47 protein-coding genes are annotated in these 48,885 nt (G+C 72.0%); 23 read left to right on the forward strand and 24 right to left on the reverse strand.

The features are described from left to right. Positions 1-75 precede the first annotated feature (75 nt). A complete protein-coding gene (asnB, locus tag ACFUUZ_RS12575; protein WP_378695439.1) occupies positions 76-2,016 on the forward strand; it encodes an asparagine synthase (glutamine-hydrolyzing) in 1,941 nt (646 codons plus the stop codon). Between the two features lie 7 nt (positions 2,017-2,023). Here the strand turns inward: asnB and ACFUUZ_RS12580 are convergent, their stop codons facing one another. The 3 genes from ACFUUZ_RS12580 to ACFUUZ_RS12590 form a co-directional block, all read right to left on the reverse strand. Then, positions 2,024-3,442 (reverse strand): ATP-binding protein, encoded by a 1,419-nt coding sequence (locus ACFUUZ_RS12580; protein ID WP_378695441.1) that lies wholly within the window; start codon positions 3,440-3,442, stop codon positions 2,024-2,026. Between the two features lie 85 nt (positions 3,443-3,527). Further along, positions 3,528-4,499 carry a carbohydrate kinase family protein gene (locus ACFUUZ_RS12585; protein WP_378695443.1) on the reverse strand — a complete coding sequence of 324 codons (972 nt, stop codon included), beginning with the start codon at positions 4,497-4,499 and terminating at the stop codon, positions 3,528-3,530. A 98-nt stretch (positions 4,500-4,597) separates the two neighbouring features. Next, positions 4,598-4,954 (reverse strand): iron-sulfur cluster assembly accessory protein, encoded by a 357-nt coding sequence (locus ACFUUZ_RS12590; RefSeq protein WP_067655095.1) that lies wholly within the window; start codon positions 4,952-4,954, stop codon positions 4,598-4,600. A 175-nt stretch (positions 4,955-5,129) separates the two neighbouring features. Here ACFUUZ_RS12590 and ACFUUZ_RS12595 point away from each other — a divergent pair, with 175 nt between their 5' ends. After that, positions 5,130-5,786, forward strand: coding sequence for a DUF3043 domain-containing protein (locus ACFUUZ_RS12595; protein ID WP_378695445.1), 657 nt, complete (start codon positions 5,130-5,132; stop codon positions 5,784-5,786). 63 nt (positions 5,787-5,849) lie between these two features. On the opposite strand, the gene ACFUUZ_RS12600 is transcribed toward ACFUUZ_RS12595, so the two are convergent. Then, the gene (locus ACFUUZ_RS12600; protein ID WP_378695447.1) at positions 5,850-6,011 is read right to left on the reverse strand and encodes a hypothetical protein; all 162 of its coding nucleotides are present in this window, start codon (positions 6,009-6,011) and stop codon (positions 5,850-5,852) included. A gap of 86 nt (positions 6,012-6,097) precedes the next feature. Here ACFUUZ_RS12600 and ACFUUZ_RS12605 point away from each other — a divergent pair, with 86 nt between their 5' ends. The 5 genes from ACFUUZ_RS12605 (at position 6,098) to ACFUUZ_RS12625 (ending at position 10,657) form a co-directional block, all read left to right on the forward strand. Then, entirely contained in the window at positions 6,098-7,066 is a 969-nt protein-coding gene (locus ACFUUZ_RS12605; protein ID WP_378695449.1) for a helix-turn-helix domain-containing protein, read from the forward strand. 10 nt (positions 7,067-7,076) lie between these two features. Further along, positions 7,077-7,625 (forward strand): bifunctional adenosylcobinamide kinase/adenosylcobinamide-phosphate guanylyltransferase, encoded by a 549-nt coding sequence (gene cobU, locus ACFUUZ_RS12610; RefSeq protein WP_378695451.1) that lies wholly within the window; start codon positions 7,077-7,079, stop codon positions 7,623-7,625. 78 nt (positions 7,626-7,703) lie between these two features. Beyond that, entirely contained in the window at positions 7,704-8,783 is a 1,080-nt protein-coding gene (gene cobT, locus ACFUUZ_RS12615) for a nicotinate-nucleotide--dimethylbenzimidazole phosphoribosyltransferase (RefSeq protein ID WP_378695453.1), read from the forward strand. A 169-nt stretch (positions 8,784-8,952) separates the two neighbouring features. Next, the gene (locus ACFUUZ_RS12620) at positions 8,953-9,699 is read left to right on the forward strand and encodes an adenosylcobinamide-GDP ribazoletransferase (protein ID WP_378695455.1); all 747 of its coding nucleotides are present in this window, start codon (positions 8,953-8,955) and stop codon (positions 9,697-9,699) included. Between the two features lie 244 nt (positions 9,700-9,943). Further along, on the forward strand, positions 9,944-10,657 hold the full coding sequence (locus ACFUUZ_RS12625) for an MBL fold metallo-hydrolase (RefSeq protein WP_378695457.1): 714 nt from the start codon (positions 9,944-9,946) through the stop codon (positions 10,655-10,657). A gap of 61 nt (positions 10,658-10,718) precedes the next feature. Here the strand turns inward: ACFUUZ_RS12625 and ACFUUZ_RS12630 are convergent, their stop codons facing one another. Genes ACFUUZ_RS12630 through ACFUUZ_RS12645 form a run of 4 tightly spaced genes read right to left on the reverse strand, consistent with a single transcriptional unit; the run spans position 10,719 to position 15,073 of the window. Beyond that, positions 10,719-11,816 (reverse strand): branched-chain amino acid aminotransferase, encoded by a 1,098-nt coding sequence (locus tag ACFUUZ_RS12630; RefSeq protein WP_378695459.1) that lies wholly within the window; start codon positions 11,814-11,816, stop codon positions 10,719-10,721. Between the two features lie 27 nt (positions 11,817-11,843). Continuing rightward, positions 11,844-12,944, reverse strand: a complete 1,101-nt coding sequence (gcvT, locus tag ACFUUZ_RS12635; protein ID WP_378695461.1) for a glycine cleavage system aminomethyltransferase GcvT — start codon at positions 12,942-12,944, stop codon at positions 11,844-11,846. Positions 12,945-13,004: 60 nt separating this feature from the next. Beyond that, positions 13,005-13,649, reverse strand: coding sequence for a hypothetical protein (locus ACFUUZ_RS12640; protein ID WP_378695462.1), 645 nt, complete (start codon positions 13,647-13,649; stop codon positions 13,005-13,007). Continuing rightward, positions 13,646-15,073, reverse strand: a complete 1,428-nt coding sequence (locus ACFUUZ_RS12645; protein ID WP_378695464.1) for an AAA family ATPase — start codon at positions 15,071-15,073, stop codon at positions 13,646-13,648. Before ACFUUZ_RS12645 ends, ACFUUZ_RS12640 begins: the two co-directional genes overlap by 4 nt. Positions 15,074-15,222: 149 nt before the next feature. On the opposite strand from ACFUUZ_RS12645, the gene ACFUUZ_RS12650 reads away from it, so the two are divergent. Then, a complete protein-coding gene (locus tag ACFUUZ_RS12650; protein ID WP_378695466.1) occupies positions 15,223-16,746 on the forward strand; it encodes a leucyl aminopeptidase in 1,524 nt (507 codons plus the stop codon). 33 nt (positions 16,747-16,779) lie between these two features. Here ACFUUZ_RS12650 and ACFUUZ_RS12655 read toward each other — a convergent pair whose 3' ends face one another. Beyond that, positions 16,780-17,142 (reverse strand): oxidoreductase, encoded by a 363-nt coding sequence (locus ACFUUZ_RS12655; protein WP_378695468.1) that lies wholly within the window; start codon positions 17,140-17,142, stop codon positions 16,780-16,782. A gap of 255 nt (positions 17,143-17,397) precedes the next feature. Between ACFUUZ_RS12655 and sucB the strand changes: the two genes are divergently transcribed. From sucB to lipA, 5 genes are all read left to right on the forward strand, one after another. After that, positions 17,398-19,188: a 2-oxoglutarate dehydrogenase, E2 component, dihydrolipoamide succinyltransferase gene (gene sucB, locus ACFUUZ_RS12660; RefSeq protein WP_378695470.1), complete on the forward strand. Its 1,791-nt coding sequence runs from the start codon at positions 17,398-17,400 to the stop codon at positions 19,186-19,188. An 18-nt stretch (positions 19,189-19,206) separates the two neighbouring features. Continuing rightward, entirely contained in the window at positions 19,207-20,115 is a 909-nt protein-coding gene (locus ACFUUZ_RS12665; RefSeq protein WP_378695472.1) for a TIGR01777 family oxidoreductase, read from the forward strand. Positions 20,116-20,186: 71 nt separating this feature from the next. Next, on the forward strand, positions 20,187-20,711 hold the full coding sequence (locus ACFUUZ_RS12670) for a GNAT family N-acetyltransferase (protein ID WP_378695474.1): 525 nt from the start codon (positions 20,187-20,189) through the stop codon (positions 20,709-20,711). Positions 20,712-20,721: 10 nt separating this feature from the next. Beyond that, positions 20,722-21,438: a lipoyl(octanoyl) transferase LipB gene (lipB, locus tag ACFUUZ_RS12675; protein ID WP_378695476.1), complete on the forward strand. Its 717-nt coding sequence runs from the start codon at positions 20,722-20,724 to the stop codon at positions 21,436-21,438. Positions 21,439-21,448: 10 nt separating this feature from the next. Further along, a complete protein-coding gene (gene lipA, locus ACFUUZ_RS12680; RefSeq protein ID WP_378695478.1) occupies positions 21,449-22,507 on the forward strand; it encodes a lipoyl synthase in 1,059 nt (352 codons plus the stop codon). 45 nt (positions 22,508-22,552) lie between these two features. On the opposite strand, the gene ACFUUZ_RS12685 is transcribed toward lipA, so the two are convergent. Both ACFUUZ_RS12685 and ACFUUZ_RS12690 read right to left on the reverse strand, forming a co-directional pair. Continuing rightward, positions 22,553-23,059, reverse strand: a complete 507-nt coding sequence (locus ACFUUZ_RS12685; protein WP_378695480.1) for an MmpS family transport accessory protein — start codon at positions 23,057-23,059, stop codon at positions 22,553-22,555. 125 nt (positions 23,060-23,184) lie between these two features. Then, positions 23,185-23,325, reverse strand: coding sequence for a hypothetical protein (locus tag ACFUUZ_RS12690; protein ID WP_378695481.1), 141 nt, complete (start codon positions 23,323-23,325; stop codon positions 23,185-23,187). A gap of 17 nt (positions 23,326-23,342) precedes the next feature. Between ACFUUZ_RS12690 and ACFUUZ_RS12695 the strand changes: the two genes are divergently transcribed. Further along, complete coding sequence (locus ACFUUZ_RS12695; protein WP_378695483.1) at positions 23,343-23,699, forward strand: hypothetical protein; 357 nt, start codon at positions 23,343-23,345, stop codon at positions 23,697-23,699. A gap of 171 nt (positions 23,700-23,870) precedes the next feature. On the opposite strand, the gene glnA (ACFUUZ_RS12700) is transcribed toward ACFUUZ_RS12695, so the two are convergent. Further along, a complete protein-coding gene (glnA, locus tag ACFUUZ_RS12700; RefSeq protein ID WP_378695485.1) occupies positions 23,871-25,307 on the reverse strand; it encodes a type I glutamate--ammonia ligase in 1,437 nt (478 codons plus the stop codon). A gap of 457 nt (positions 25,308-25,764) precedes the next feature. On the opposite strand from glnA (ACFUUZ_RS12700), the gene ACFUUZ_RS12705 reads away from it, so the two are divergent. Then, positions 25,765-26,217: an RDD family protein gene (locus ACFUUZ_RS12705; RefSeq protein ID WP_378695487.1), complete on the forward strand. Its 453-nt coding sequence runs from the start codon at positions 25,765-25,767 to the stop codon at positions 26,215-26,217. Here the strand turns inward: ACFUUZ_RS12705 and ACFUUZ_RS12710 are convergent, their stop codons facing one another. Both ACFUUZ_RS12710 and ACFUUZ_RS12715 read right to left on the reverse strand, forming a co-directional pair. After that, a complete protein-coding gene (locus ACFUUZ_RS12710) occupies positions 26,218-26,955 on the reverse strand; it encodes a DUF4191 domain-containing protein (RefSeq protein WP_378695489.1) in 738 nt (245 codons plus the stop codon). A gap of 87 nt (positions 26,956-27,042) precedes the next feature. After that, positions 27,043-27,513, reverse strand: coding sequence for a hypothetical protein (locus ACFUUZ_RS12715; RefSeq protein ID WP_378695490.1), 471 nt, complete (start codon positions 27,511-27,513; stop codon positions 27,043-27,045). Positions 27,514-27,688: 175 nt separating this feature from the next. Between ACFUUZ_RS12715 and ACFUUZ_RS12720 the strand changes: the two genes are divergently transcribed. The 3 genes from ACFUUZ_RS12720 to ACFUUZ_RS12730 are packed head-to-tail and all read left to right on the forward strand — an operon-like array spanning position 27,689 to position 31,606. Beyond that, positions 27,689-29,344 (forward strand): CocE/NonD family hydrolase, encoded by a 1,656-nt coding sequence (locus ACFUUZ_RS12720; RefSeq protein ID WP_378695491.1) that lies wholly within the window; start codon positions 27,689-27,691, stop codon positions 29,342-29,344. Next, positions 29,341-30,702: a M20/M25/M40 family metallo-hydrolase gene (locus ACFUUZ_RS12725; RefSeq protein ID WP_378695492.1), complete on the forward strand. Its 1,362-nt coding sequence runs from the start codon at positions 29,341-29,343 to the stop codon at positions 30,700-30,702. Before ACFUUZ_RS12720 ends, ACFUUZ_RS12725 begins: the two co-directional genes overlap by 4 nt. 28 nt (positions 30,703-30,730) lie before the next feature. Then, a complete protein-coding gene (locus ACFUUZ_RS12730) occupies positions 30,731-31,606 on the forward strand; it encodes an alpha/beta hydrolase (protein ID WP_378695494.1) in 876 nt (291 codons plus the stop codon). 4 nt (positions 31,607-31,610) lie between these two features. Here ACFUUZ_RS12730 and ACFUUZ_RS12735 read toward each other — a convergent pair whose 3' ends face one another. The 5 genes from ACFUUZ_RS12735 to ACFUUZ_RS12755 form a co-directional block, all read right to left on the reverse strand. After that, positions 31,611-33,050: a metallopeptidase gene (locus ACFUUZ_RS12735; protein WP_378695496.1), complete on the reverse strand. Its 1,440-nt coding sequence runs from the start codon at positions 33,048-33,050 to the stop codon at positions 31,611-31,613. A gap of 72 nt (positions 33,051-33,122) precedes the next feature. Continuing rightward, positions 33,123-34,094, reverse strand: coding sequence for an endonuclease/exonuclease/phosphatase family protein (locus tag ACFUUZ_RS12740; protein ID WP_378695498.1), 972 nt, complete (start codon positions 34,092-34,094; stop codon positions 33,123-33,125). Positions 34,095-34,278: 184 nt separating this feature from the next. Continuing rightward, on the reverse strand, positions 34,279-37,290 hold the full coding sequence (locus ACFUUZ_RS12745) for a bifunctional [glutamine synthetase] adenylyltransferase/[glutamine synthetase]-adenylyl-L-tyrosine phosphorylase (protein WP_378695500.1): 3,012 nt from the start codon (positions 37,288-37,290) through the stop codon (positions 34,279-34,281). A gap of 19 nt (positions 37,291-37,309) precedes the next feature. Continuing rightward, the gene (glnA, locus tag ACFUUZ_RS12750; RefSeq protein WP_378695502.1) at positions 37,310-38,650 is read right to left on the reverse strand and encodes a type I glutamate--ammonia ligase; all 1,341 of its coding nucleotides are present in this window, start codon (positions 38,648-38,650) and stop codon (positions 37,310-37,312) included. Positions 38,651-38,761: 111 nt separating this feature from the next. Continuing rightward, entirely contained in the window at positions 38,762-40,339 is a 1,578-nt protein-coding gene (locus tag ACFUUZ_RS12755; protein WP_378695504.1) for an alpha/beta hydrolase, read from the reverse strand. 195 nt (positions 40,340-40,534) lie between these two features. Here ACFUUZ_RS12755 and panB point away from each other — a divergent pair, with 195 nt between their 5' ends. Genes panB through ACFUUZ_RS12775 form a run of 4 tightly spaced genes read left to right on the forward strand, consistent with a single transcriptional unit; the run spans position 40,535 to position 43,832 of the window. Then, positions 40,535-41,389, forward strand: coding sequence for a 3-methyl-2-oxobutanoate hydroxymethyltransferase (gene panB / locus ACFUUZ_RS12760; protein WP_378695506.1), 855 nt, complete (start codon positions 40,535-40,537; stop codon positions 41,387-41,389). Positions 41,390-41,446: 57 nt separating this feature from the next. Next, the gene (locus tag ACFUUZ_RS12765; RefSeq protein WP_378695508.1) at positions 41,447-41,896 is read left to right on the forward strand and encodes a hypothetical protein; all 450 of its coding nucleotides are present in this window, start codon (positions 41,447-41,449) and stop codon (positions 41,894-41,896) included. Next, positions 41,896-42,861: a prolyl aminopeptidase gene (gene pip / locus ACFUUZ_RS12770; RefSeq protein WP_378695509.1), complete on the forward strand. Its 966-nt coding sequence runs from the start codon at positions 41,896-41,898 to the stop codon at positions 42,859-42,861. Before ACFUUZ_RS12765 ends, pip begins: the two co-directional genes overlap by 1 nt. Next, entirely contained in the window at positions 42,858-43,832 is a 975-nt protein-coding gene (locus tag ACFUUZ_RS12775) for a CHAD domain-containing protein (protein ID WP_378695511.1), read from the forward strand. Before pip ends, ACFUUZ_RS12775 begins: the two co-directional genes overlap by 4 nt. Positions 43,833-43,917: 85 nt before the next feature. On the opposite strand, the gene ACFUUZ_RS12780 is transcribed toward ACFUUZ_RS12775, so the two are convergent. From ACFUUZ_RS12780 to ACFUUZ_RS12800, 5 genes are all read right to left on the reverse strand, one after another. After that, a complete protein-coding gene (locus ACFUUZ_RS12780) occupies positions 43,918-44,349 on the reverse strand; it encodes a hypothetical protein (RefSeq protein WP_378695513.1) in 432 nt (143 codons plus the stop codon). Beyond that, on the reverse strand, positions 44,346-45,620 hold the full coding sequence (locus ACFUUZ_RS12785; RefSeq protein ID WP_378695515.1) for a polymorphic toxin type 44 domain-containing protein: 1,275 nt from the start codon (positions 45,618-45,620) through the stop codon (positions 44,346-44,348). Before ACFUUZ_RS12785 ends, ACFUUZ_RS12780 begins: the two co-directional genes overlap by 4 nt. A gap of 47 nt (positions 45,621-45,667) precedes the next feature. Further along, the gene (locus ACFUUZ_RS12790) at positions 45,668-45,979 is read right to left on the reverse strand and encodes a hypothetical protein (protein ID WP_378695517.1); all 312 of its coding nucleotides are present in this window, start codon (positions 45,977-45,979) and stop codon (positions 45,668-45,670) included. 421 nt (positions 45,980-46,400) lie between these two features. Further along, the gene (locus ACFUUZ_RS12795) at positions 46,401-47,843 is read right to left on the reverse strand and encodes an RNB domain-containing ribonuclease (protein ID WP_378695519.1); all 1,443 of its coding nucleotides are present in this window, start codon (positions 47,841-47,843) and stop codon (positions 46,401-46,403) included. 11 nt (positions 47,844-47,854) lie between these two features. Then, positions 47,855-48,187 (reverse strand): hypothetical protein, encoded by a 333-nt coding sequence (locus ACFUUZ_RS12800; RefSeq protein WP_378695520.1) that lies wholly within the window; start codon positions 48,185-48,187, stop codon positions 47,855-47,857. 221 nt (positions 48,188-48,408) lie between these two features. On the opposite strand from ACFUUZ_RS12800, the gene ACFUUZ_RS12805 reads away from it, so the two are divergent. After that, a complete protein-coding gene (locus ACFUUZ_RS12805; protein ID WP_378695521.1) occupies positions 48,409-48,786 on the forward strand; it encodes a hypothetical protein in 378 nt (125 codons plus the stop codon). Positions 48,787-48,885: the final 99 nt, after the last annotated feature.

The raw sequence follows: 48,885 nt of genomic DNA on the forward strand, positions 1-48,885 counted from the left end.
GCGGCATACTCGGGCAGAACATTTCGACTTCCCCGGGCACCAGCCCCGGCCGACCGAATCGAGGGTGCCGACACCGTGTGTGGACTGCTCGGCTTTCTGACTTCCGACGTGGCGGCACCGGACACCGTCGAGCGGGTGTACGACGCGCTGCACTGCGTGCGCCACCGCGGTCCCGACGAGCGCGGCACCTGGCACGACGACCACGTCATCTTCGGCTTCAACCGGCTGTCGATCATCGATATCGAGCACTCGCACCAGCCGCTGCGCTGGGGTCCGGCCGGGAACCGCGAGCGGTACGCGCTGACCTTCAACGGCGAGATCTACAACTACCTCGAGCTGCGTGCGGAGCTGGCCGCCGCGCACGCCGCCGAGTTCGGCGACGAGCCGATGTTCCGCACCGAGGGCGACAGCGAGGCCATCGCCGCGGCCTTCCACTACTGGGGCCCGGAGGCGGTGCGCAGGCTGCGCGGCATGTTCGCCTTCGCGATCTGGGACACCGAGACCGGCGAGCTCTTCCTGGCCCGCGACCCGTTCGGCATCAAGCCGCTCTTCCTGGCCACCGGCCCCGGCGGCACCGCCTTCGGCAGCGAGAAGAAGAGCCTGCTGGAGCTGCTGCCCGCGCTCGGGCTCACCGACAGGCTGGACCCGCGCGCGCTGGAGCACTACACCGTGCTGCAGTACGTGCCGGAGCCGGAGACGCTGCACGCCGACATCCGGCGGCTGGAGTCCGGCAGCTACGCCACCGTCCGCCCCGGCGCCGCCCCGGCGATCACCCGCTACTTCGAGCCGCGCTTCCCGGTGCGGCCGTTCACCGGCGATCCGCAGGACCGGTACCGGGAGATCGCGGCCGCGCTGGAGGACTCGGTCGCCAAGCACATGCGCGCCGACGTGACCGTCGGGTCGTTCCTCTCCGGCGGCATCGACTCCACCGCGGTGGCCGCGCTGGCCATGCGGCACAACCCGAAGCTGATCACCTTCACCACCGGGTTCGAGCGCGAGGGGTACTCCGAGGTCGACGTGGCCGCGGAGAGCGCGGCGGCGATCGGCGCGCGGCACGTCGTCAAGGTGGTCTCGCCCGCCGAGTTCGCCGCCGCCATCCCGGAGATCGTCTGGTACCTGGACGACCCGGTGGCCGACCCGGCGCTGGTGCCGCTGTACTTCGTCGCCAAGGAGGCGCGCAAGCACGTCAAGGTGGTGCTCTCCGGCGAGGGCGCGGACGAGCTCTTCGGCGGGTACACCATCTACCGCGAGCCGCTCTCGCTGAAGCCGTTCGAGCGGCTGCCGCGCGGGCTGCGCAGGCTCGCCGGGAAGCTCTCCGAGCGCATCCCGGACGGCACCCGCGGCAAGAGCCTGCTGCACCGCGGCTCGCTCACCCTGGAGGAGCGGTACTACGGCAATGCCCGCAGCTTCAGCGACGCGCAGCTGCGCTCGGTGCTGCGCGAGTTCCGGCCGGAGTGGACGCATCGGGACGTGACCGCCCCCATCTACGACCGCTCCCGCGGCTGGGACCCGGTCACCCGCATGCAGCACCTCGACCTCTTCACCTGGCTGCGCGGCGACATCCTGGTCAAGGCGGACAAGATGACCATGGCGAACTCGCTCGAGCTGCGGGTTCCCTTCCTCGACACCGAGGTGCTGAAGGCCGCCGAGGGGCTGCCCTACGAGCAGAAGATCAGCCCGGACACCACCAAGTACGCGCTCCGGCAGGCGCTCGAGGGGATCGTTCCCCCGCACGTCCTGCACCGGGCCAAGCTCGGCTTCCCCGTTCCGCTGCGGCACTGGCTGCGCGGGACCGAGCTGCACGACTGGGCGCGGGCGCAGATCGCCGACTCGCAGACCGATCACCTGCTGGACAAGTCCGCGGTTTCCCGCATGCTCGCCGAGCACCGCGAGGGGCGCTCCGACCACAGCCGTCGACTGTGGACGCTGCTCGTTTTCATGGTGTGGCACGGGGTGTTCGTGGAGCAGCGGATCAAGCCCGAGATCCAGGAGCCGACCTACCCGGTCTCGCTCTGACCCGCGGTCAGGTCGACCACGCCGCGAGGAGCTCGGCGGGCCCGTAGGTCGCGTCGAGCCCCCGGCAGTCGAATTCGCTGCGCGAGACGGCGAGCACCGGCACCGGTTCGGCGGTGAGTGCGGCCCGGTGCCGGTGCAGCGCGGCGAGATCGTGCCGGTCGAACGGCGAGTTCTCCAGCCACTTGACCGAGCCCACGAACAGCAGTTCCTTGGCGACGGGCTGCCGGTCGGCACCGACGATATCGATCTCCACATCGTTGGTGCGGGTCCAGTAGCCGCCGATGGCGGGCGCGGCGGGGAGGTTCGCGTCGGGCAGCAGCCGCGCGAGCGCTTCGCGCACCAGCGGTTCGATCGCCCGGCCGCGCCAGCTCGTCCAGTTCTCCCGGATCCGCGCCAGCGTCAGGTCACCGCGGCCGCGTTCGATCTCCGGCATCGCAGGCCCGAGTAGCTTCAGCCAGAACCGCAGGTAGGGATCGGCAACGCGGTAGCGGCGATCCTTCGATGGCCACGGCGCCACCGGCAGCTCCGCCGCGATCACCCGCTTGTCCGTGAGGACCGCCAGCGAACGCTGCAGCGAGGCCGCGCTGATTCCGCCTGCGGCGCGGGCGATATTCGAGAACGTCCGTTCACCGCTGCCGATCGCGGACAGCACGGCCCTGGCCTGCGCCTGCTGCGGAAACTCCGCTGCCAGCGAGCGCTCGGCCGAGACCAGCAGCGCCGACACCGGGTCGTCGAGCGCATCTGCCAAGAACTCCCACATGCCCGCGCCACGGGGCCACTCCGCGCAGACGAGCGGCAATCCCCCGGTGATCAGTGCGGCGTCGAAGGCCGCCGCGGGCTCGAGGTCGAGCATCTCGCCGACCTCGGCCGGATCGAGCGGGCCGAGCACCATCTCGCGGCCGCGCTGGTGGAACGGGCGGCCATAGCTGTTCAGTGCCTCCATCATCGACAGGTCGGACCCGATGAGGATCAGCAGCACCGGTTTCGTCTCCAGCACCCGATCCCACGCCCGCTGCAGCATGCCCTCGAAGTTCCCCTCCGAGTCCATCAGGTAGGGCACCTCGTCCATGATCACCACGCTCGCCCGGTCCGATGGCAGGGTGGCGCCGAGGATGTCGAAGGCGGCGTCCCAGCTCGACGGGCGAGCCGCCGCCAGCAGGTCGGCCGATGGCAGGGAGGACGCCTGCGCGTCGCGACCGAGCCGCGCGAGATCCACTTCCGGCGAGGCCCCGGTAGCCGCATAGAAGAGGAAGGGCACCTCAGCCCGTTCCGCGAAAATTTCCACCAGCCGCGATTTACCGACTCGGCGGCGACCTCTGAGCAGCACACAACGCCCCGGCCGCGAACCGCCGACCCCGGCGACCACCTTGGCCAGCTCACGGTCGAGCAGCCTCAGCTCACGCCGCCTGCCGACGAACTCCGCCATGCCACCTCCACCGGCCCTCAATTACTAACGCCCATGTTACTAACATTCACGTTAGTAACATGGGCGAAGTGGCGGGCGGCGGGTCTCAGAGCACGCGCTCGATGTCGGCGGCGGCCTCGGGGCCGTACGCCTTGGTGAGCCGCTCGACCGCGTCCACCTTGTCCAGGGCCCACTCCTGGGTCCCCATGGTCTCCAGCACCAGGACCGCGACCAGCGAGCCGAGCTGGGCGGAGCGCTCGAGGCTGAGTCCGGCGGTGTGCCCGGTGAGGAACCCGGCGCGGAACGCGTCGCCGACGCCGGTCGGCTCGACCTTGGTGTTCTCGGGGACGACCCCGACCTCGACGGAGGTCCCGTCCCGGTCGACGACGAGGACACCATCACCGCCGAGCGTGGTGACCCGGATGCCGACCCGCGCGGCGACCTCGTCCTCGGTGAGCCCGGTCTTCTGCAGCAGCAGCGCCCACTCGTACCGGTTGGTGAAGAGATAGTCGGCGCCGTCGATCAACTGCACCGCCTGGTCCCCGTCGAGCCGCGCGAGCTGCTGCGAAGGGTCGGCGGCGAAGCGAATCCCCAGTTCGCGGCACTCGGCGGTGTGCCTGAGCATCGCCTCCGGGTCGTTGGCGCCGACGAGCACCAGGTCGAACTCGTGGTTCTCGGCCAGCTCGCCGATCCCGATGTCGCGGGACTCGCTCATGGCGCCGGGGTAGAAGGAGGCGATCTGCGCCATGTCGTCGTCGGTGGTGCAGACGAAGCGGGCGGTGTGCGCGGACTCGGAGACCCGGACCGCGGAGCAGTCGACGCCGCTCGCCTCCAGCTTGCCGCGGTAGGACTCGCCGAAGTCGGCGCCGACCGCGCCGACCAGCAGCGGGCTGCCACCGAGCTGCCCGATGGCGTAGGCGATGTTGCCCGCGACCCCGCCGCGCCGGATCTGCAGGTCGTCCACGAGGAAGCTCAGGGAGACGTGCTCGAGCTGATCGGCGAGGAGCGCGTCGGCGAACCGCCCGGGGAAACGCATGAGGTGGTCGGTCGCGATGGACGCGGAGACAGCGATGGTCACGAGGCGGAGTCCTTCGACGGTAGGCGGCCTGCGTGAGCGGGACGCGACGGCGTTGGGCCGGGACGTCACGTCCCGGCCCACACCGTATCAATCGATCGTCAGTTGAAGGAGTCGCCGCAGGCGCAGGAGCCGGTGGCGTTCGGGTTGTCGATGGTGAAGCCCTGCTTCTCGATGGTGTCCACGAAATCGATCGAGGCGCCCTCGACGTACGGCGCGCTCATCCGGTCCACCGCGAGGTTGACGCCGCCGAACTCGACGGTCAGGTCGCCGTCCAGGTTGCGGTCGTCGAAGAACAGCTGGTAACGCAGGCCCGCGCAGCCACCCGGCTGCACCGCGATCCGCAGCGCCAGATCGTCGCGGCCCTCCTGGTCCAGCAGCGCCTTCGCCTTGGCGGCGGCAGCGTCGGTCAGCTTCACGCCGTGGGTGGCGGTTGCGGTCTCGTTCTGCACAGTCATGGACTCTCCTAGGGACAGCTGTGGTCGCCCGCGAGCGATGCACGCCGAATCGTGCCGGTCGGGCAGGTTCAACGCCACTCGTCGGGCCGCTATTCCATCTTGCCACCCGCACCCGCCCGCGCGCTGCCCGGGACCGGAGTATCACGTGGTCGGCGCCATCGAATAGCCTGGTCGCGTGAAGTTGTTCCGTCGCGGCGAGTCCGATACCACCGACGCGACCGCCGTCACCACGGCGGACGCGAGCACCGAAGAAGCCGTCCAAGCCACCGCCACCGCGGGCAAGGGCCGCCCCACCCCGCGGCGCCGGGATGCCGAGGCCCGCAAGCGCGGCCCGGTCGCCCCCGCGCCGATGACCTCCAAGGAGGCACGGGCCCGCCGCCGGGCGACCCGCGGCAGCAAGGCCGAGCGCAAGGTGGCCGCCGCCGAGCGCCGCGCCGCCGCCCAGGACCGCCGCGAGCGCATGCTGGCGGGCGAGGACAAGTACCTGCTCCCCCGCGACCGCGGCCCGGTGCGCGCGCACGTGCGCGACATCGTGGACGCCAGGCGCAACCTGGTCGGGCTCTTCATGCCGATGGCGCTGGTGCTGATCCTCTCCATGTTCGCCGCGCCGGGGCTGCAGACCATCGTCACGCTGGCCATGCTGGTGATGATGGCGTTCATGATCATCGAGGGCGTCTTCCTCGGCCGGATCGTCAACAACCGGGTCCGCGAGCGCTACCCGGACACCACCGACACCGGCTTCAAGCTCGGCTGGTACGCCTTCGTGCGCGCCTCGCAGATCCGCAAGATGCGCGCGCCGAAGCCGCGGCTCACCCCGGGCGACCCGGTCTGACCCAGCGCTCACGAGAACGGCCCGCCGGTACCACCGGCGGGCCGTTCCGCTGTCGGGGGCGGGTCACCGGTGGTGACCCACCCGGGTGGCGAGCGCCGCGAGGTCGGCGCGGAACCGTTCGGCGTCCCGGTCCTGGATGCCACCGGAGCCGGCCCGGGCGGGGCCGGCGGCGATGAGCGCTCCGAGCAGCAGGACGACGGCGAGGGCGAGCAGGAAACCAATCATGGCAGTAATTTTTCGCTCGTTGATATCCCGCCGAAAGTGGCAGCTCTGACATTGTTCGCAAAGATTCGGCCAGTTACCCTGATCCCATGCTGCAGAAGGTCGCCGTCGTGCTCGCGGAGACGATGGCCATGTTCGAGTTCGGCGTGGTCTGCGAGGTCTTCGGGCTGGACCGCACCGAGCAGGGGCTGCCCGGCTTCGACTTCCGGGTCTGCGGCGCGGAGCCGGGGCGGCCGCTGCGCTCCTCGACGCCCGGCGTCACCGTGACCCCGGACTACGGGCTGGACGAGCTGGCCGACGCCGACCTGGTCGCGGTGCCCGCCTTCCCGGTCAGCGCACTGGACGACGGGCTCGACCGGCGGCTGGTCGACGCGGTGCGCGGCGCCGCCGACGCCGGCGCCACCGTGCTCACCGTCTGCTCCGGCGCCTTCCTGGCGGGCGAGGCCGGGCTGCTCGACGGCCGCAAGTGCACCACGCACTGGCGCTACGTCGACGATCTCGCCGCGCGCTACCCCGCCGCGACCGTCGACCCGGACGTGCTCTTCGTCGACGAGGGCACGCTGATCACCAGTGCGGGCACCGCGGCGGGCATCGACGCCTGCCTGCACCTGGTGCGCCGGGAGATCGGCAGCGCCGCCGCGAACGGCATCGCCCGGCGCATGGTGGTGCCGCCGCAGCGCGACGGCGGGCAGCGGCAGTTCATCGAGCGCCCGATCGCCGAGTGCACCTCGGACAGCCTCGGCACCACCCTGACCTGGATGAGCGAGAACCTGGAGCGGCAGCACACCGTCGAGGAGCTGGCCGCCCGCGCGCGCATGTCGACCAGGACCTTCGCGCGGCGCTTCGCCGCCGAGACCGGGACCACCCCGGTGAAGTGGCTCACCACCCAGCGCGTGCTCTACGCCAAGCACCTGCTGGAGGACTCCGACGACGGGCTGGAGCGGATCGCCGGGCTGGCCGGGTTCGGCTCGGCCGCGCTGCTGCGGCACCACTTCCAGCGCCAGGTCGGGATCGCGCCCACCGAGTACCGGCGCCGGTTCGGCGGCGAGCCCCGGTAGCCTGCGCGGCATGGCCGACTCCCCCGCCGGGCTCCGCACGCTGGTGCTGGGCGGCGCGCGCTCCGGCAAGTCCGCGCACGCCGAGGAGCTGGCGGGCGCGCACGGCCCCGTCCGCTACCTCGCCACCGCCGTCCCCGACCCCGCCGACCGCGACTTCGCCGAGCGGATCGCCGCGCACCGGGCCCGCAGACCCGCGGCGTGGGAGGTGCTGGAGAGCGCCGACCCGGCCGCGATCCTGGCCGCGCCCGCCGACGGCGCCGGGTCGGCGACCCTGGTGGACGACATCGGCACCTGGCTCACCGCCCGGATCGACGCGCTCGACGCCTGGGAGGCGCCGCGCGGGACCGTCGCCCCCGAGGCGGACGCCCTCGTCGCGGCGGTCGAGCGCTACCGGCACCGGCTGGTGCTGGTCAGCCCGGAGGTCGGGCTCGGTGTGATCCCGGCGACCCGCTCCGGCAGGCTCTTCCGGGACGAGATCGGCGCGCTGAACCAGCGCCTGGCCCGGGTCTGCGACGAGGTGGTGCTGGTGGTGGCCGGGATACCGATGCGGGTGAAGTAGGCCGGGCCGCATCGGACACTATGGAGCGGCAGCGCGCGGCCACCGGTCGCGCGCCGGAAGCACGCGGAAAGGCTGACAGTGACACACGGATTCGAACCGGTCTCCGCTCCCGACGCCCTCGTGCGCGCGGCCGCCGTGGCGCGCCAGGCGCAGCTCACCAAGCCTGCGGGCGCGCTCGGCAGGCTCGAGGAGCTGGGGAACTGGGTCGCGGCCTGCCAGAGCGCCTGCCCGCCCGCGCAGTTCGAGCGGGCGCGGGTGGTGGTCTTCGCCGGGGACCACGGGGTCGCCCGGCACGGCGTCTCGGCCTACCCGAGCGAGGTGACCGCGCAGATGGTCGCCACTATCCTCGGCGGCGGCGCCGCGGTGAACGCGCTGGCCGCCGTCGCGGGCGCGACCGTCCGGGTGGTGGACATCGCCGTCGACGCCGACACCGACCCGTCGATCTCCGCGCACAAGGTGCGCCGCGGCAGCGGCTCGGTGGACCGCGAGGACGCGCTCAGCGAGGACGAGGTGCAGGCCGCGCTCGACGCGGGCCGCGCCATCGCCGACGAGGAGATCGACGCGGGCGCCGACCTGCTGATCGCGGGCGACATGGGGATCGGCAACACCACCCCGGCCACCGCGCTGATCGCCACGCTCACCGGCGCCGAGCCGGTGGCCGCCATCGGCCGCGGCACCGGGGTCGACGACGCGGGCTGGAGCCGCAAGCTGGCCGCCGTGCGCGACACCATGCGCCGGATCCGGCCGGTCGCCAAGCGGCAGCCGGTGGCGCTGCTCCGGGTCGGCGCGGGCGCCGACATCGCCGCGATCACCGGTTTCCTGGCCTGCGCCGCGGCCAGGCGCACCCCGGTGATCCTGGACGGCATGGTGGTGACCGCCGCCGCGCTGGTCGCCGAGGATCTGGCCGACGGCGCCAAGGCCTGGTGGGTGGCGGGGCACCGCTCCAGCGAGCCCGCGCACCGGCTGGCGCTGCGGCACCTGCACCTGGAGCCGCTGCTCGACCTGGACATGCGGCTCGGCGAGGCCTCCGGCGCGCTCGCCGCGCTCCCCCTGCTGCGCGCCGCCGTCGCCGCGCTCGGCGAGATGGCGACCTTCGGCGACGCGGGCGTCAGCACCCCGGCCGAAGCCGCCGCCCCCCTGCCGAACCTGCGCAAGTGAGCCACGGGCCCCGCGCCGCGGTGGGCGGCCCCGATGCGGCCCTCGTCCTCGGCCGCGCGCGGCCCCGCGTCGCGATGAGCGGCCGCGGCGCGGCCGATGACGGGGACCGCAACCGGCGAGAGCTCTCCCGCGGTAGTGGCGAAGTCCATCCCCGCCTTCGCGCGCGCCGGTGAGTACGGGGTTGCGGCTCGCGCTCTCCTGGCTCACCGTGCTGCCGGTGCGCGGGCCGGACGAGGTGGACCGGGGGGTCGCGGGGCGCGCGATCGCGGCGGCGCCGATCGCGGGGCTGCTGCTCGGGGCGCTCGCGACGGCGGTGCTCTGGGCGCTCACCGCAGCGGGCGCGGGCGCGCTGCTCGCGGGGCTGCTCGCGGTGGGCGCGCTCGCCGTCGCCACCCGCGGCATGCACCTGGACGGCCTCGCCGACACCGCGGACGGCCTCGGCTGCTACGGCCCGCCCGAACGGGCGCGGCGCATCATGAAGGACGGCGGCATCGGGCCGTTCGGCACCGCGGCGCTGCTGCTGGCCGTCCTGACCCAGGCCGCCGCCTTCGCGGCGCTCGCGGAGGCCGGGCTCTGGGCGGGCGTCGCGCTCGCGGTGGTCACCGGCCGGGTCGCCGCGGTCCTCGCCTGCGTCCGCGCCCCCGCCGCGCCGGACACCGGCTTCGGCGCACTGGTCGCCGCCACCCAGCGCCCGGCGACGGCCGCGCTCTGGAGCGCCGCGACACTCGCCGCCGCGGCCCTGCTGCCCGGCACCGCACCCTGGCACGGCCCGCTCGCGGTCGCCGCCGCGCTCATCGCGGCCGCACTGCTGACGCAGCATTGCGTCCGCCGTTTCGAGGGTCTCTCCGGCGACGTCCTCGGCGCGGCGGTGGAGACGGCGACGGCAACGGCCGCCGTCCTCCTCACCCTCGGCTGAGCGGGCGGAGAGCCCGATACCCGGCCGCGAATTCAGCGATTGACCGCACGAACAGCGCAATCCAGCTACTGCAGAGCACGCACAACTGTTTGTTTCCGGTCACGGACAAGCCACCATTCGGCAATCCGAACTGCCAATTCCGAAGTGCCGCCGATCAAACGTGGCGACCACCACAGTCTGGGCCAGTGGACATTTTCCGGCCGACTCGCACGCATCGTCTGGGTCGCACAATAAGGTGGACGCCATGTCTTCCGAGCGCCTGTACTTCCGCCAGCTGCTGTCCGGCCGGGATTTCGCCGTCGGCGATCCGATCGCGACGCAGATGCGGAATTTCGCGTACCTGATCGGCGACCGGGAGACCGGGGAGTGCGTCGTCGTCGACCCCGCCTATGCCGCGGGCGATCTCGTCGACCTCGCGGAAGCCGACGGCCTGCGCCTGACCGGCGTGCTCGCCACCCACCACCACCCGGACCACGTGGGCGGCACCATGCTCGGCTTCACCCTGCGCGGCGTGCGCGAACTGCTGGAGAAGACCAGCGTGCCGGTGCACGTGAACGCCAACGAGCTGAGCTGGGTAGCGAATGTCACCGGCATCGCGGAAAGCGAACTCACCGGCCACGACCACGGCGACAAGCTCAGCGTCGGGACTTTCGAGATCGAATTGTTACACACGCCCGGACACACCCCGGGCAGCCAGTGCTTCCTCTTCGAGAACCGGCTCGTCGCGGGGGACACGCTGTTCGTCGACGGCTGCGGCCGCACCGATTTCCCCGGCGGCGATTCCGACGCCATGTTCCGCAGCCTGCGGTATCTCGCCGGGCTGCGCGGCGACCCGGTGGTGTATCCGGGGCACTGGTACTCGCAGGAACCGAGCGCCCCGCTCGGCACGGTGCGCGACAAGAACTACGTGCTGCGCCCGCAGACGCTCGACGAATGGCACATGCTGATGCCGGGCTGAGCCCAGCACACGCGCAGCAGCCCCGCAGGACGTTCCGGACGGCAGGGCTGCGCGCCCGCGCTCAGAAGCGGAAGAGCCAGTCGTGGGTGTCGGCGAAGGTGCCGCGCTGGATCCCGGTCAGGGTGTCGCGCAACGCCAGGGTGACCTCGCCCGGCTCGCCGCCGCCGATCGCGACTTCGCCTTCGGGCGAACGCACCCAGCCGACCGGGGTGATGACCGCCGCGGTGCCGCAGCCGAACACCTCGGTGATCTCGCCGGAGGCCGCCCCCTCCAGCCACTCGCGCACCGAGACCTTGCGCTCCTCCACCCGGTACCCGGCGTCCGCCGCCAGCGTGAGGAGCGAATCGCGGGTGATGCCTGGCAGCAGCGAGCCGGAGAGCTCCGGCGTCACCAGGGTGGCCTCCGAGCCGGAGCCGAAGACGAAGAACAGGTTGTTCGTGCCCATCTCCTCGACGTAGGCGCGCTCGCAGGCGTCCAGCCAGACCACCTGGTCGCAGCCCTTCTCGGTGGCCTCGGCCTGGGCCAGCAGCGAGGAGGCGTAGTTGCCCGCCACCTTGGCCTCGCCGGTGCCGCCCGGCGCCGCCCGCACGTACTCGGTGGAGAGCCACACCTTCACCGGCTTCACACCGCGCGGGAAGTAGGCGCCCGCGGGCGAGGCGAGCAGCAGGTACTTGTAGCCGGAGGCGGGCTTGACGCCGAGCCCCGCCTCCGTCGCGAACATGAAGGGCCGCAGGTAGAGCGCGTCCTCGCCGCCCGCGGCGGGCACCCAGTCGCTGTCGACCTCGAGCAGCGCGCGCACCGACTCGATGAAGAGCTCGTCCGGGAGCTCGGCCATGGCGAGCCTGCGCGCCGAGCGCCGGAAGCGCGCGGCGTTGGCGTCGATCCGGAAGCAGGCGATGCTGCCGTCCGACTGCCGATACGCCTTGAGCCCCTCGAAGATGGCCTGGCCGTAGTGGAAGACCATGGTGGCCGGGTCCATCTGCAGCGGCGCGTACGGTTCGACCCTGGCATCGGTCCAGCCACCGTCCCGATAGTCGATGGAGACCATGTGGTCGGTGAAGTACCGGCCGAAGCCGGGCGCCGCCAGAATCTCCTGTACTCGCTCACCCGGGGTGCGGGCGGGGTGCGGAATACGGGCGAACTGTGCAGCAGCGGTCATACCGGCGATCCTATCGGTGCGCCCTGTTCAGGCGGGGCGCGCGTCCACGAACGGGGGCCGCACCACCGCGCAGCGCAGCCGCCTGCCGCGGACGTCGGCGGTGACCTCGGCGCCCGGCTCCAGCCCGGCGGCGGTGTCGAGCAGCGCGAGCGCGATCCCGCCCTGCAGGGTCGGCGAGAAGGTGCCCGAGGTGGTCTCGCCGACCACCTCGTCGTCGCGCAGCACCCGCTGCCCGCGGCGCAGCACACCGCGGTCGATGGCGCGCAGCCCGAGCAGGGTGCGGGCGGGGCCCGCCGACTTCTCCCGCTCCAGCGCGGCCTTGCCCCAGAACCGCGGCTTGGCCCAGCCCACCGCCCAGCCGCAGCGCGCCTGCAGCGGGCTGATGTCGATCCCGAGTTCGTGGCCGTGCAGCGGATACCCCATCTCGGTGCGCAGGGTGTCGCGGGCGCCGAGCCCGGCGGGCTGCCCGCCCGCGGCGCGCACCGCGTCCAGCAGCGCGCGGAACACCGGCTCGGCATCGTCCCAGCGGGGCAGCAGCTCGTAGCCGTGCTCGCCGGTGTAGCCGGTGCGGCAGACCCGGACCGCGCGGCCCTGCCACTCGGCGTCGGCGAAGGCCATGTAGCCGAGATCGGCGGGCAGGCCGAGGCTTTCGAGCACCGCGGGCGAGCGCGGGCCCTGCACGGCGAAGACCGCGTAGGCCCGGTGGTCGTCCGTCACCGTGACGCCGCCGGTGCCCGCCGTGCGCAGCCGGGACACCACCTCGGCGGTATTGGCGGCATTGGGGACCAGGAAGATCTCGTCCGGGCCGACGAAGTAGGCGATCAGGTCGTCGACAACGCCGCCGTCGTCGGTGCAGCAGAGCGTGTACTGCGCCCGACCCGGCCGGATCCGGTCCAGGTCGTTGGTGAAGGCGCCGTTCACGAACTCCGCCGCGCCGGGGCCGCGCACCGTCGCCTTGCCGAGGTGGCTCACGTCGAAGAGCCCGACCGTCTCGCGCACCGCGGTGTGCTCGCGCACCGTGCCCGCGTAGGAGACCGGCATCCGCCACCCGCCGAACGGCGCGAAGGTGGCCCCCAGCTCGGCGTGCACGGCGTCGATGGGCCCTCGGAGCAGCTCGGTGTCGGTCACCCGAGGCAGCTTAGCGGCCGTTCGCGGAGTCGACGCTGCCTCAGCCGGACAAGCCGACGATCAGTCCTCAAGCCCAGCGATAACTGCGTCCACCTCGTCGAGGAGCCGCTGCCAACTCGGAAGAGTCTTCACTCCTTCGGATCCGCCTACGCGCTCGAGAAGTTGACGCCTATGCTCGTTGAATCGTTTGGCAACCCTCTCACGGCGCCGCCCCGTGCATTCCGAGGCCTCAAGTAAGCACATCTTCAATAATTGCTTAGGGTCGGGCTCAGATTCGATCTTTTTTGGTCCAGGGAGATTTAGGGATGCCTTTCCGGAGGGTTTTCCAGCCACCCTCCTGATCGCCGTTTCGTCGAGTAGCAACCACGCTTCGGTCATCCGGACAGGAATAACGGAAACCACACAAGGAATCTGAGGAGCAGCATGATTAACCGCAGTCCGAATTTCCTTCTTCCGGCGCTCCCATCCATCCCCATCTGCATCCCGATGCACGACAATGATGTCCGGGTCGAATCCAAGAAGTGCCAAACCGGCAGTAATTCTGGACTCCACATCTTTCGGGACACCAGCGAGTATTCGGAAGTCGGGCTTGGTCAGCCGGATTTCGACTCCCTTCTCCAAAAACAAAGTTTCGATAATATCCGCCAACGGCAAGTCCGAAGTACCCTCACACACGTACAGCCCGGATAAGGTCAGGGGCTTCACCCGATCATCTCCAGCGGCAGCCGGAGTTGGGCACCTGCAGGAGCGGCAAGATATGCCACGACGTCTCCCTCGGAGAATGAACGTGCCCCCCGGGCCGCTCGCCAAGATTTGTAGTACGGAAGCAGTGCGAGCGCGGTGGTAACGGAGCCATCCTGAGCCCGCTGAGGACGGGTTTCAGCGAGAAGCAGATCCGCCGGATCACAGAGTTGAACTACGCCGGGAGCGTGTGTATTGATGATCACTTGACGGAAGGGATTCTCCGCGCCAGGAGCCTGGGTGGGATCCACAGCAAGGTCTCGAACCAACTGAACCATGGCCGGAAGGTTCGCAGGATGAATACCATTCTCAGGCTCCTCCATACAAATAAGACCGGTAAAACTAGGGTCTTCAAGCAGCACACAAAGAGCGAGGAATCGAAGGGTCCCTTCCGAGAGTGCACGCGCCGGAAGCTGCAGTCCACTTCTCTCGGTAAGGAAGAGCGTGAACACTTCCCTGACTTGATCCGGCTCGACGACTATCGATTCGACACTAACACCAGAGAGGTCTGACAAACGGTCCGATACTTGCGCATACACGGCCTCTGCATCAACGTCGCCACTTGCATACGAGGTGTCATTCGCGATCCGATAGAGCGTCGAAGCGAGATGGCGGCCGTTGGTTTCCATCGAACGCGGGTCGACGAAGCCATCCGGAGCCCTTAGAGCCGAAGGCTCCAGAGCCAATCGATGCCAGCTCTGCATCTCTCGGCGCGCAGCCAAAATCGTGGGATAGTCATTTGTCGTCACTGTACTTAGAACAGTCCTGCCAGCACGCGCTGCAGCCCTCGGCTGAGGCTTTCCGAAGCTACCGCCGTCGCCGTGCACGTTGATTACTGTCCCGTTTTCCCGCTCATGTGTCGACAGGAATGCTCCACCACGCCTCTGTCCAGCAACAATCGTGTTCCTGAAATTCTTTACATTATGGGGAAACTTCAGATGACGAGGCGCGTCACCCCTCGTTATATGACGCAACTCCTCGCGCTCTAGAGTGAGCCGCCCCATGCTGCTCTCCCCTACCGGGTCAGAGAAGCCGAGATCGAGTTCGTACCTCAAGAATGTCGTAGTTGGCTTGGCCGGAGCTCCAAGGTCGTCCTCGACCTCAGCGGGAACTATCATCTCGACCGCAAAGGACATCTTGCGTTGATGGTCCCGGTAGCCGTCCCAGAAGAGATCCCGCGGATCACCGCCCCTCATCCCTGATGCGCCTCGAACCCGTTGCGATGCCTCCATCAAGGGATCGGTAGCCAGGTACGACAAGAACTCGATCGCATCGAATACGTTTGACTTGCCCATCCCGTTCGCTCCCGCGATACAGGTGAATGGGCCGAAGTCGACCTGAACGTCTAGGAGGTTCTTGAACCCGCGAATCTCCAGCCTGGTGAGCATGGTCGTTAGGCTACACAGCGGGTAGGACGTTGCACCGCGTTCAGAGCGGAACAGCCTACGGTTCTCCAAATGCGGCAATACACAGCAGCGGCATAGCACTGGATGCGCCGAGGAGCGATCGTGATACGGATACGCAGTAGCCTGTGCTGATGACCGCTGCTGCTGACCGCCCGCTCGGCCCGGAACTGGCTCGTACCACCACACTCGGCCCCGACACCGACGTGCTCGTCATCGGTGTCACCTCGTCCGAGAACGGCCCGGCGATCGTGCCCGATGACCTGTTCACCGACGTGCTCGGCGCCGACCTGCGCGGCGCCCTGCTCGAGCAGCTCGGCGCCGTCGGCGCCAGGGGCAAGGCGGAGGAGCTCACCCGGGTGCCCGCCCCGGCCGGGCTGGACGGCGTCACCAGCGTGCTCGCCGTCGGCCTCGGCTCGGCGGAGAAGTTGGACGCCGAGCAGATCCGGCGCTCGGCCGGCGTGGCGGCGCGCGCGCTGAGCGGCGCCGAGCAGGTCGCGAGCACGCTCTCCGGGCTCGACCTCGGCGCCGCCGCGGAGGGCTTCTACCTGGGCGCCTACACCTTCGCGCCGTACCGCTCGGCGAAGAGCGCGCCGAAGCCGGACGAGCGCCCGCCCGCCAGGATCGAGCTACTGGTGCCCGAGCCGGAGTTCGGCGAGGAGGCGCTGTTCCGCGCGCGGCTGGTCGCCGAGGCGGTCGCCACCGCCCGCGATTTCGTGAACACCCCGCCCAGCCACCTGTTCCCGGCCGAGTTCGCCGACCGCGCCGCGCTGCTCGCCGAGGGCGCGGGGCTCGCGGTCGAGGTGCTGGACGAGGAGGCGCTGGCGGCGGGCGGCTACGGCGGCATCATCGGGGTCGGCAAGGGGTCGTCGCGGCCGCCGCGGCTGGTCCGCATCCGCTACGAGGGCGGGCCGCGCCGGGTCGCGCTGATCGGCAAGGGCATCACCTTCGACACCGGCGGCATCTCGATCAAGCCCGCCGCCAACATGGACGCCATGACCTCCGACATGGCGGGCGCGGCGGCGGTCATCGCGACCACGCTGCTCGCGGCCAGGCTGAGCCTGCCGATCACGGTCACCGCGACGGTGCCGATGGCGGAGAACATGCCGTCCTCCACCGCGCAGCGCCCCGGCGACGTGCTCACCCAGTACGGCGGCACCACCGTCGAGGTGCTGAACACCGACGCCGAGGGCAGGCTGATCCTGGCCGACGCCATCGTCCGCGCGGGCGAGGACGACCCGGAGTTCCTGATCGACGTCGCCACGCTCACCGGCGCGCAGATGGTCGCGCTCGGCACCCGCACCCCCGGCGTCATGGGCACCGACGAGTTCCGCGACCGGGTGGCCGGGATCTCCCGCGCGGTCGGCGAGCACGGGTGGGCCATGCCGCTCCCGGCCGAGCTGCGCGCCGACCTGAACTCCAAGGTCGCCGACCTCGCCAACGTCGCGGGGCACCGCTGGGGCGGCATGCTCTCCGCCGGGCTCTTCCTGAAGGAGTTCGTGCCCGAGGGCGTGCAGTGGGCGCACATCGACATCGCGGGCCCGGCCTACAACTCCGGCGGCCCGTTCGGCTACATCGGCAAGGGCGGCACCGGCGTCCCGGTGCGCACGCTGATCGCGGTGCTGGAGGAGATCGCGGCCGAGCCGGTCACCGAGTAGCGCGGAACGGCCCGGCGTACGCCGCCGGGCCGTTCACAGCTCGTCGAGCTCGCGCTCCAGCTCGCGCTTGCGGCGGATGCGCTCGCGCTCGTCGTGGTCGCGCATGCGCTGCGGGTAGCCGGTGCGCTCCACGTCGTAGACCGGGATCCCGAGGTCACCCGCGAGCCTGCGCGCCCCGCGCTCGCCGACCACTCGGCGGGTCCACTCCCCGTCCGCGGCGATCAGCACCACCGTGACATCGGTCACGGTGGTCTTCGGCTCCACATAGCCCTCGACGCCGGTGTGCGTGCGCACCCAGTCGGCCAGGTAGCGGGCGTCCTCGCCGCGCACCCCGCCCGGCCGCGCCGCCCGTCCGGCCCTGGCGGCGGCACCACGGAAGCGATCCAGCAGCCCCATCGCAGAATCACCTCCTCGTCTCCCGCCGGCCGGGGGTTCCTGCGCCGCGGCCGGGTATCTCCATACTGCCCGAGCCCGGCAGTTGCCCGCCCTGTGCCACACGCCACGCGCGCGAGTGCAAGGATGGACCGCGGTACAAGAAACCACACAGATATCCGGTGCCGAGCGCGCGCGGACGTCGCCGCGACCCGCGGCGGTGTCCCACCGGGCAGCGAACTGTTGTAGACCCGTCGAGCAGTCAAGGAGTCAACGGACATGGCCTTCTCCGTCCAGATGCCGGCTCTTGGTGAGAGCGTCACCGAGGGAACGGTCACCAGGTGGCTGAAGCAGGAAGGAGACACGGTCGAGGTCGACGAGCCCCTGCTCGAGGTATCGACCGACAAGGTCGACACCGAGATCCCGTCTCCGGCCGCAGGTGTGCTGACGAAGATCGTCGCCCAGGAGGACGACGTGGTCGAGGTCGGCGGTGAGCTGGGCGTGATCGGCGATGCCGGTGAGCAGAGCGGCGGCGACGAGGCCCCCGCCCCGGCCGCCGAGGAGCAGCCGAGCGAGGAGGCCCCGGCCGCCGAGGAGGCGCCCGCGGACGCGGAGGTCCCGGCCGAGGAGCAGCCCGCCGCCGAGCCCGAGCAGAGTGCGCCCGCCGCGTCGTCGGGGTCCGGCGACGGCACCCCGGTGAAGATGCCGGAGCTGGGCGAGTCGGTCACCGAGGGCACCGTCACCCGCTGGCTCAAGGCCATCGGCGACGAGGTCGCCGTCGACGAGCCGCTGCTCGAGGTCTCCACCGACAAGGTCGACACCGAGATCCCCTCCCCGGTCGCGGGCACGCTGCTCGAGATCACCGCGGAGGAGGACGACGTGGTCGCGGTCGGCGGTCAGCTCGGCGTGATCGGCAGCGGCTCGCCCGCGCCGAAGTCCGAGCCCGCGCCCGCCCCGGCGCCGAAGCAGGAAGCCGAGCCGGAGCCCGAGCCCGAACCGGAGCCGGAACCCGAGCCCGAGCAGGCCCCAGCGCCGAAGGAAGAAGAGAAGCCTTCGAAGCCCGCGCCCGCCCCGGCCGCGAAGGCCGCGGCGCCGAAGAGCGAGCCCGCCGCCGGTGCCACCCCGTACGTCACCCCGCTGGTGCGCAGGCTGGCCGAGGAGAACGGCGTCGATCTCGGCGAGCTGAGCGGCTCCGGCGTCGGCGGCCGCATCCGCAAGCAGGACGTGCTGGCCGCGGCCGAGGCCAAGAAGGCCCCCGAGCCCGCCGCCGCGCCCGCGCAGCAGCAGGCGCCCGCCGCCGCGGCCGCGCCCGCGGCGAAGCCGCAGCCCGCTCCGGAGCTGGCCCACCTGCGCGGCACCACGCAGAAGGCGAACCGGATCCGGCAGATCACCGCGACCAAGACCCTGGAGTCGCTGCGCACCACCGCGCAGCTCACCCAGGTGCACGAGGTCGACGTCACCCGGATCGCGGCGCTGCGCGCTAAGGCCAAGGCGGCGTTCAAGGAGCGCGAGGGCGTCAACCTCACCTTCCTGCCGTTCTTCGCCAAGGCCGTGGTCGAGGCGCTCGGCGTGCACCCGAACGTCAACGCCAGCTACGACGACGGCAGCAAGCAGATCACCTACCACGCCTCGGTGCACCTCGGCATCGCCGTCGACACCGAGCAGGGGCTGCTCTCGCCGATCATCCACAATGCCAGTGACCTCTCGCTGGCCGGGCTGGCCAGGGCCATCGCGGATATCGCGGGCCGGGCGCGCAGCGGCGGGCTGAAGCCGGACGAGCTCTCCGGCGGCACCTTCACCATTACCAACATCGGCAGCCAGGGCGCGCTGTTCGACACCCCGATCCTGGTTCCGCCGCAGGCGGCCATGCTCGGCACCGGCGCGATCGTCAAGCGCCCGGTGGTGGTGACCGACGAGGGCGGCAGCGAGTCCATCGGCGTCCGCTCGATGGCGTTCCTGCCGCTCACCTACGACCACCGCCTGATCGACGGCGCGGACGCGGGCCGCTTCCTCACCACCATCCGGCACCGGCTGGAGGAAGCCGCGTTCGAGGCCGATCTGGGGCTGTAGCGGAAGGCGGCCGTCTCGATGAAGGTCGTTGTCGCCGGTTCGTCCGGCCTGATCGGGACGGCGCTCGTCGCGGCACTGCGCCGGGACGGGCACGAGGTGGCTCGCCTGGTGCGGCGGCAACCCGCCGCACCCGACGAGTTCGCCTGGGACCCCGCGCGCGCCGAGCTGGACCAGCGGGCGCTGCGCGGGGCCGATGCCGCCGTCAACCTGTGCGGGCGCAATACCCACGCCCAGCGCTGGACCGGCCGGTTCAAGCAGGAGCTGCGGGACAGCCGGATCACCCCCACCGACGTGCTGGCGGGCGCGGTCGCGGCGGCCGGGGTTCCGGTGCTGGTCAACGCGGGCGGCGTGCACGTCTACGGCGGCGCCACCGGGGACCGGGTGATCGACGAGACCGCCCGGCCCGGCAGCGGTTTCCTCGCCACGCTCTGCCGGGACTGGGAGGCCGCCACCGCGCCCGCCGCCGACGCCGGGGTGCGGACCGTGCTGCTCCGCGGCGGCCTGGTGCTGGCCCGCACCGGCGGGCTGCTCGGCGTGCTCCGCCCGCTCTTCGGGCTGGGGATCGGCGGCCGGTTCGGCGACGGCAGGCAGTACACGCCGTGGATCTCGCTCGCCGACGAGGTGGGCGCGATCCGGCACGTGCTCGCCGACTCCAGGGTGGCGGGCCCGGTGAACGCGGTCGGCCCGGCCCCGGTCACCAATGCCGAGTTCACCCGCGCGCTCGGCCGCGCCCTGCGCAGGCCGACCCCGCTGGTGGTGCCCTCGTTCGTGCTGCGCGCCGCCGTCGGCGAGTTCGCCGACGAGGCGGTGCTGCGCGGGCCGCGCGCCATCCCGACCGTCCTGGAGGAGAGCGACTACGTGTTCCGCCACCCCACCCTCGGCACCGCGCTGACCGATCTCTTCGACCCGGCTGGGGACGGCGCGTGAGCGAGTCAGGCCCGGAGGCGGAAACGGAGCGTAGCCACGGAGGGCCCTCGCTCACGCGCAATGGATACAGCGTGAAGGTTCGTGATGCCGTGCAGAGCGACCTACCGGCGATTCTGGTCATCCACAATGCCAATATCGCCGCCTCGACGGCGATCTGGGATGTCGACGAGGTCGGTATCGAGGAGCGGGAGGCGTGGTTCGCGGCCCGCGCCGCCGCCGGGCACCCGATCCTGGTGGCCGAGATCGACGGCGAGGTGGCGGGGTACGCGAGCTACGGCCAGTGGCGCCCCAAGCTCGGCTACCTGCACAGCGTGGAGAACTCGGTCTACGTGGACGAGCGCTTCCAGCGCCGCGGCGTGGCCCGCGCGCTGCTCACCGCGCTGCTGGAGCGGGCCAGGGAATCGGGGTCGGTGCACGCCGTGATCGCCGCGATCGAGTCCAGCAACACCGGCTCCATCGCGCTGCACGAGCAGTTCGGCTTCCGCACCGTCGGCGAACTTCCCGAGGTGGGGAGAAAGTTCGGCCTGTGGATGGATCTCACGCTCATGCAGCTCACGCTGCCGGTCACCGAACCCGACCAGCGGCTCGGGGCGTAACGTCGCCGCTGTGAACACCACACCGTCCGCCCGCTCCGACTCGACCCCGATCGTGGTCGAGGATCTGGGGCTGATCGACTACCACCGCGCCTGGGACCTGCAGCGCGCGATCGCCGCCGAGCGCGCCGATGGCCGCGGCGCCGACCGGCTGCTGCTGCTCGAGCACCCCTCCGTCTACACCGCGGGCCGCCGCACCGAGGCCGAGGACCTGCCGATCGACGGCAGCCCGGTGGTGCAGGTCGACCGCGGCGGCAAGATCACCTGGCACGGCCCGGGTCAGCTGGTCGGGTACCCGATCGTCCGGCTCGCCGAGCCGGTGGACGTGGTGAAGTACGTGCGCAGGCTGGAGGAGGCGCTGATCAGCGTCTGCACCGGGTTCGGCATCGAGTGCGGCCGGGTGGAGGGCCGCTCCGGCGTCTGGCTGCCCGCGGCGGGCGCGCTGGCCGAGCGCAAGATCGCCGCCATCGGGGTCAGGGTGCAGCGCGGCGTCGCGCTGCACGGCATCGCGCTGAACGGCAACCCCGCCCTCGACGGCTTCCAGGCCATCGTGCCCTGCGGGATCCGGGACGCGGGCGTCACCACGCTCACCAGGGAGCTGGGCCGCGAGGTCACCGTCGCCGAGCTGAAGCCGCTGGTCGCCACGGCCATCGCGCAGGCGCTCGACGGCGAGCTGCCCGTGCGCGAGCACACCATCGCCCGCCCGCAGCCGACGGCGACGACGGCGTAAGGTCGAGACAGTGACCACCGCTCACGAGACTCCCGCGCCCCGCTCCACCCCCGGCGAGGCCGCCAGCGCCCCCCGGGGGCGCAAGCTGCTCCGCATCGAGGCCCGCAATGCCGAGACCCCGATCGAGCGCAAACCGAACTGGATCCGCACCCGCGCCACCATGGGCCCCGAGTACACCGAGCTCAAGGGGCTGGTGAAGCGCGAGGGGCTGCACACCGTGTGCGAGGAGGCGGGCTGCCCCAATATCTTCGAATGCTGGGAAGACCGCGAGGCCACCTTCCTCATCGGCGGCGAGCAGTGCACCCGCCGCTGCGACTTCTGCCAGATCGACACCGGCAAGCCCGCCGCGCTCGACCGCGACGAGCCGCGCCGGGTGGCGGAGAGCGTGCAGGCCATGGGGCTGCGCTACAGCACCATCACCGGCGTCGCCCGCGACGACCTGGCGGACGGCGCCGCCTGGCTCTACGCCGAGACGGTGCGCGCCATCAAGGCGCTGAACCCGAACACCGGCGTCGAGCTGCTCATCCCGGACTTCAACGCCGTGCCCGAGCAGCTGGCCGAGGTCTTCTCCGCGCGCCCCGAGGTGCTCGCGCACAACCTGGAGACGGTGCCGCGCATCTTCAAGCGCATCCGCCCCGCCTTCCGCTACGAGCGCTCGCTGTCGGTGCTGACCGCCGCCCGCGAGGCCGGGCTGGTCACCAAGTCCAACCTGATCCTCGGCATGGGCGAGACGCCGGAGGAGGTCACCCAGGCCATGCGCGACCTGCACGAGGCGGGCTGCGACATCCTCACCATCACCCAGTACCTGCGCCCCTCCCCCCGGCACCACCCGGTGGACCGCTGGGTCAAGCCGGAGGAGTTCGTCGAGCACTCCCGGGTGGCCGAGGAGCTCGGCTTCGCCGGCGTCATGGCGGGCCCGCTGGTCCGCTCCTCGTACCGCGCGGGCAGGCTCTACGCGCAGGCCATGGCGCACCACGGCCGCGAGATCGCCCCCGCCATGGCGCACCTCGCCGAGGAGGGCACCGCGTCGCAGGAGGCCAGCTCGGTGCTGGCCCGCTTCGGCGGCTGACGCCTGGCCCGGCCGGTGGGCGCGCGTCCCACCGGCCGGCTCCGCTCACTCCCCGCCCGCGTCCCCGCTGCAGCTGACCATGGAGAACGGGCCGTTCGAGGTCTGCTCGGAGATCACCCGGCCGTCGACCAGGATCCGGCAGGAGAGCTCCTCACCGTCCTCGCCGTTCTGCGCCGTCAGGCTGACGTACTTGCCGAGCCCGTCGATGGTGACGTCCTTGCTCCACGGCAGCGCCGCCTCCGACTCCTGCGCGATATTGAAGTCCCGCCCCGAGTACGTGACCGAGGTCGAGCCCCCGCTGCCCTGCACCTCGTAGGTGACGGTCACCTCGCGCGCCGCCTCCTTGTCCACCTCGTTCACGGCTCCCGCGATCAGCGCCATGCATCCGCCGACCCCGAGCAGGATCACCAGCGCGATCCCGCCCAGAATCCACGGCCACTTGGCCTTCTTCCGCGGCGGCTGCGCGTACCCCTGCGGCCCGTAACCACCGGGGTACTGCCCCTGCGGCGGCGGCGCCGGATACTGCTGGGGCCGCCCGTACTGATCGGTCATGAACCCTCCCGCTCGATGATGTCAGCCCGCTATGAGTGCGGACCGATTGCCCATCGAACCAGGTCGGGAGGGGTTCCGGAGGAGTTTCCGGTGCCGACCGGTGCCACCCCCGGAGACCGGTCGGATTACTCCCCGTCCGCGTCCCCGCTGCAGCTCGCGACGGCGTACAGGCCGCTCGAGGTCTGCTCCGAGATCACCCGGCCGTCGACCAGGATCCAGCGGGTGATCTCCGCCCCGTCGTCCCCGCTCTGCGCCGTGAGACTCACGAACTTGAAGGAGCCCCGTGGGCAGCACCTCGATCCCGCCGCGCGCACTCACCGCCCGGGAAACCGCCGTCCTCACAACCCTCCTGTCCGCCCACCCCGAGTACGCGGCCCAGCTCCCCCACACCCGCGCCGTCGCCACCTGGGGCCCGGAATCCCCCAGCCTCGACCTACGAGTCACCGCGGACTCCCCCCGCGCCGCCGATGCGCTGACCGGCATCCTCACCGACGCCACCGTCTCCGACGAGAACACCGCCCCCATCGGCGAACTCCTCCTCTGGGCCCAGAATGGCCTGCTCAGCGCCATCGAATACGCCTGGTACACCGACACCCGCCCCCACGAACTCCCCGACCCGACGCGCATCACCGTCCGCTAGAACTCGACCAGTATGCAAAACGTTGGCTCCAGCCCTACGAAATGCATACTGCTCACCCGCGAGGCGTCTGTGGCTGCGTCATGATCAACGGTCGGGCCCCGTACACGGACCGAGGCCCCGGCATCCCCCATCGGAATGCCGGGGCCTCGGAGAACCCGTGACGCGGACGACTTACACGTCGAAGTACAGCTCGAACTCGTACGGGTGCGGCCGCAGGTTGACCGGCGCGATCTCACCCTCGCGCTTGAGCGAGATCCAGGTCTCGATCAGGTCCTCGGTGAAGACGTTGCCCTCGGTGAGGTACTCGTGGTCCTGCTCGAGCCGGTCGATGACCGAGGCGAGGCTGGTGGGGGCCTGCGGGATGCCCTTGGCCTCCTCCGGCGGGAGCTCGTAGAGGTCCTTGTCGACGGGGGCGAGCGGCTCGATCTTCTTCTTGATGCCGTCCAGGCCCGCCATCAGCATGGCGGCGAAGGCGAGGTACGGGTTGCCCGAGGAGTCCGGCGCGCGGAACTCGATGCGCTTGGCCTTCGGGTTGTTGCCGGTGACCGGGATGCGGACCGCGGCGGAGCGGTTGCGCTGCGAGTACACCAGGTTGATGGGGGCCTCGTAGCCGGGGACCAGGCGGTGGTAGGAGTTCACCGTCGGGTTGGTGAAGGCCAGCAGCGACGGGGCGTGGTGCAGGATGCCGCCGATGTAGTGCCTGGCCAGGTCGGAGAGGCCGCCGTAGCCCGCCTCGTCGTGGAAGAGCGGCTTGCCGTCCTTCCACAGCGACTGGTGCACGTGCATGCCGGAGCCGTTGTCGCCGAAGAGCGGCTTGGGCATGAAGGTCACCGTCTTGCCCTCGGCCCAGGCGGTGTTCTTCACGATGTACTTGAAGAGCTGCAGGTCGTCGGCGGCGTGCAGCAGGGTGTTGAAGCGGTAGTTGATCTCCGCCTGGCCCGCGGTGCCGACCTCGTGGTGCCCGCGCTCCAGCTCGAAGCCCGCGTTCTGCAGGTTGGTGGAGATCTTGTCGCGCAGGTCGACGTAGTGGTCGTACGGCGCCACCGGGAAGTAGCCGCCCTTGTTGCGGACCTTGTAGCCCCGGTTCAGCTTGCCGTCCGGGTCGCGCTCGGCGCCGGTGTTCCAGGAGCCGGAGACCGACTCGATCTCGTAGAAGGCGCCGTTGATGCCGGAGTCGTAGCGGATCGAGTCGAAGATGTAGAACTCCGCCTCGGGGCCGAAGAACGCGGTGTCGGCGATCCCGGTGCTGCGCAGGTACTCCTCCGCCTTGCGGGCGATGTTGCGCGGGTCGCGCGAGTACGCCTCGCGGGTGAAGGGGTCGTGCACGAAGAAGTTGATGTTCAGCGTCTTGGCGGCGCGGAACGGGTCCAGCTGCGCGGTGCTGAAGTCGGGCAGCAGCAGCATGTCCGACTCGTCGATGGACTGGAAACCGCGGACCGACGAGCCGTCGAAGGCCAGGCCGTCCTCGACGAGGTCGGCGGTGAACGCCTTGCCCGGGATGGAGAAGTGCTGCTGCACACCGGGCAGATCGCTGAAGCGGATGTCGACGTACTCGACCTCCTGCTCCGCGATGTACTTGATGACCTCGTCGGCCGTGCTGAACGTCACTTGTTCTCCTTACCGATCGGTTCCCAGCCCGTGTCGATTGCGTGGGTTCGTCGAGAGACGCTATGGACGCGGTGTTTCCCGGCAATCAAGGCTGTGTTTCGCGAGTGTTACACGTAGGGCGACAGGTGTGAGGTTGCCCGCCTCGCCCCGGACCACCGCCGATCCTGCCATGCGCGCGGCTCGCGCACGACGTGGGCACGGGTTTGCGCGTGGCGCCGCACGGCGGTTGCCCGGCCGTAGCCACGGCCCTGACCAGGTGGAATGACGGTCCCCGCCGCAGCCCCAGCGAAGGTTCGGCAGCCGGGCTCGGCCGACCGGCCAGGACCTTGCTCACATGCCGTGCTGCGCCACGAGCACCCAGGCCCGGCACGCAGGGCGGGCGCCGAGGCGGCGGTTAACTGCCGGTGTGCGGCAACACCGGGTGAATCGGGCGAACACGACGACCTATCCTGGGGGCATGGCGCGTATCACCGGTTCCTGGCTGTCCGGACCCGCGGCGGAGCCGGGGGACCCGGCCGCGTCGGAGTATCGGGGCGAGCAGTTCGGGCTGCCCCGGGAGGGGGCGGGCTCGATCGCGGGCATGGGCAGGCGGGTCTTCGCGATCTTCCTGGACTGGATGATCGCGGTCGGCATCTCCGCGCTCATCGTGCGCGGGGTGAACGCCAACCTGCCGCTGCTGATCTGGTTCGTGACCGGCATCGCCGCGGTGACGCTGTTCGGCTTCACCCCCGGCCAGTACTTCGCCCGGCTGCGGGTGGCCAGGATCGAGGGCCCGATCCCGGTCGGCTTCGTCCGGGCGCTGGCCAGGCAGGCGCTGCTGGTGTTCGTGATCCCGGCGCTCTTCACCGACGCCGACGGCCGCGGCATGCACGACCGCGCCACCGGCACCGTGCTGGTGCGCTCGCGCTGATCAGCGGCGCCGGATGGTGCGCTGCATGCCGCGCATCTTGGCGTTGCCCGGCATCGGCCCCTTGGGCAGCGCGGGGCCGCTGCGCGAGCTGAGCGCGGAGAGCCTGCCCTCGATGTTGTCCATCCGCTTGCTGTCGATATTGCGCGGCAGCTTGGTCAGGTAGCGCTGCAGCTCCTTGAGCGGCACCTGGCCCTCGTCGTTGCCGATCACGACGTCGTAGATCGGGGTGTCGCCGATCAGCCGCGCGGTGCGCTTCTTCTCCTGGGCGAGCAGAGAGCGGACCCGCTGCGGGTTGCCCTCGGCGACGAAGATGACGCCGGGCAGCCCGATCACCCGGTGCACCGCGTCCAGCTGGGTGGTGGCGGCGACGCCGTTCGAGACCCGCCACTTGCCCTGCAGGTTGTCCAGCACCCAGGCGGCGGCGCCCGCCTGGCCCTCGGCGCGGGTGTAGACGGTGCGCTGCACCCGGCGGCCGAAGATGATGAAGGCGAGCAGGACGCCGAGCAGCAGGCCGAGCGGCAGCAGGAACCAGTGGATGCCGAAGAACAGGCCGATCAGGAAGAACAGCACCGTGGTGCCGAGCACCGCGCCGATCATCAGCGGCAGCAGCAGCTTGTCTTCCTTGCGCTGCATCTGGAACGCCTGCCACAGCTGCTGCCTGCGTTCCTTCGACTGCTGCTTGCGCGCCGCCTTCGCCGCGGCCTTCGCTTCCTTGGAAGCGGCCTTCCCTGCTGCCATGGTGCTCAGGATAGTGCCAGGCCGTTCAGCCCCGCGCCGGGCTGTGCCCACGTGCCGGGAGCCGGGCCACTCCGAACGGCGGCGGACTCAACCGCGGGCCGGGCTGCGATCCGGCGGCTCGCGGCGCCCGGGGACGCCGAGCACCGAGAGGTCGAGCGCGCCGCGGTTGTCGGTCCAGCCGCTGGCCCGCAGGTCGGCGGGCGAGCGCACGCCCATGGCGTCGTGCAGCCCGATCGCGGCGCCCCTGGCGAGCTCGGTGAAGGTGTGCCGGGAGATCGGCCAGAGCAGGGTGCGGTTCCAGTTGTCGACGTCGCGGCCCGCGTCGGGGGCGCTCCAGCCGAGTTCGCGCAGCCGCTGCGCGTTCGCGGGCGAGATCGGCTCCAGCAGGAAATCGTTGCCCGCCAATTCGGCGGAGAGGCGGATATCGAATTGCGCGAATTGCGCGTAGCGATTTCCGGAGGCGGCGATCACCAGCGTCGCCCTGGACGGAAGTTCGGCGAGGCAGCGCGCCAGCGCGCGCACGAACTGCTCCCACTCACCGGCGGTCGGATCGGTCATGTCAGCCCCCGAGCCATCGAATGTGCCCGATCATACGCCCGCGCGCCCGCCCGGCCCGTCGGATTTCCGACCGACATCGGTTCGATTCCGGCACTGCGCGATTCGGCGCGGCGCTGCGCCGATACCCCCGATCCTGGGTCTGGCGCGATTCCGCGCGGCGGTCGATAGTGCTCGGGTGACGATCGGGATGGTGATTCGCGCGGTGGCCGGGGCGCTGCTGGTGCTCGGCCTGTTCGCGCCGGTGTCGGCGGCCGGGCCGGAGCCCGCCTTCCAGTGGCGGGAGGAGTACCTGACCGCCGCGGACGGGACCCGGCTGCACGTCGACATCCTGCGCCCGGCCGGGCTCGCCGACGACGTGCGCACCCCGGTGGTCATGACCGTGAGCCCCTACCGCAACCAGCTCGCGTACCTCACGCTGCCGCGCCCGCAGGGCGGCCCTGCCACCGACTACCTGCCGGTCAGCACGCTGCTGGCGGCCGGGTACACCTACGTCATCGTCGACCTGCGCGGGTTCGCGGGCTCGTCCGGCTGCCCGGACTACGGCGGGCCCGGCGAGCGGAACGACGTGCGGACGGCGGTGGAGTGGGCCGCGGACGCGCCGTGGTCGACCGGCCGGGTGGGGCTGTACGGCCTCTCCTACGAGGGCTGGGCCGGGGTGATGGGGCTGGCCGAGCAGCCGCGCGGGCTGGCCGCGGTGGCCAGCTTCGGCCCGGTGGTCGACCCGTACGCCTACCTGTACATGCAGGGCATCTCGTGGCGCTTCTCCGGCAAACCGGTGGTGGAGACCGGGCTGCGCCCGGCCGACGGCGTCGGCTTCGAGCACCTGCTCTTCGCCTCGATTCCCGGGCACTGGAATTCGTCGCCGGAGTACCGCGCGAATGCCGGGCAGATTCCGCTCGACTGCTATCTCCCCTATCTCGCGGAGACCGCGAACCACGACCCGAACACCGCTTTCTGGCGGGACCGGGAACTGATCGAGCGGGTGCGCGGCAGCACCGTCCCGGTCTTCCTCGGCCAGGGGCTGGTGGATTACAACACCCGCCCCTACCGGGTATTCGATCTCTGGGAGGCACTCGGCCCCGGCGAGCACCGCGCCTGGTTCGGGCAGTGGGGGCACCGGGATTGCCTGGACAAGTGCGCGGGCCCGGATTTCGCGAGTGAGGTGCGCGCCTTCTTCGACCGGCACGTCGCGGGGCGCGACGTCGAGGTGCCCGGCCCGCGGATCACCGTGAACGCGGCGGACGGCACCTGGCGCGGCGAGCGGCAGTGGCCGCCCGCCGACGCGCGGCGGGTCCCGGTCGAGCTGCGCACCGGCACCTACACCCACCGCGGGCTGCTGCCCGGCCCGGATCGCGAGATCTGGACCATCTCCGAGCCGCTGCCGACGACCCAGCACCTGGCGGGGTTGCCGACCGCGGTGCTGCGGCTCGACGGCCCGCCCGCCGCGACCGTCGCGGTGGAGATCTACGACGTGGAGCCGAGCGGCCGCGCCACCGCGATCACCCGCGGCATCGCCCCGGTCGCCGAGACCGCGCGGATCCGGATGCTCGCCCAGGACTGGCCGATCGCGGCCGGGCACCGGATCGGCATCCGGATCGTGGACATGGTGGACGACGTGTGGGCCAATGCCGGGGTGAACGCGCCGGTCACGGTCACCGCGGCGCAGGTGGAGCTGCCGCTGCTCACCGCGCTGCGCACCGCCGACCTGCCCGGCGGCGCCGGAATCGACCTGATCAAGTGGAAGGCCGAGCGGGTGATCACGCTCGGGCCCGGCGTGGTGGAGAATGCGAGTGTGTCGCTGAATCTCCCCGCCCCGGCCCCGGCGCCGTGACCGAGACCGCCGCCCGCCCCGCCGTCGCGCCGGTCGACGACGCGGTCGCCGAGCGCCTCGCCGCCGCGCTGCGCTGCGTGACCATCTCCACCGAGCCGCCGACGAACGCCGCCGACGGCGAGTTCGACCGGCTCGGCGCGCACCTGGAGCAGTCCTTCCCGCTGGTGCACCGGGAGCTGGAGTGCACGCGGTTCGGGCACAGCAGGCTGTACCGCTGGGTGGGGAGCGAGCCGGAGCAGGTGGCGGCGCTGCTGCTCGCGCACCAGGACGTGGTGCCGGTGGACGACGAGACCCGGTGGACGCACCCGCCGTTCGCCGGGGTGGTGGACGCGGAGTTCATCTGGGGCCGCGGCGCCATCGACGACAAGAGCCGGGTGCTGGCGCTGCTGGAGGCCACCGAGGCGGCGCTGGCCGCGGGGGTGCGGCCGCGGCGCACGATCTACCTGGCCTTCGGCCACGACGAGGAGACCTTCGGCGACTCCGGCGCCGTGCGGATGGCGGCGCACCTGCGGGCGGCGGGCGTCAGGGCCGAGCTGCTGCTGGACGAGGGCGGCGTGATCGCCGAGGACCTGGCCGACGGCGTCGAGGCGCCGGTCGCCACCGTCATGGTCGGCGAGAAGGGGTACGCCACCGTGCGGATCTCGGCCACCCAGGTGGGCGGCCACTCCTCCATGCCCGGCAAGCAGACCGCGGTCGGCCGGGTCGCGCGCGCGGTCGCCAGGATCCAGGACAACCCCATGCCGCTGCGGCTCACCCCGGTGATCGCGGACATGGTCGGCAGGCTGCGGCTCGCCATGCCGCGCGCGCGGCGGATCCTGCTGCGCGCCGCCAGGGTGGCGGCGCCCCTGGTGATCCGCATCCTGGCCGCCGCGCCGCAGACCGAGGCGCTGGTGCGCACGACGACCGCCCCGACCGTCTTCCACGGCGGGGTGAAGGCCAATGTGCTGCCGCAGCGCGCCGAGGCGCTGGTGAACTTCCGCATCCTGCCCGGGGATTCGGTGCGGAGCGTGCTCGAGCACTGCCGGGCCGTCGCCCGCGACCCAGGGCTGACCATCGAACTGGTCGGGCTCGCCTCCGAGCCCTCCGACACCAGCGGCCCCGGCCCCGCCTTCGAGCTGGTCGCGGAGCTGGCCCGCGCGGTGGTGCCCGGCATCGCGGTGACCACCGGGCTGGTGCCGGGCGCCACCGACTCCAGGCACTACGACGGCCTGGCGGGCACCAGGTGCAACTTCGCGCCGATCGTGCTGAGCCGGGCGGACCTGGAGCGGATCCACGGCACCGACGAGCGGATCTCCCGGCTCAACTACGCTCGCCTCATCGAATTCGACCGGCGGCTTCTGGACCGGCTGGCCGGCTGACCGCGCACTTCGAACCGAGGAGCTCAGCATGGCCGGCTTCACCACGAACGGCTTTCCGGAGAGCGGCACCTTCGACGGCACCGGCGGGCGGGTGGCCTGGTACACCAGGCAGCCCGGGGGCGCGCCGCGCGGGGTGGTGATCCTGGTGCACGGCGTCGCCGAGCACGCCGGGCGCTACGCCGAGCTGGCCGAGCACCTCACCGGCCACGGCTTCGCCGTCTACACCTTCGACCACATCGGCCACGGCGGCTCGGCCGGGGCGGGCACCGCGAACATCGGCTCGATGGACGCCGCCGCCGACAACGCGGCCGCGTTGCTGGCCAGGGCGACGGCGGCGCACCCGCGGGCGCCGCGCTTCCTGCTCGGCCACTCGATGGGCAGCCTGGTGGTGCTGCACCTGCTCACCAGGGGCACGCCGCCGGAGCTGGCCGGGGTGGTGCTCTCCGCGCCGCCGCTCGACATCCCGCTCGGCAACCCGGTGCAGCGGCTGCTCGCCCCGCTGCTCACCCGCGCGCTGCCCGGGCTCGGCGTGCTGCAGCTGGACTCCGCCGACATCAGCCGCGACCCCGAGGTGGTGCGCCGGTACGACGAGGACCCGCTGGTCTTCCGGGGCAAGCTGCCCGCCCGGACCGCGGTCGAGATCATGGACACGGCGGATCGGATCAAGGGGCGGCTCGGCCGGGTCAGCCAGCCGCTGCTGGTGCTGCACGGCACCGGCGACACCATCGCCGCGCCCTCCAGCGCGGACCTGCTGGACCAGCGCGTCACCTCGGCGGACAAGTGCGTGCTCCGGTACGACGGCCTCTACCACGAGGTCTTCAACGAACCGGAGCGCGCCGCCGTCTTCGCCGACCTGACCGGCTGGCTGCGGGCGCGCAGCGCGCCCGCGCACCCGTCGGCCTGACCCGCTACGCGAACCGGGTGTAGCAGGCCTGCTCGCCCTCCAGCACGCCGAGCCGGAACGCCTCCAGCCTGGCGAAGCCGCTCGCCACCACCGCGCCGTCCACGTCGCTCGCGACGAAGCCGTCGGCGAGCAGCCCGGAGACCGCCTCGTCCAGGTCGCCCGCGGAGAGCCGGGGATCGCTGCCCTCCTCGCTGAGCGCGGTGGTGACCGCGCCGGAGAGGCAGGCGGTGCGCAGCCCCGCGCTCTCCGCGCCGGTCAGCGCCATGCCGCGGTCGCGCTGCACCGCGAGGGTGTAGCGGGAGACGAAGGCGACGAAGGCGTTGTAGTCACCGCTGACGATGGCCGAGAGCGGGGCGTCCGCGCCCTGCTGCGGCCCGCCGCGCTCGGCCAGCTCGGCGATGTCGGTGCCGATGGTGTCGGTGTCCGGGCAGTAGGCCACCGGCTCGGTGGGGGTCGCCCCGGCGCAGCGGGCGCCGACGCCGTCGTAGTCGAAGGTGGGCGCCTTCGACAGCGGCATGATCCGGTCGAGCGCGGCGGCCATGCTGACCAGGGACTCCTCGTCGACCGGGAGCTGCCCCTCCTCCTCGCCGTACTCGAAGGTGACCGGGAGGCTGCCGCGGCGCGCCTCGATCTCGGCCTGGTCGATCCGGGTGCAGCCCGCGACGCCGTCGGTGTAGCCGACCTGCACCGCGGTGATCCGCTCGAAGGCGGTGCCGTGCACGTTGTCCGGGTCGTTGGGGTCGCGGTCCCGGACCGCGACGGTGGCGCCGAGCACGGCGTTCAGGCCGTCGGTGGTGTTCAGGGTGAAGTGCGCGGAGTCGCCCTCGGCGACGTAGCGCAGGAAGGCGCCCGCCAGGCAGTCCGCCTGCTGCTCCTGAACCAGCGTCGGGGTGGCGCGGTTCGACATCTTCGCCTGCCCCTGCACGGCGTGGCCGTACTCGTGCGCGAGCACCATGACGACGGCCATGTCGTCGAAGCTCTTCACCAGCTCGGGCAGCAGCACCCCGCGGTCCCAGCCGATCGAGTGGTCGCGGCCGCAGTAGGCGGCGTTCACGAACTCGTAGGTGTCCTCGCCGCAGAACTCGACGGCCTCGTTCCGCGGCGCGGTCGCGTCCCAGGAGATGATCTTCGTGACCGGGCGGAAGTCGCCCTGGAAGTGCTCCGGCCACTCGGCCTGCCAGAAGCTCTCGACGTCGGCGAGCGCGTTCAGCGCGAGCGTGTCCATGGCGCCGCCGTCGCCGTTCTCGGCGGTCTTGGTGCTGTCCGGCACGCCGTCGCGCGGGCCGCTCGGCCCGGTGCTCGAGGTGGAACCGGCGATCTGCCACGGGTTCTCGGCCGCGGTGGCGGCGCGTGGCTCGTCATTGGTGAAGCCGCTGGCGCAGCCGGTGAGCAGCAGCCCGGTCGCCAGCAGCGCCGCGCAGAGCCGCGGCATGGTCGTTCGCATTCGGTTGTCCTCCCCGGAAAGCACCGTCGAGCGTTCACATGCTAATCGCAGGCGGCGCGGGCGGCGTATCGCTCAGCCTGCCAGGCGGAGCCGGGCCAGGACGGCGCGGTGGTCGGAGCCGGGAACGGTGATGGTGCGCACGGATTCGGCGGTGCCGTCCGCGAGCAGCACGTGGTCGATGCCGATCAGCGGGCCCCAGGCGCGGTCCGCCGGGAAGGTGAGCTGCGGTCCGGCGCCCGCGAGTTCGGCGGCGTCGGCGAAGCGGTGGTCGAGCAGCGCGCGGTAGGCGGTGTGGTCGCGGGTGGCGTTGAAGTCGGCGCCGACCACGACCGGGCCGGTGGTGGCGGCGAGGATCTCGCGGGTGCGGGCCATCTCGTGGGTCCAGGCGCCGAAGTTGATCGGGGGCGGCATGGGGTGGAAGTTCAGCACCGTGATCGCGCCCAGGTCGGGGTGGTCGACGGTGACGCCGAGGTTCGCCATCTCGAACCCGTCGAAGCGGCGCTCGTCGCGGAGCGGGTAGCGGCTGTAGATGCCGCCGCCACCGCCGCCGGGGCGCGCCTCCAGGTAGCGGTGGGGCAGGTCGGTCGCGAGCCCGGCGGCGTCCAGCCGGGTCGCCGCCTCCGCGGTGAGCTCCTGGACGGTGAGCACGTCGACCCGCTCGTCGCGCACCAGGGCGCGCACCGCCTCGGTGTCGGCCTCGCCGAAGAGCAAGTTGGACTGCAGGACGGTGAGCGGCGGGCCGTTGCCCGCGTGGCCGTCGGTGACGAAGAGCGGGAGCTGGGTCCAGCAGGCGCCCGCCAGCACGGCCAGCGCGAGCGCGCCGGAGCGGTAGCTCTTCGCCACCGCGAAGCAGAGCAGCGCGAGGACCGCGCCGAGCATCAGGTACGGGGCGAAGGAGGCGAGCAGTACCGCCGAGAAGCGCTGCGAGACGCCGTAGTGCAGGGCGATGCCGAGCAGGGCGGTGGCGACGGCAAGCCAGCCGAGCGCCGCGCTGAGCCGGTGCCACCAGCGCCGCGGGCGAGGCGAGGCGGGCGGGCCCGCCATGCCCGGCCGCGCCGGACCTGCGGTACGGGCCGTCGGCTCGTCGCCGCTGTCCGGCCGTGGCGGAGTGTCGAAGCGGGCTGTCGGTTGATCGGTGTCCTGCCCCGTCCCCGGGGCACGGCTGTGCTCGGCCCCCCGGGGATCGCGGCCCGTGAGGGGTGCGCGGTCCATGCGGGCGAGCCTACCGTCAGCCGCCGAAGACCCGCTCCACGACGGCCTTCGCCCTGCGGGTGACGCGCAGGTAGTTGTCCAGGAACTCGCCGCCGTCGTCGGTGGGCCAGCCCGCGACCTTGGCGACGGCGGAGAGCAGCGGGCCCGGGCCGGGCAGCTGGTCGCTGGGCTTGCCGCGCACCAGCACCAGCGCGTTGCGGGCCGCGGTCGCGGTGATCCAGGCGTCGCGCAGCAGCCCCACGTCCTCGGCGTCGAGCAGCCCGGTCTCGGCGATGACGTCCAGCGACTGCAGCGTCGAGGTGTTGTGCAGCCCCCGCACCTCGTGCGCGTGCCGCAGCTGCAGCAGCTGCACCGTCCACTCGATGTCGGCGAGCCCGCCGCGGCCCAGCTTGGTGTGCGTGGCCGGGTCGGCGCCGCGCGGCAGCCGCTCGGCGTCGACCCTGGCCTTGATCCGCCGGATCTCGCGCACCGCCTCCGCGGAGACCCCGCCCTTCGGGTAGCGCACCTCGTCGACGACGTGCAGGAAGCGCACGCCGAGCTCCTGGTCGCCCGCGACCTGGTGGGCGCGGAGCAGCGCCTGCATCTCCCACGGCTGCGCCCACTGCCGGTAGTAGGCGGCGTAGGCGGCGAGGGTGCGCACCAGCGGCCCGTTCCGCCCCTCCGGCCGCAGCCCGGCGTCCACCTGCAGCGGCGGGTCGGTGCTCGGCGCGCCGAGCAGTTTCTGCAGCCGGTCGGCGACGCTGTTGGCCCACTTCACGGCCTTGGTCTCGTCGGCGCCGGGCCGCGGGTCGCAGACGAAGAGCACGTCGGCGTCGGAGCCGTACCCCAGCTCCATGCCGCCGAGCCTGCCCATGCCGATCACCGCGAAGTCGGCGGGCGCGGGCTCCCTCGTCTCCCGCTCGTCGGAGCGCACGATGGCGCGCAGCGACGCCTCCAGCACCGCCACCCAGACCGAGGAGAGCGCCCGGCACACCTGCGGGACGTCGAGCAGCCCGAGCAGGTCGGCCGAGGCCACCCTGGCCAGCTCGTGCCTGCGCAGCGAGCGGGCCGCGGCGACGGCGCGCCTGGCGTCGTCGTAGCGGGCGGCGGCGGTGAGGATGCCGCGCGCGACCTCCTCCGGCTGGGTGCGGCAGAGCAGCGGCCCCTGCGGGCCGTCGGCGTAGAGCCGGATCGTCTCCGGTGCGTTGATCAGCAGGTCCGGCAGGTACGCCGAGGAGCCGAGCACGATCATCAGCCGCTGCGCCACCGCGCCCTCGTCGCGCAGCTCGCGCAGGAACCAGGTCTGCTCGTCCAGCGCCTCGGAGACCCGGCGGTAGGCGAGCAGCCCGGCGTCCGGGTTCGGGGTGTCGCCGAGCCACTCCAGCAGCGTCGGCAGCAGCAGCGTCTGGATCCGGCCCTTGCGCGCGACCCCGCCGGTGAGCGCGCGCAGGTGCCCGAGCGCGTGCTCCGGCTCGGCGTACCCGAGCGCGGCCAGCTGGCGCACCGCCGCCTCCGGGCTGAGCCGCAGCGCGTCCGAGTCCAGCCGGGCCACCGATTCCAGCAGCGGCCGGTAGAAGAGCTTGGCGTGCAGCCTGCGCACCCGGACGGTGTTCCGCCGGATCTCGCTGACCAGCACCCCGCCCGCGTCCTGCCTGCCGTCCGGGCGCATGTGCGCGGCGCGGGCCAGCCAGCGCAGCCCCTCCTCGTCGTCGGCCGCGGGCAGCGTGTGCGTGCGCTTGAGCCGCTGCAGCTGCAGCCGGTGCTCCAGCAGCCGCAGGAACTCGTAGGAGGCGGTGAGGTTGGCGGCGTCGTCGCGGCCGATGTAGCCGCGGTCGGCCAGCGCGGCCAGCGCCTCGGTGGTGTTCTGCACGTGCAGCGCCTCGTCCACCCTGCCGTGCACGAGCTGCAGCAGCTGCACCGCGAACTCGACGTCGCGCAGGCTGCCGTGGCCCAGCTTGAGTTCGCGCTCGCGCAGGTCGGCGGGGACCAGGTCCTCCACCCGGCGGCGCATGGCGCGCACGTCGGCGACGAAGTCGGGGCGCTCGGAGGCGGTCCACACCATGGGCATGAGCGCGTCCCGGTAGGCGAGGCCGAGCTCGAGGTCGCCGGTGGCGGGGCGGTTCTTGAGCAGCGCCTGGAACTCCCAGGTGCGGGCCCAGCGCTGGTAGTAGGCGAGGTGCGAGTCCAGGGTGCGCACCAGCGCGCCCGCCTTGCCCTCGGGGCGCAGCGCGGCGTCCACCTCGAAGAAGGCGGTGCCGCCGACGGTCATGAGCTCGGCGGCGAGCCGGGTGGCGGTGGCGTCGGCGGGCTCGGCCACGAAGAGCACGTCCACGTCGCTGACGTAGTTGAGCTCGCGGGCCCCGGTCTTGCCCATGGCGATCACCGCCAGCCTGACCTCGAGCGGCCGGTCCTTGCAGACCCGGGCGATCGCGACCGCGAGCGCCGCGGTGAGCGCGGCGTCGGCCATGTCGGCGAGCTGCCTGCCGACCACGGCGTAGGGCAGCACCGGCTCGTTCTCCACGGTGGCGGCGAGATCCTGCGCGGCGAGCAGCATGAGCTGGTCGCGGTACCGCTTGCGCAGCAGCGGAACGACCTCGGGCCCGCTGCGCCCGGCCCGGAAGACCAGCGGCCCTGCGGCCGGGCCCTGCTCCGGCACCGCCTCGACCACGGCGAGCAGCTCGGCGCGCAGCTGCTCGGCGGTCGGCAGCTCCGTGCGGCGCAGCTCGGTCCAGGCGGCCGGGTCGGCGACCAGGTGGTCGCCGAGCGCGCTGGAGGCGCCGAGCAGCGCGAAGAGCCTGCCGCGCAGCGACTTGTCCGTGCGCAGCGCGGAATCCAGCTCGGCCCACCCGGTTCCGAGCGCCTCGCGCAGCCGCATCAGGGTGGTCAGCGCCAGGTCGGCGTCGGGCGCCCGGGAGAGCGCCCACAGCACCGGGATGCCGTCGACGTTGTCCCACCCCAGCTCGCGCAGGTCGGCGGCGGCGTTCGGCTCGAGCAGACCGAGCCGTCCGACGCCGGGAACAGCTGAACGCGCAGTCGGGGGCCGGACCATACCGCCAAAACTACAGGGCTTACAGCCCCATGTACTCGCGCAGCTCCCACGGCGTGACCTGGCTGCGGTAGTCGGCCCACTCCCGGCGCTTGTTGCGCAGGAAGAAGTCGAAGACGTGCTCGCCGAGCGCCTCGGCCACCAGCTCGGACTTCTCCATGGCGGCCAGCGCCTCGTCCAGCGTGCCGGGCAGCTCGCGGAAGCCCATGGCGCGGCGCTCGGCCGGGGTCAGCGACCAGACGTCGTCCTCGGCCTCCGGGGGCAGCGTGTACCCCTTCTCGATGCCGCGCAGCCCGGCCGCGAGCAGCACCGCGAAGGTCAGGTACGGGTTGCAGGCGGAGTCGGGGCTGCGGATCTCGACCCGGCGCGAGGAGGACTTGTTCGGCGTGTACATCGGCACCCGGACCAGCGCGGAGCGGTTGGACCGGCCCCAGGAGGCCGCGGTCGGCGCCTCGCCGCCGTGGATCAGCCGCTTGTAGGAGTTCACCCACTGGTTGGTGACGGCGCTGATCTCCGGCGCGTGCTCCAGGATGCCCGCGATGAAGGCGCGCGCGGTGGCGGAGAGGTTCTGCGGGTCGTCCGGGTCGTGGAAGGCGTTGGCCTCGCCCTCGAACAGGCTCATGTGGGTGTGCATGGCCGAGCCCGGGTACTGCGAGAACGGCTTGGGCATGAAGGTCGCGCGCACGCCCTCGTCGATCGCCACCTCCTTGATGAGGTAGCGGAAGGTCATCACGTTGTCGGCCATGGAGAGCGCGTCGGCGTAGCGCAGGTCGATCTCCTGCTGGCCGGGCGCGCCCTCGTGGTGGCTGAACTCCACCGAGATGCCCATGGACTCCAGCGCGTCGATGGCGTGCCTGCGGAAGTTCGGCGCCGAGTCGTGCACCGCCTGGTCGAAGAAGCCGCCGGTGTCGGCCGGGATCGGGTCGCTGCCGTCCGCCGGGCCGTTCTTCAGCAGGAAGAACTCGATCTCCGGGTGCACGTAGCAGCTGAACCCGACATCGCCCGCCTTGTTCAGCTGGCGGCGCAGCACGTGCCTCGGGTCGGCCCAGGAGGGCGAGCCGTCCGGCATGGTGATGTCGCAGAACATGCGCGCGGAGTGCTGGTGGCCCTTGCTGGAGGCCCACGGCAGCACCTGGAAGGTGGAGGGATCGGGGCGGGCGACCATGTCGGCCTCGGAGACCCGGGCGAAGCCCTCGATCGCCGAGCCGTCGAACCCGATACCCTCTTCGAAGGCGCCCTCGAGTTCGGCCGGGGCGATCGCCACGGATTTCAGGTAGCCGAGCACGTCGGTGAACCAGAGCCGCACGAAGCGGATGTCACGTTCCTCGAGGGTCCGCAGCACGAATTCCTTCTGGCGATCCATGGTGGCGAGCGTAAGCACCCGGCGTTAAATCCGTGTTACATGCGGACACGACTTCGCTACGGCTTCATTCGGTACAGAGCGCACAGCTCGCGCGCGGCCGCGGTGAGCCGCTCAGCAGGTGAGCCCGGGCGCCGGTTCGGTCAGGTTCACCAGGTACTCCACCACCGCCCGGTCCACGCACTGCACCCCGGCGACCAGCGCCACCGTGTGCCGGTTGCCGCGGTAGGTGATGAGCGCGGCGCCCAGCTGCTCGGCCAGCTCGACCCCGGCCTGGTACGGCGTCGCCGGGTCCTCGGTGGTGGAGACGACCACGGTCTTCGGCAGCCCCGGCGCCTCGATCCGGCGCGGGTTGCCCGAGTTCGGCACCGGCCAGGAGGCGCAGAGCTCCAGCGGCGCGGCGCCGGTGCCGCGGCCGTCGTCCAGGAACGGCGCGGCCCTGCGGTAGTCGGTGTCCTGCCTGCCCGCGATCGCCGGGTCGGTGATCCGCGGGTCGTCGACGCAGCGGATGGCGTTGAAGGCGTCCTGGGTGTTGTCGTAGCTGCCGTCCTCGCGCCTGCCGTCGTACATGTCGGCGAGCTGCAGCAGGGTGTCGCCGCGGCCGTCGCGCAGCTCGGCCAGGCCGAGGGTGAGCACCTGCCACAGGTCGTCGGTGTAGAGCGCCTGCTGCACGCCGGTGATGGCGTCGCCGTAGCTGAGGCCGCGGGTGTCGGTGGTGGCGGCGGGGCGCTCGGCGAGCGGGTCCACCAGGGCGCGGAAGCGGCTCACCGCGGCGGTGCGGTCGGTGCCGAGCGGGCAGTCGGGGTCCTCGGCGCACTTCGCGGCGTAGCCGTCGAAGGCGAGCTGGAAGCCCGCGGCCTGGCGCAGCGATTCGGCGACCGGGTCGCTGGCCGGGTCGACGGCGGCGTCCAGCACCAGCGCGCGCACCCGGTCCGGGAACTTCTCGGCGTAGGCCGCGCCGATCCTGGTGCCGTAGGAGTAGCCGAGGTAGTTCAGCTTCGGGTCGCCGAGCACGGCGCGCGCCACGTCCATGTCCTGCACCACCTCGCGGGTGCCGACGTGCGCGAGGAAGTCGGCGCCGGTGCGGTCGGCGCAGCGCCCGGCGTACTCCCGGTTCTCCGCCTCGGCGGCGGCGATGCCCGCCGGGTCGTTGTCCAGCGGCGGCTCGGCGCGCTCCGCGTCCGCCTCCTGCGGGGTCAGGCAGGCGATCACCGGCTCCGAGGCCCCGACCCCGCGCGGGTCGAAGCCGATCCGGTCGAACCGCTCGGCCAGCGGGGTGCCCGCGCCGACGCCCGCCATGCCGAGCCCGGAGACGCCGGGGCCGCCGGGGTTGAACAGCAGCGAGCCGATCTTCGGCCCGCTCGCGGGGATCCGGGAGAGCGCGATCTTCGCGGTCGGGCCGTCCGGGCGCGCGTAGTCGACCGGGACCTCGATCCTGGTGCACTCGATGTTCGGCGCCACGCGCTCGCCCTCGCCGACGAAGTCCGCGCAGGACCCCCACTCCGGCCGCTGGTCGTAGAAGCGCTCCAGCCTCGCGGGGGTGGGCGGCAGCGCCGCGGGCTCGTCGCGGTCGATGGTGCAACCGGTCAGCGCGGCCCCGGTCAGCGCGAGCAGCGCCACCCCCGCCCGCGTTCCGCCGCGCACCGGCCGTCCTGCCGTCCTGCTGTCCCGCCATCCGCGCACCGATCGCATGCCGACGATCCTGGCAGAACCAGGCGACCGGGTCGGCACCGCGCGAGTCCCGCGCGCCGCAGGCCGGGGTCCGCCCTGTGATCGATCGCACCGCCGGAGGCCGCTGTGCCGCCTCCGGGGGCGGTGGCACACTGGAACCGTCACCCCACCCGGGGACCCGTATCGGGCCTCGAGGAATCGACGAAAGGGACGACGATGTCCGTATCCGGTGCCGAAACCCCCGCCTACGGCGCTGCCACCACGGCCGCCCCCGCCCGCCGCAAGACCCGCGTGCAGCACCTCGCCCAGCTGAAGGCCGCGGGCGAGAAGTGGTCCATGCTCACCGCCTACGACTACTCGACGGCCCGGCTGTTCGAGGAGGCGGGCATCCCGGTGCTGCTGGTCGGCGACTCCGCGGCGAACGTCGTCTACGGCTACGACACCACCGTCCCGATCACCGCCGAGGAGCTGCTCCCGCTGGTCCGCGGCGTGGTCAGGGGCGCGCCGAGCGCGCTGGTCGTGGCCGACCTGCCGTTCGGCAGCTACGAGTCGTCGGCGCAGCAGGCGCTGGCCACCGCCACCCGCTTCCTCAAGGAGGGGCAGGCGCACGCGGTCAAGCTGGAGGGCGGCGAGCGGGTCGCCGAGCAGATCGCGCACGTCACCGCCGCCGGGATCCCGGTCATGGCCCACATCGGCTTCACCCCGCAGAGCGTGAACACGCTCGGCGGCTTCCGGGTGCAGGGCCGCGGCGACGGCGCCGAGCAGCTGATCGCCGACGCCATCGCGGTCCAGGAGGCGGGCGCCTTCGCCGTGGTGATGGAGATGGTCCCGGCCGAGCTGGCGGGCCAGGTCACGCGCAAGCTCACCATCCCGACCGTCGGCATCGGCGCCGGGGCCGAGTGCGACGCCCAGGTGCTGGTCTGGCAGGACATGGCGGGCTACACCAGCGGGAAGACGGCGAAGTTCGTGAAGCGCTTCGGCGCGGTCGGGGACGCGCTGCGCGACGCCGCGGCGGGCTACGCCGACGAGGTGCGGCGCGGCACCTTCCCGGCGCCGGAGCACACCTTCTGACCGGAGCCGGTGGCAGACTCGGGGGAACCGAATCACCCGAACGACACAGAGGTTCCGATGCCGCTCCCCCGTTGGATGTCCCGTAGCGCGCTGTTCGGCGCCGCCCTGCTCGGCGCGGTCGCGCTGACCGCATGCGGCGGTACGACGAGCACGCCGACCGGCAGCGCGGGCAGTACCACCACCGCGCCGAGCAGCACCGCGCCCGGCCCGGCGACCACGCCGGGCGCGGGCGCCCCGCTCACCGTGCCCGCCGCGGCCGCCACCGACCTGTGCAACATGCTGCGCCCCGAGCTCTCCAACTTCCGGGTGCAGGGCCCGACGCTGGGCCGGATCGGGCTGAACGCCCTCGTGCACGAGTGGGCGCTGCGCAACGGCGGCATCAACGGGCAGGTGCTCGCGGACAAGGCGGTCGTGGACCGCACGCTGACCGGTGCCTGCCCGGACGTGCACCAGCAGGCGATCGAGGCGCTCGGGCTGCCGAACCTGGCCGCGGGGATCGCCTTCTGATGCGCACCCTCTACCCGCCGATCACCCCGCACGACAGCGGCATGCTCGCGGTCGGCGACGGCCAGGCGCTGTACTGGGAGGTGAGCGGGAACCCCGCGGGCAAGCCGGTGGTGTTCCTGCACGGCGGGCCCGGCGGCGGCACCGCGCCGTTCCACCGGCAGTTCTTCGACCCGGCGGCCTACCGCATCGTGCTCTTCGACCAGCGCGGCTGCGGGCGCTCGACGCCGCACGTGGCGGACGGCGCCGACCTGGCGGCGAACACGACGCCGCACCTGATCGCCGACATCGAGGCGCTGCGCACAAGGCTCGGCATCGAGCGCTGGCAGGTCTTCGGCGGGTCGTGGGGCTCGACGCTGGCGCTCGCCTACGCGCAGCGGTACCCGGAGCGCGTCACCGAGCTGGTGCTGCGCGGCATCTTCCTGCTCCGCCGGAAGGAAATCGACTGGTATTACAACGGCTCCGCCGGGTACCTCTACCCCGAGGAGTGGGAGCGGTTCCTGGCACCCGTGCCGGAATCCGAACGCGACGGCGACCTGGTCGAGGCCTACCACCGGCTGCTGCACTCCCCGGACGAGGAGCGGGCGCTGCGGGCCGCGGTCGCCTGGTCCACCTGGGAGGGCGCGACCAGTTCGCTGCTGCCGCAGCCGGACCGGGTCGCCGAGACCGCCGAGCCGCGCTTCGCGCTGGCGTTCGCGCGGATCGAGAACCACTACTTCCGCCACGGCGGTTTCCTCGACGAGGGGCAGCTGCTGCGCGACATCGGCGCGCTGGCGGGCGTTCCGGGCGTGATCGTCCAGGGCAGACACGACGTGGTGTGCCCGGCGACCAGCGCCTGGGAGCTGCACCGGGCCTGGCCGGGTTCGGAGCTGCACATGATCGGCGACGCGGGGCACGCGGCCGCCGAACCGGGAATCACCCATCGCCTCGTCGAGGCGACCGATCGTTTCGCGAAGGAATCACCATGACCGCCACCGCGGGAGCCGCCGCCGTCACCGCGCTGGGCGAGGACACCGACCGCCTGCTGGCCGCCGAGCCCGCGGTGCGGGCGGACGCACCGGACTCGGTGCACCAGATGCGGGTCGCGACCCGCCGCCTCCGCAGCGTGCTCCGCTCCTACGGGAGCCTCTTCGAAGCCGAACCCGCCGCCGAGCTCGGCGCCGAGCTGAAGTGGCTGGCCGGGGTGCTCGGCGAGGCTCGCGATGCCGAGGTGCGGGCCGAGCGGTTCGCCGGGCTGGTCGAGGCGCACTCCAAGCGCGGCACGGTGCGCCGGGACGCGCTCGGCACCCGGCTGGTCCGGGCCGAGCGGGACCGGTACACCGCCGCGCACGCCGCCGTGCTGGAGGCGCTGGACGGCGAGCGCTACGCCGAGCTGCACACCGCACTGGCGCTCTGGCGCGAATCGCCGCCGCTGCTGCCGACCCACGCGCAGCTGCCCGCGCCGCAGGTCTTCGAGGGGATTCTGCGCGCCGACCGGAAGCGGCTCACCAAGAAGGCGAAGAAGCTGGAGTCGCTCTCCGGCGCCGAGCGGGTCGAGCTGCTGCACGACATCCGCAAGGCGGCCAAGCGGCTGCGGTACTCGTGCGAGGCGGCGACCGAGAGCATCGGCCCCGAGGCCGCGGCGGCCGGGGATCGGGCCAAGAAGTTGCAGACCGTGCTCGGTGACCACCAGGACGCGGTGGAGTCGCGGGCCGCGATCCTGGTCCGGGCGGGCGAGGCCGAGGCCGACGGTGGTTCCCGGCGGATCTACGCCGAGCTCGCCAAGGCGGAGAAGAAGGCGGCGCGCAAGGCGGTGGCCAAGTACCCGGAGGCGCTGGCGAAGCTGAAGGAGCACGGGCACGTGCGTGCCCCCGAGCCCGAGAAGAACACCGCCTCGGCGGGCGAGAAGGTCACCGTCGCCGCCCGCAACGGCAGCGGCCCCGCCGTACACGCAGGCTAGACGGCCGGAGACGGACGCCGGGTCGGTGCAGTCGAACGCGGCCGCACCGACCTCCGAGATCCAAATCGAACGGGCGGTGCCGCGCCTACAGGGGCACCCAGGTCGGCCACCACGGCGGCGTGTTCCCCGGCGGGCAGACGGGGTGCACGATCGTGCCCCCCGGGTCGTGCAGCCACACCATCATGATCCACAGCGCCGCCAGCGACCCTGACAGACACAGCAGCAGGGTCGCAGGCACCCGGATCAGCGCAGGCACTCGGGTACCGAGCCGGTGCCCGAGGAGCAGCACCGCCACCCACCACACCCCGACCGCGACCGCGTTCGGGAACCACATCAGCAGCAGGATCCACCCATCACCCGGACCGGCCGCGTCGCAATCCCGCCACGACCTCGCGACGGTATCGGTGATCAGCTTCGAGGTACCGATCCCAGCGGTGCCTGCGACGATCAGGTACAGCATGTACAGCCGCAACGATGGCCAGGTCGCCCGCGGCGCGGCGGAACCGCGCGCCGTCACTGGGTCACCCGCAGCTGCGTGGTCGGCTTTCCCGCGCTCAGCGCCGATTCCATCTCGTTCATCGCCTGCGCGATACCTTCGTGCAGCTGTATCTGCGTGAGATCGCTGCCGTAGCGCTCGTAGAGCTGGACGCCGACGCGCATGGTGATGTCGTCACCCGCGTCGTTCACGCCGGTCGCGCCGTCGTTGAGGTTGGCTGCCGCGATCAGGCTCTCCTCGGGGAATCCTGCCGCTCGGCCGACATATCCGTAGTGGATATTGGAGTAGATGTCGTAGAAAACCGCCCGATTCTGCGACGGATCCTTGAAGTAGTAGTCGTCCTCCGCGGCCAGACCGAACTTCTCCTGGAGGATCGGCTTGTGGTCCCACGGCCCGCCCGTCTTCACCATGTCGTAGAACTGCAGTGCGGACGCCGCTGTGTCGGTGGTGGCCGGCGAGGCGATCTCCCACCAGTTCGGGTCGTTCAGCTGCGACATGCGTTCCACCTCGGCCGAGGCGACGTTCGTCTTCATCTCGTGGAAGATGAACTCTCCCGCCCGGGTGAATCGGTTCTCACTCTCGGTGTAGTCGTCGAGGTTCATCTGGGTGTCCGCCAGTTGCTGCCATTTGCCGTATTCGTTCCGCGCCCGGTCGATGGCGTTGTCGATGGGCTCACCCGTGATCGAATCGACGCCGGTCCCCGCGTACTTCAGCGCGACAAGGCGATCGAGCTCCGCCCTGGCGGCAGCGACCTGCTCCGCGGTCTGCGGGGAGGCCGCCGATTTCCGGGAGTTCCCGGCGCCGAATTGGTTGCCACGGGCGCGAATCTCCTGTGCATTCGTTGCGATCAGGGTGCTGAATTCGTCGATCGCGGTGTCGAGCCCGCTCAGCGCGGTGTCGATCGTGTCCTGGTGTGCTCGCAGCCGAGCGGGGATAGTCGTGAACCGCGGATTCTTCGCGTCGATCGGCGACTCGAGGGTATCGAGGTCGACCAGCCAGGTATCGCCGACGGTGAAGGTCGCGGCGGTGGTCGAGTCGCTCTCGACGTCGCCGACCCTGGCGCGGACGTTGCTCCGTTCGCTCTCCAACCGGCCGGCGGCCGCGTCCAGCGCATCCGCGAACTCGCCGTTCTCGATGCCGAGCTTCCGGCCCTCGTCGACGTGCTCGGCAATGCGATCCCCCGCGGCGTCCGCGGCCTTCCCGAGCCACCGGGTATCGGCGAAGTGGGTACTCATGCGCCGGAGCGCGTCCTGATAGGAGGTGGTGCCCGCTCGGATCTCGGCCGCCCACACGCGGAGTCTGTCGATATCCCACCTGTCGAGTTCGGATCGCGTCGGCATCAGCGCTGTCCGCCCGCCGAGTCGAAGGCCATCGCGCTCAGCTTCCGCGTGAACTCGTCCTCGGTCATCGAGGAGTTGTCGGCGCACGCGACGAGCAAGGTCGACAGTTCGGCCAGCCGCCGCGCGACCCGTAGCCACGCGCCCTCGATGTACTCACCCGCGGTCGCACAACCCGCCCCGATCGCGCAGCCGGGCAATGCGGTGCGCATGGTGGTGCCGGTCGTGCGCACATCGATCCGGTCGATCGCGACTCCCACCTCGGCCACGGTGGTCGCCAGCGTGCGCAGCTGCTGAATATCGGCCTCGAGCATGATTCGATCCCCCTGCTGAATCGGCGCCCACCCCTAGGCGCCGGACCTCGACAGCATGAGCCCGCCGTCACCCTCCGCCGTACACCGCACCCGTCGCCGCGGGGCTGCTGTCGGATCGCCGCGCGCCGAGGACCGAGGCCGGTCGAGGGTTGCTACGGCCGGTGACCGGTCGGCGTCGGTGTCACCGCTCCGGCGCAGGTCCGGTGCGCCGTGTTCGCCAGGGTATCGCCGCGCTTCGCGCGCGTGGCGGATTCAGTCAATCCGGCGCGTGCCCGATCCGGCATAGCGGCGCCGGCGCAGCGAGCCAGGCAGATATCGGTGATGACGTGGTCGGAGAGGCGGCACAGCGGGGCGGTGCCCCGCTCGGTGGTGGATCGCCGTCCCGGCGGCCACGACGGCCGCGTGCCCGGCCGACCACACATCAGGGGACTCGGTAGCCGAACTCCACCTTGCGCGCTGCCGGGTCGGCCCGGGTCAGGCGGGCGCGGATGCGGGAGCCCTCCGGGGGGTCGCCGGTGCAGGGGGCGAGGACCGGCGGGTCGGCGACGAAGATCTCGGCGGGCTTGTTGCCCGCGGCCTCGCGCAGGACGACCGCGTCGAACTCCGCGCCGACCCGGGGCGCGAGCAGCGCCGCTTCGGTGCGGTCCACGCAGGCCCGGTCCACCCGGTTCGCCGTGGTGTCGCTGCGCTTCATGGCGTCGGCGGCGGCGGTCATCCCGGTGCGCACCCAGGCCGGGATCTCGGTGTCCACGCAGCGGGCCAGGCAGATCTCGGTGGTGAAGCGGTCGGAGAGCCGCCGCAGCGGGGCGGTGACGTGCGCGTACGGCGCGCCGAGGCCGCTGTGCGCCGGGTCGTCCGGTGGCGTGACGGGCGCGCCGTCGACGCCGAAGGGGCGGTAGGCGGCGCCCCGCAGCAGCGTCGTCGCCTCGGAGTTGAGGACCAGCCCGGCGGGGGTGTTCGGGTCGAGCCCGGCCAGCATGCGGCCGACCGGCAGCTCGGCGGGCCAGGCGACGCCGAGCGCGGCGGCGGTGCGGCGCATGGCGGCGACCGCGGAGTCCGGCGGGGCGGGCATGGTGCGCAGCAGCCCGGCGGGTACCGCGGCGTCCAGCATGATCCGCGCCGCGCACATCCCGACCAGCAGCGAGACCTGCTCGTTCCAGTCGTCGGCGGCGGTGCGCGGCTCCAGCACGAGCCGCCAGCGCCCGTCCGCGCCGTCGTCGGCGACGACGCTCTGCGCGGGCAGCCGCAGCGCGATGGCGCCGCGTTCCAGCCCGGCCTCGATGCGCAGCGCGCCGAACTCGGGGAGCGCCGCGATCGCGGCGGGCAGCGTCCCGGCGTCGGCGGCGGCCTGCACCCCGGCGTAGTCGAGGCGGGCGCGGGACCGGATCAGGGCGCGCTCGACGCGGTAGCTCCGCGGAGCGGCGTGCTCGTCCAGCTCGACGGTCCACAGCGCGACCGGCCGGTCCACGTCGGGCAGCAGGCTGGCGGCGTCCTCGGCGAGCACCGGCGGGTGCAGCGGGGTGCTGCCGTCGGGGAGGTAGTAGGTCTGGCCGCGGGAGCGGGTCTCCGCGGCCAGCGCGCCGTCCGGCCTGACCACCGCGGCCACGTCGGCGATGGCGTAGTGCAGGGTGAAGCCGGTGCCGGTGCGGGTGAGGTGCACGGCCTGGTCCAGGTCCATGGCACCGGGTGGATCGATGGTGACGAAGGCGAGGTCGGTCCGGTCACGGCGAAGGCCCGCGAACGCGTCGATCGCGTCGCGGGCCTCCGTGACCGCTGCGGCCGGGTACTCCGTCGGGAGGTCGAATTCGGTCCGTACGGCGTCGAAGTCGACCGGTGCGGAGCGGATCCGCTGATGGAGTCCCACGGGGGCAGATGCTACTGCAGCGCCAGCATGGTGCCGTTGAGCTCGTTCAGCGGCCCGTAGACCGTGAACGTGACGCGCCCGTTCGGCACCTGGGTGGAGACGTCGGCGGCGGCGTCCAGCGCCGTGCCGAAGGAGGCCGCCGACGGGTGCGGCAGCCCGGCGATAGCGAGACCGACATTGTTCTGCGACACGAACGCGGTGTCGGCCGGGCTGAGGTCGACCTGCACCCCGCCCGGCAGCGGGGTCACCGCGACGGCACCGGCCGAACCGGCCCCGAGAGCGGCGAAAACCGAAGCGGCACCGGCGATCAGGGCACCGGCGACCAGAGAACGAACTACCCGCATGAAGATGAGACCTGCTTCCCACGATCGGAAATGAATCGGCCCTGAGCTGCCCGGCGAGCACCCGGCGCGGGGCCTTGCCAACGGCGAACACTCTATGACGGTGATCACGGCATCCGCCAGTCACGGGAAGGTCACCATCCGGCCACCGGACGGCCGTTCGTCGCCTCCCGTTCACGTCGCACGGGGGGCGCCGTCGTTTCCGGGCCGCTAGCATCCCGCCCGTGATCAGAACGAACGCCGCCGTCGCGGCCTGTGCCACCGCCCTCACCCTGGTTCTCGCCGGGTGCGGCGGGGACGATGCCACCGCGACGTCCAGCTCCAGCTCCGCCGCGGCAACCACCTCGGCGCCGCAGCTCGTCGACGCCGTGAAGGCGGGCACCTTCGTCATCAGCTTCCGCAGCGCCTTCCCGGCGCTGGCGAGCGGCAAGGACGACGCCGCGCTCGGCAACACGCTCAACCAGACCTGCGCCGACATCAGGGCGGGCGAGCCGGAGGCCGAGATCAGGGACGCGGTCGCGGAGCGGGTGGCGGCGAACGGCAAGAACGCGAGCCCGGAGGAGGCGGCCGCCATCTTCCAGATGGTCAAGATGATGTGCTGATCCCCGCGCAGCGGGAACGGCCGTGGGGCGCCCCGGGGCGGGGGGGGGCCGGCCCGGCGCGGGCGGTGTGTTTATGACAAATACCCGGCCCCCAGACGT

Source organism: Nocardia sp. NPDC057353 (assembly GCF_042667085.1).
Classification (GTDB): domain Bacteria; phylum Actinomycetota; class Actinomycetes; order Mycobacteriales; family Mycobacteriaceae; genus Nocardia.

Excerpts from the sequence above, each read along its gene's own strand:
- ACFUUZ_RS12665 (WP_378695472.1), top strand. The coding sequence starts at position 19,207 with ATGAAGGTCGTTGTCGCCGGTTCGTCCGGCCTGATCGGGACGGCGCTC.
- sucB (WP_378695470.1), top strand. The coding sequence starts at position 17,398 with ATGGCCTTCTCCGTCCAGATGCCGGCTCTTGGTGAGAGCGTCACCGAG.
- ACFUUZ_RS12775 (WP_378695511.1), top strand. The coding sequence starts at position 42,858 with ATGACCGCCACCGCGGGAGCCGCCGCCGTCACCGCGCTGGGCGAGGAC.
- pip (WP_378695509.1), top strand. The coding sequence starts at position 41,896 with ATGCGCACCCTCTACCCGCCGATCACCCCGCACGACAGCGGCATGCTC.
- ACFUUZ_RS12600 (WP_378695447.1), bottom strand. The coding sequence starts at position 6,011 with ATGATTGGTTTCCTGCTCGCCCTCGCCGTCGTCCTGCTGCTCGGAGCG.
- ACFUUZ_RS12630 (WP_378695459.1), bottom strand. The coding sequence starts at position 11,816 with ATGACCGCTGCTGCACAGTTCGCCCGTATTCCGCACCCCGCCCGCACC.
- ACFUUZ_RS12650 (WP_378695466.1), top strand. The coding sequence starts at position 15,223 with ATGACCGCTGCTGCTGACCGCCCGCTCGGCCCGGAACTGGCTCGTACC.
- ACFUUZ_RS12800 (WP_378695520.1), bottom strand. The coding sequence starts at position 48,187 with ATGCGGGTAGTTCGTTCTCTGGTCGCCGGTGCCCTGATCGCCGGTGCC.
- ACFUUZ_RS12685 (WP_378695480.1), bottom strand. The coding sequence starts at position 23,059 with ATGACCGATCAGTACGGGCGGCCCCAGCAGTATCCGGCGCCGCCGCCG.
- ACFUUZ_RS12740 (WP_378695498.1), bottom strand. The coding sequence starts at position 34,094 with ATGGCGGGCCCGCCCGCCTCGCCTCGCCCGCGGCGCTGGTGGCACCGG.
- ACFUUZ_RS12765 (WP_378695508.1), top strand. The coding sequence starts at position 41,447 with ATGCCGCTCCCCCGTTGGATGTCCCGTAGCGCGCTGTTCGGCGCCGCC.
- ACFUUZ_RS12790 (WP_378695517.1), bottom strand. The coding sequence starts at position 45,979 with ATGCTCGAGGCCGATATTCAGCAGCTGCGCACGCTGGCGACCACCGTG.
- ACFUUZ_RS12735 (WP_378695496.1), bottom strand. The coding sequence starts at position 33,050 with ATGCGAACGACCATGCCGCGGCTCTGCGCGGCGCTGCTGGCGACCGGG.
- ACFUUZ_RS12625 (WP_378695457.1), top strand. The coding sequence starts at position 9,944 with ATGTCTTCCGAGCGCCTGTACTTCCGCCAGCTGCTGTCCGGCCGGGAT.
- ACFUUZ_RS12710 (WP_378695489.1), bottom strand. The coding sequence starts at position 26,955 with ATGGCAGCAGGGAAGGCCGCTTCCAAGGAAGCGAAGGCCGCGGCGAAG.
- panB (WP_378695506.1), top strand. The coding sequence starts at position 40,535 with ATGTCCGTATCCGGTGCCGAAACCCCCGCCTACGGCGCTGCCACCACG.
- ACFUUZ_RS12715 (WP_378695490.1), bottom strand. The coding sequence starts at position 27,513 with ATGACCGATCCGACCGCCGGTGAGTGGGAGCAGTTCGTGCGCGCGCTG.
- ACFUUZ_RS12745 (WP_378695500.1), bottom strand. The coding sequence starts at position 37,290 with ATGGTCCGGCCCCCGACTGCGCGTTCAGCTGTTCCCGGCGTCGGACGG.
- ACFUUZ_RS12590 (WP_067655095.1), bottom strand. The coding sequence starts at position 4,954 with ATGACTGTGCAGAACGAGACCGCAACCGCCACCCACGGCGTGAAGCTG.
- ACFUUZ_RS12645 (WP_378695464.1), bottom strand. The coding sequence starts at position 15,073 with ATGCTCACCAGGCTGGAGATTCGCGGGTTCAAGAACCTCCTAGACGTT.
- ACFUUZ_RS12705 (WP_378695487.1), top strand. The coding sequence starts at position 25,765 with ATGGCGCGTATCACCGGTTCCTGGCTGTCCGGACCCGCGGCGGAGCCG.
- cobU (WP_378695451.1), top strand. The coding sequence starts at position 7,077 with ATGGCCGACTCCCCCGCCGGGCTCCGCACGCTGGTGCTGGGCGGCGCG.
- ACFUUZ_RS12655 (WP_378695468.1), bottom strand. The coding sequence starts at position 17,142 with ATGGGGCTGCTGGATCGCTTCCGTGGTGCCGCCGCCAGGGCCGGACGG.
- ACFUUZ_RS12730 (WP_378695494.1), top strand. The coding sequence starts at position 30,731 with ATGGCCGGCTTCACCACGAACGGCTTTCCGGAGAGCGGCACCTTCGAC.
- ACFUUZ_RS12605 (WP_378695449.1), top strand. The coding sequence starts at position 6,098 with ATGCTGCAGAAGGTCGCCGTCGTGCTCGCGGAGACGATGGCCATGTTC.
- ACFUUZ_RS12580 (WP_378695441.1), bottom strand. The coding sequence starts at position 3,442 with ATGGCGGAGTTCGTCGGCAGGCGGCGTGAGCTGAGGCTGCTCGACCGT.
- glnA (WP_378695502.1), bottom strand. The coding sequence starts at position 38,650 with ATGGATCGCCAGAAGGAATTCGTGCTGCGGACCCTCGAGGAACGTGAC.
- ACFUUZ_RS12755 (WP_378695504.1), bottom strand. The coding sequence starts at position 40,339 with ATGCGATCGGTGCGCGGATGGCGGGACAGCAGGACGGCAGGACGGCCG.